This window comes from Acetivibrio ethanolgignens (assembly GCF_001461035.1).
Classification (GTDB): domain Bacteria; phylum Bacillota; class Clostridia; order Lachnospirales; family Lachnospiraceae; genus Velocimicrobium; species Velocimicrobium ethanolgignens.
Genome location: NZ_LNAM01000153.1, coordinates 72,084 through 120,468, shown reverse-complemented (window position 1 = coordinate 120,468; position 48,385 = coordinate 72,084). Strand labels below are relative to the sequence as shown.

Genomic DNA, 48,385 nt, shown 5'->3' with positions numbered 1-48,385 from the left:
ACATTAGAAAATACTGGCTTTTAATAGGTTGACTTGCATTGAACTTCACGGATTCAGGATTATAATAATTGTATTGGGGCGGCTCTTTCAGGAGCAGGGACTGGAGCGTTTTGAAGAAAATATTCTGAACTATGGGAAGGATTGGGTGATTGAGCTTGATGGGGTGAAAACCTTCTATCAGGAGCTACCCTTTGAAATCGACAATCCGAATAGTTCCTCTGTCATTCTAAGAAAGCGTCTTTCAAAGGATAGTATGCCGGGAGAATGTGTGAATTTTTTTACTGCCCATCAAAATGTCAGGCTTTATGTAGATGGCAGCCTGGTGTACTCCTTTGCTGTACCGGAGGGGTATTATAGTAAAAGTCCAGGGAAGAATTGGATCTTTTTTGAGTTAAAGGAAGAATATGCCGGGAAAGAGCTTAGCATTGTTTTAGCACCGGCCTATAAATCAAAGAGTACGCAGCTTCCGGAAATCTTTTACGGCAGTAAGGCTGAAATGCTGATAAGGATTATGAAAAATGCGGCTATGCTAATGCTATTGTCCGTATTATCTTTTCTTGCAGGCTTGGCGATTGTCTTGATCAGTCTTTTTCTCAGGAAGAAGCTGCATACATCAGTAGGCCTATTATGGCTGGGCTTGTTTACCCTGTTTTACTCAATGTGGTCGGGATTAGTAGCTAACATAATGCCGGTATTTTGGGGAAATGCTTTGTTTTTTAGTCAGATATCCTTTGTGGTTTTTCAGCTGATGTTTATTCCAATCGTGATGTTTGTGCGTTACATATATACTTCCGGGGACAAAGGTACCTATGTGATGGATGGGCTATGTCTTAGTGCCATGCTGGTGGCCCTGTTATCTGCAATCCTGCAGATATTGGGTCTTAAGGATTTTAAAGAAACCCTGTTTTTAACACATTTATTATGTGTTATCGGGGTGCTGTGGGGAGCTTATTTGACGATTCGCACTCTGATAAAGAAAAGAACTGCATTAGGGAAAAATACCAGATACCATATTTTGGGAATTTCTATTTTGCTTGGAACGTCAGTTCAGGATTTTTGGAGATATTATAACGGAAGTAGGGATGTGGCTTATTTTACGAGAACTGGAGTTATGATTTATCTCCTTATCCTGGTTGCTGTCGTGCTAAAGAGCTCCGTTCGTTTAACAAAGATAGAAGATGAAGTGGATACAATAAAAGAGATTGCATACCAGGATTTTCTTACAAAGCTTGGCAACAGGAATGCCTATGAAGCAGAAATCAGCAAGCTGGAGAAGCGTTATTGGAAATCCATGGCTATTGCTGCCTTTGATTTAAATAATTTAAAGCATTTCAATGATATTTATGGCCATAGCAGAGGTGACTATTATATTATTATATGCAGTGAAGTTCTTCAGGATATTTTTGGGAGAAAGGGAGCTGTTTTCCGCATCGGTGGCGATGAGTTCTGTGCTATTTTGAAAAATGTATCAGAAAAGGAATACCAAAATATGAAAAGAGAAATGGAGGAAAGGGTAGAAAGCTTAAGTGATAAATTCTTTGAAGGAAAAATGTCAATTGCGTCCGGCTATGCCCAATTTAAAGAGGAAGTAGACGAGAATCTGATGAACACTGTAAAGCGTGCAGATGAGCAGATGTATGCCTGTAAAGAAAAAATGAAGAAAAAGCAACATTCTGTAGCAAAATAAAGCAAAACCTGCTATAATAAAAACAGCCGTCGCGTAAGATGCGTCGGCTGTTTTCTGTGTGTCTGTGGGCTCATGCTTCCTGTTTCGCATGATTTATGTAGACCTGCCGCTCTTTGGCGGTCAGCTTTATATAGTCGGCATATGGAATGTCAGCATGGATCATTTCTACGTCACATCGGAAGCAGTGGGTTTTATCCTTAGAAACATAGCGGACTAGTTCGCATTTTGGGCAAATATAAACATCTAGCATCTGAACCCCTCCTCGTTTGCTTTCTGTAAAAAGTATAACATAGAGGGCTGAATGATAGCAATGGCGTGTGTTCGCAAGATTCGACAGAATATATGATAATCCAGCGATAAGTTTAAATTCAGAACAGACTGTTAGGAGAAAAGAGGAAAAACATAAAGGAAATTGTCGTGGCAGGAAGATAAAAAGCGATGAATTATTGTCATATGTAGATTACAAAAGAAAAATAACAGGAGGAAAATTAAGCAGATGTTAAAAGGGATGAGCGATTCGGAAAAGCTAACCTATCTGTTCAACACCTTTGGCAGAGGTATGTACTATGTAGCGAAGCAGCTTTTGAATGACTCGCATATATCAGAGGATGTAGTGCAGGAGGTAATGCTTCGGATATCCAGGGAGGATATTCTGAAAAAGCTGGAAAACATGGATGAGAAAGCCGTAAAGTATTATTTGTATACTGCAGCAAGGAATCTTGCGACGAATATGTATCAGAAAAGGAAGCGGGAGGCCGGTGTAACGATTGGAAGCTATAATGAAGAAATGGTGAACAATATTGCAGTGGAGGATAGTGCCGAAACGGTAATCCGCAAGCTGGAGGAGGAAGCCTTTTTCAAGATTGTGAGAGAACTTCCCCATAAATACTCGGATATACTGATTGTAAAATACAAATATGGATTTTCCGATAAACAGATAGCACAATCCTATGGAATCAAAGAGGCTACAGTAAGAAAACGGCTGGAACGCGGCAGGAAGATGCTTTTGGAACAGTTGAAGAAGCAGCATTACCTGGATGACTGGCCTTGCGGCATGTGGAGAGAGGAGATAAAATGAAGGAAAGAAAATTTAATGCTTATAATGTAAATGAAGATGAGTTTATGACTGCTTTGGATGAGGTCGAAAAGCTGGATTTGGCAGAGCTGGAGGCCATGGACGCCGAGGCAGAGGGCGAAGAGCCACACGAATTTTCGGAGGAGTTCATGGCAAAGCAGGTAGCTCTTATCCGTGAGGTGGAGAAAAGAGAGAAAATGCCATGTATCTATCGTTTTATTCATGCGTCAGTGAAAAAGGTTGCTATTGTGGTAATTTTGGTTGGTGCAGTGGCTCTGGGCTTTGGAGGACAGAGCGAGGCAGGAAAGAATCCTATCGTAAAATTTTTCCAGGAATGCTATAGCGACCATATCGAAATAGAACCTCATGGGAACCTCTGGCAGAATGAGAAAAAGCCGCAGACCATTGAAACGGTGTACGAGCTGGGCTGGGTGCCAGAAGGGTATGAGAAGGAATTGGAGGAGAGGACAGAATTTTCTGCTGTGCAGGTGTATCATAGTATTAAGAAGGATAGCAGAATTCGTTTAGAACAGTATTGTGTAATAATGTATTTTTCTATTAAAGAAGAAAAGAATTATAAGGAGATTTTGGAAGATGGAATAAAATTTTATTTTTTAAATGGGGAAGATGAGAATACCGCGGTATGGTATCAAAATGGATATCAGTTTGTTATAAGAGGTAGTGTCCAACAAGATGAGGCACTTAAGCTAATAAAAAATATTCAAGAAGTAAAATAAATGTCACAAATCTATTCTTCTAATTGTCAATAAGATGTAGGACAATTGAGAGGAGGTAGCGTAGTGAAAAGAAAAATAAGTGTAATAGGCTTATTGCTTGCAATCATGCTGGTAAATATTGCACCGGTCAGTGCAGCAGAAACCGGGAAACAGAAATATATAGTGGCTGATATAGAGCAGATGTGTCCGGAGGAGCTTGCCTTAAGAAAAAAATTGGGAATGTCAGCGGATACTCCACAGTTGGTTAGTAGTACGATTAGTACAGGAACGGCATTGACAATTAATTCTTCAGGAGATGCTGGGTGTGGAGGGACTGTGTCCGGTGGAGATAATATCCGTACAATTCAGATTTTTTTATATTTACAGAAGAATAGTGATAAGTCTAATGTAATGACCTGGATGGATACAAAGGACAGTATGGTGTTTGGTATTTCACGTCATCACCAACTGACACAGCGGGGAACCTATATTGTTAAAATGTCAGCCTATGTATACACAAAGGATGGAAATTACGAGAATCTGGTAAGATACAGCCACACGGATACATATTAAGAATCAGCGTAAAATGAGAGTGGGAAAGAACGTAATATATAGAACTTGAAAAAATAAAAACAAATGAAAATTGTCTTACAAAAAACACAGCTGTGGGAAGGGAGCCTGCGGCTGTGTTTTTGACGTAAAAAGGTAACACTTCATTTAAAACCCACTGTATTTTTCAATAGAAATATGTTAAACTGCTTATAAGAGGCTGAAAAAAGGGCAGGAGGCCGGAATGAGAAAAATAATAGAAGATATGTCATTTCAGGGGAAAATATTTGTCGGAATGCTTCTTGCGACAGTAATTTCTATGCTTGCCGGGTATTTTGTGCTGCTGCAGGTCGTGCAGATTATCTACTTAAGTAATATGAAAAAAGAGGCAAGGGCTGAGCTGAAGACTGTACAGGAGGCACTGGATGCTGCTATTCTTGAGCTTGGAGAGGGACTTGATGGCTTAAGTACAAATTCGCATATTTTGTGTTATTTGGAAAGGGCTAATTCCCCAGTCCTTGAAAAACAGGTGTATAGAGCACTTTACCATGCAAATAGCAGATATGGCCGATATGGATATTTTTCCTTGTACAATAGTGCTGGTAATCTTTTGATGATAAACGAGGATAGTCATGGGGCGAGCAGGCAGATGCCGCTGGATTGGGGCATTTTTTATCAGGCAGCAAGGGCTCCGAGGGTCCATATCGTGCGTAATGCAATAATCTACCATGAGAATAGCGAGGATAGGTACATGAGAGTGGCCAGGGCTGTTACAGATGAATCGGAACAGATTATTGGCTTTGTGGTAGCAACAGTTTTGTCAAATGGGTTTGAGAGGATATGCCAGAGCGAAAAAATAGGAAGGAATCCGATGATTATCATTCAGGATGATTACTCTGAGATTGGATACTGCTCCTATGGAAGCTGCCCAAAGGAGGAGCTTCGTGAAGTAAAAGAGTTCTTTATGGGCAACTCAAAGGAAGTGTATGCTCCCGAAGAGAAGGATTATTTTTATTGCATGAGAAAAAGCAAAGAAGGGGAAATGAATCTGTTTTTAAAGCAGGAAACTTCATCAAGAGAGGAAATTAAGGCACTCTATCGTACAATTTCCGTAATCTTTGGAAGCATTATGCTTGCAATTAGTGTGCTGGTATCAGGGGCGATTAGTAGATCCTTACATAAAAATGTGAATGAGCTTCAGGCTGCCATGGCATCCCTGAGAAGAGGTAATTTTAAAAGTCGTGTTTCCGTGACAGGGAAAAAAGATGCCATAGGAAGGCTTTCAGAAAGCTTTAATGATATGTCCAGATATATAGAAGGTAATTTGGAAAGGCGGATAAGCAAGGAACGAGAGTGGGCATTGATGAACATAAAGATGATGCAGGCACAGCTCAATCCGCATTTTTTATATAATACTCTGGATACTATTAAGTGGATTGGTAAGGCAAATCAGATTCCGGAGATAGCAACGCTGTCAGAAGGCCTTGCACAGATTCTGCGAATGAGTATATCGGCAAAGCCGATGATTCTCCTTGAACAGGAACTGCAGTTTGTGACTTCTTATGTGGAAATTCAAAGGATAAGATTTGACGACAGGTTTGAGTTTATTTTAGATGTGCCGGAGGAACTGAAAAGGTGCCGTATTCCAAAGCTGACGCTTCAGCCACTGGTAGAAAATAGTATCATTCATGGATTTAAAGAATCAGAAAGTGGAATCATCATACTTGTGGCCAGAAAAGAAAAACGGGAGTCTGGGGATGAACTGATTATTTCCATAAAGGATAACGGATGTGGGATAGCAAAGGAAAGATTAAAGGAGCTAAGGGAGGATAATTTTGAGCCTGTGTGGAATGAGCCAGGGAATAAGAATGGAAAAACGGGAGGCAGTATTGGCTGCCATAATGTAAATGCTATTATCAAATTAAATTATGGAGAAGCGTATGGGATAGAGATTAATTCAGAGGTCGGTGTAGGAACGGAGGTAATTGTCAGGCTGCCGCTTAAGTATGGGCTGGTGGATAATGCATAATGGAGATGAAGATGAATATGAAGAAGGTAGTTGTGGTGGAGGATGAAAAGTTTGTCCGCGAGGGAATTATTATGGGAACAGACTGGGGAAGTATTCATTGTGCTGTTGTTGGAGAGGCGACAAACGGAGAAGAGGGAATGGAGCTTATTCGGAAACGTCACCCGGATATTGTAATATCAGACATCCGAATGCCAAGGCTGAGTGGATTGGAAATGCTTGAGAGACTGGAAAAAGAGGGGATATTCCAGCTTACGATTTTTCTCACTGCATTCGATGATTTTGCCTATGCACAAAAAGCCTGCAGGCTTCAGGCAGTGGATTATCTGCTTAAACCATTCCGAGAGGGACAGTTAGAAAAGGCAATAGCGGATGCTTTGCATATAAATCAGTCAAAAAACCAGACACCAGAGGGAGGAATCCGTGAGCTGAGGCTGGCAAAGGGGGATAAGAGTAAATATATTCTTGAGGCAATAGCCTGGATTGAGCAATACTTTGCTAAGGATGATATCTCTATAAGGACGGCCGCAGAGCAGCTTGGAATCAGCGAGGGGTATTTAAGCAGGCTTTTCCGAAAGGAAACAGATTATACCTTTATGGCTTATGTCATGCAGTGCAGGATATGCGAAGCAAAGAAGCTTTTAAAGGACTATAAATATAAGGTATATGAAGTGGCGGAAATGGTGGGATACCAGGATATTGCATATTTTAGCACAATTTTTAAAAAATATGTTGGTGTTAGTCCCTCGGAATATCGGGATCGCTATAAGGAATAGCCGAAAATGTCAGAATAATAAAAGATTTATGTGTTTTATCTCCTATACGCAGCTGTGCAATTTGTATATAATTACATTATCAAATAAAAAAATATTGGAGGTATTTTATGAAAGGTAGCAAAATACTGGCAGCAGTTCTTGCTGCATCAATGTCAATGCTGGCACTTGCCGGCTGTGGAGGCAGTTCGTCACCGGCGGCAGATACCGGCACTGCAAATGGAACAGAGGCTGCAAAGGATCTGGTGGCAGCGGCTCAGGCGGAAGGCTCTCTGGTTGTTTATGGCTCATGTGAGGAGGCATATCTTTCAGCAGTTTGCCAGAAGTTTCAGGATCTTTATGGAATTAAGGTTGATTTCCAGAGATTGTCAACGGGAGAGGTTTTTACAAAGGTTCAGGAGGAGGCGGGGAATCCGTCTGCTGATGTCTGGTTTGGTGGGACATCGGATCCATATAATGAAGCAGCAGCAGAAGGCCTTCTCTATGCATATGCAGCAGAGAATGCTTCTCACTTAGTAGACGATACCTATAAAGAGAAGGATGGCTGCTGGTATGGAATATATAAGGGAATTCTTGGATTTATGTGTAATAAGGAGGAGCTTGAACGCCTGGGACTTCCTGTTCCACAGGATTGGGATGATTTGCTGGATTCTCAGTACAAGGGGCTTATCGGAATGTCAAATCCATCAACTGCTGGAACGGCTAAGCTGATTATTAATACAATGATTCAGGCAAAGGGCCACGATGAGGCCATGGAGTACTTCAAGGAGCTTGATAAAAACATATATCAGTACACAAAGAGTGGTTCTGGTCCATCAAAGATGGTAGGACCGGGAGAATGTGTTATTGCAATTGGATTTTTACATGATGGAATTACACAGATTTTAAATGGATATGACAATATTGAGCTTGTTATTCCAAAATCTGGTACAACCTATGAAATCGGGGCAACAGCGATTTTTGAGGGTGCAAAGCACCTGAATGCAGCTAAGCTTTGGATTGAGTATGCACTTTCTCCGGAGTGTGTGGATATTGCAAAGGAAAATGAGTCATATCAGTTCCTGGTCATTGATAATGCAACACAGCCGGAAGAGGCTACTCAGTTTGGTTTAGATCCGGATAACGTAATGGACTATGATTTTGAGGATGCGAGGAAGAATACCTCTAAATATGTGGAGGATTTCTTTGAGGCAGTAGGCTCTGATGACAGATTTAAAACAGAGTAGTACCTAAGAAAAATAGAAGGAGGAGGTTTTTGTGGCAGCAGGAAGTAAAAGTGCTGAGCTTGACCGGAAAAAATTCTTTTCCGACCCGATTTTAGTGGGAATGATAGGTATGCTCTTAGTTTCCCTGGTATTATTTGTGGTATACCCATTGTTCATCTTAATGATAGATAGTGTTTGGCAGGAGGGACATTTCACCTTCGATGTTTTTAAAAGAGTGCTGCGTGTACAAAGATTTAGAGAGGCTTTTGGCAATACCCTGCTGTTGGGGGTAATCACAGGTCTTCTATCAACGGCATTGGGACTTTTATTTGCATATGTAGATATTTATGTAAAGGTAAAAAGCAAAATAATGAAAAGGATTTTTAATGTGATATCCTTGCTGCCGGTGGTGTCTCCGCCATTTGTTTTATCGCTTTCGACAATTATGCTATTTGGGAAAAGCGGAATAATTACAAGATCCTTACTCCATATTTATGATTCCAATGTATATGGGTTAAAGGGGATTGTAATTGTCCAGACACTTACATTTTTCCCGGTGTGCTATCTGATGCTGAAGGGTCTTCTGAAAAATGTAGACCCCTCTCTTGAAGAAGCAGCCAGAGATATGGGAGCCTCCAGATGGAAGGTGTTCACATCTGTTACATTCCCATTATTGCTGCCGGGATTAGGCAATGCATTTCTTGTTACATTTATTGAATCGGTTGCGGATTTTGCAAATCCAATGCTGATCGGAGGCGATTTTGATACCCTGGCGACCACCATTTACCTACAGGTAACCGGCTCCTACGATTCTACAGGAGCTGCTGCAATGTCGGTTATTCTTTTGTCGCTGACCCTTGTGCTTTTCTTTATTCAAAAATATTACCTTGAGAAGAAAACAGCGGCAACCTTAACAGGGAAAGCATCAAGAGCACGGATGCTCATTACCGACAAAAGCGTAACCGTGCCGCTAACGCTGCTGTGCACACTGGTAGCTCTTTTTGTAATTTTAATGTATATGATGATTCCCCTTGGAGCACTTTTTACCCTTTGGGGAAGAGATTATAGCTTAAGCTTGAAATGGTTTGATTATTTATTTAAATACAGTGGAATAAAAGCTTTTCAGGATTCTTTTATACTTTCCGCAATCGCTGCACCGATTACAGGCCTGCTTTCTATGATAATTTCCTATCTTGTTGTTAAAAAGAAATTCAAGGCAAGGGGCTTTATTGAATTTACGTCAATGCTTGCAATGGCAGTGCCAGGAACTGTACTTGGTATTGGATATATCAGAGGGTATGCAAATGGTCTTTTCCATACAGGCATTATGGCAGGCTTATATGGGACAGGAACAATATTAATTATTGTATTCATTGTGCGGAGTCTTCCGGTAGGAACACGAAGTGGGATTTCGGCACTTCGCCAGATAGATAAGTCGATTGAAGAATCCGCCTATGATCTTGGTGCAGGCAGTGGAAAGGTATTTATGAGTGTGACATTACCTTTAATTAAGGATTCCTTCTTTAGTGGACTTGTTACCTCCTTTGTAAGAAGCATCACGGCAATTAGTGCAATCATTCTGTTAGTTACACCACAGTTCCTGCTTATTACCTGCCAGATCAATGAGTTTGCAGAAAAGGGATATTATGGTGTGGCTTGTGCATATGCGACTATTTTGATTGCGATAGTATATGCCTCCGTACTTGTTATGAATCTTTTTATTAAGTTCTTCGGAACAAGTAAAAAAATCAAGGAGGAAGAATAGGATGTTAGTTGAATCGAAAGGAATCCGATTAGAAAACATATCAAAAATTTACCAGGATCCAAAGACGGGAAAGGATTTTAAGGCTGTAGATGGTATAAGCATAGATATTAGGGCAGGAAGCTTTGTAACACTGCTTGGACCGTCTGGCTGCGGAAAGACAACAACACTTCGGATGATTGCAGGCTTTGAAAGTCCGGATGAGGGAGAAATTTATTTGGGAAATGAGCCAATCAATGAGCTTACACCAAATAAGAGAGATACAGCGATGGTATTCCAAAGCTATGCACTTTTTCCGCATTACAATGTATTTGATAACGTAGCTTACGGACTTCGACTGAGAAAAATGGATAAGGAAACAATCCATAAGAAGGTTATGGATATCCTTGAGCTTATGGAGCTTTCCGGGATGGAAAGCAGAATGACAAATCAGCTATCCGGTGGTCAGCAGCAAAGAGTGGCTCTTGCAAGGGCTTTAGTAGTAGAACCGGGGGTTTTACTATTTGATGAGCCATTATCAAATCTGGATGCAAAGCTTAGAATAGCTATGAGAACAGAAATCCGTAAAATCCAACAGAGAGTTGGAATAACAGCAGTATATGTTACCCATGACCAGAGCGAGGCTATGGCAATCTCTGACCAGATTATCATTATGAATAAGGGAGTTGTTGCTCAACAGGGGACACCACAGGAAATTTATTATCATCCGTCGAATAAATTTGTGGCAGATTTCATTGGAGAAGCAAATTTCCTGGAAGGAAAGCTTGCTACAAAGGATGGAAGGGGTGGAAGCATCCTAATTGAAGGAACCTCTGTGCCCGTTGAAGAGGTTGGCAGTATGAAGGAGGGTGAAAGCTGTATTCTTGTGTTAAGGCCGGAGTCTGCGACAGTTGCAAGGGAAGGGCTGTTACCCTGTAAGGTAGAAGTGAGCTGTTTCATGGGGGCTTATCAGAATTATCAAGTAAGAGTCGGAGAGACACTTCTTAAGATTACGGATTTTAATCCAAAGCACAAGGAAATTTTTCAGGCTGGAGATGCTGCCTTTGTCCGGTTTGATGTATGTGATGCTCATATTCTTTAATTGCAAGGAGTTGTAGGAATGGTTTTAGACATGGAAATACTTAGGGAATTGAATTTTGTATCTATTATCGTGAGGGTGATATTGGCATTAGTGATAGGAGCAATGCTGGGGGCGGAGCGTGGGAAAAAGCACAGTCCGGCAGGCTTTAAAACCTATATGCTGGTATGCCTTGGTGCAACTTTGGTAATGATGACAAACCAATATGTTTTTCAGGCCTATCACACATCAGATCCGGTTCGTATGGGTGCACAGGTTATCAGCGGAATAGGATTTCTTGGGGCTGGAACCATTATTGTTACAGGAAGACAGCAGATAAAAGGAATCACGACAGCTGCCGGCCTTTGGGTAGCTGCCTGCTGTGGTCTTGCAATAGGAATTGGATTTTATGAAGGGGCAGTCGTTGGTGGAATATTTGTGCTGGTTGTTATGGTTGCTTTGAATGGTCTGGATAGTAAAATTAAGAGAAATTCCAAAATTCTAACAATTTACATTGAATTTGGAGGGAAGAAGTCCTTCAGCTCCTTTATAGAGGATTTGCGGGAGAAAAAAATAGATATCATTGATATGCAGATAATTAACAATAAATTCACGGAAAATATTGATATTAGTGCAGTGATGAATTTAAAAATACCGGAAAAACGAAAGCACGATGAAGTACTACAGGTACTTGCTACAGCAGAGGGTGTGGCACATGTTGAGGAAATCTAAGCAGCTATTACCTTTTCACTCCGGATAATATCTATAAAAGAAAGATAAGGGGAGTTTTTTTATAAAATAATGATGAAAGAAAGTTCCTAAGGGAGAATAGTAGTATGAAGAATGATGAAGCCTACCTAAGTAATACTGGTAATTATACCGTTTTTAAATATGGTAATTATATGATTCGTTTTTTGGCACCGTATTCTTTGGAACGGTATACGAAAGTGAAGGAATGGGATAACGGATATTTAGTAGTTATGGCTAAATATGAGCATAATGATAAAGAAGAAGAAGAATATATTGATTTGATTCCTATACTAAATGATTTATATTTTAATGTAGATGAATTTTTAAGACCAATAAAGAAAGTGAGGGTTTTATATGACTGATATTATTCAGGTGGCTGACAAGGCAGATATGATTGTCAATGGCTATGCTTTTACAAAAGTAGAAATAAAACTTTTGTAAAAGCCGCCATTATTCGCAGTAATGGCGGCTGTGTTTTTGACAGTTCTCCCTTATTCCCCTAAATCCTCAAAATCTTCAAATTCCCAGTCTTTAAAATCCTTAGGAAAGGTAAACTGGAAGTCAGTCCCTTCGTTTAAAGCACTGATAACCTGAATTGTACCGTTATGGCGATTGGAAATCTGCTTGGCAATCATGAGACCAAGACCGGAGCCGGTAGCATTCTGGCGGAGCTTGGATTTATAGAATTTCTCAAAAATGTTAGGAAGCTCCTCTGGTGAGATACCAATACCCTCATCCCGGATGGAGGCAAAAATGGTTTCTTCCCGTTCTTCCAGAGTAAGGTGAATCCTGCTGTGTTCTGGAGAAAACTTAATGGCATTATCAATAATAACGAGGAACATCTGACGCAGACGGTCATAATCGCCGGGCATCATGATACAGTCCTGATTTTTCATAAGCTCCAGTGAAATTTCCTTTTTAGCAGCCATTACCTTTGCACTTCGGATAATATCTATAAAAATCTGAACCAGATTGATGGGCTCCATTTCCATTTCAAAATGAGGATTCTGCATTTTGGAAAGGGTGAGCAGGTCGCCGACTAGACGCTCCATGCTGGTACACTCCCGGAGCATACGCTCATAATACTGGTGAGTTCTTTTGGGGTCGGTGACAACACCATCATACAGTGTTTCTGTATAGCCACGGAGAACTGTAATCGGCGTGCGAAGCTCGTGGGAAACATTTGCAAAAAAGTCCATACGCATTTGCTCCAAATTCTGCCGCTCGATTTCACTCTGGGTCAGCTTGTCTGAAAGGACATCTAAAGTGGTAGCCAGCTCACCGATTTCATCACGACGGGATATGTCGGTAGTGTAATCGTAATTTCCAATGGCATACTGGGCTGCAGCGATACGCATCTGGGAAATCGGCCGGGCCAGGGTACGGGCAAAAACAATGGCGATAACAAAGGAAACCAGAAGAGATACCAGGCTGCTGCTTAGGATAAGCTGCATGCTGCTGTCATTGACCTTCTGCTGGTTTTCTACATAGGTATTCAAAAGAACGACACCTACGACTCGTCCGTTGGCATTGTGAATCGGAGTCGCTACCCGCAGGATAGGCTTTCGATAAAGCTCGTCATAGCTGCTTAGGCTGCTGACCTTGCCATCATAGGCCTTGGAAATGACAGACTCCATATCCTCAGAAATCGTCATGCCCTCCAGATTTACATTGGCAAAGTCCGTTTTCATCGGCTCTGATGCCTTAGGATTGGAGATAACCCATAAGTCCGTATTTTCTGTTAAAAGCATTTCCTCCCAGGAAAACAGGTAGGAGGTATAGTGGGAAATATCATCGTTATTTACATAAGTGGAAATATTATTTGCAAGCTGCTGTCCTTGGTTTTTCAACTGCTGCTCGTAAGTAGTCAGTGTGTTCTGGCGGTACAGATTCATAAAAATAACACCTAAAAGAACTGCAAATACCGTCAGAATAGTGGCAAAATAAAGGAAAATCTGAAAAAACAGGCTGTTCCAGATTTTAGGAGCAGAAATACCCTGATTGCCTGGCTTGCGTTGTTTTTTATTTTTCGTATTCAAATTTGTAGCCTACCCCCCAGATTGTTTTAATACACCAGTCAGGGTGCTCTACCTTATCCAGCTTGGCACGGAGACGCTTGATGTGGGAGTCCACAGTACGGCTGTCGCCGAAATAATCAAAGCCCCAGAGGCTGTCTAACAGGTTGTCGCGGGTAAAGACTTTATTTGGATTACTGGCCAGTGTCCACATGGTTTCGATTTCCTTTTTGGTAAGGGACATTTTCTGACCGCCTATGTACAGGGTATATTCATCCAGATTGATGGTCAGGCTGCTGATGGAAATTGTATTTTCCGAGTGCTCCGGTGTCGGCTCTGTCTTTGTCATACGGCGGAGAACAGCTCGGACTCTTGCCATGACCTCACTTGGACTAAAGGGCTTTACAATATAATCATCAGCACCGATATCCAGCCCCATGATACGCTCAAAGTCTTCACCCCGGGCGGTAATCAGGATAATCGGTACATTAGATTCTCCGCGGATTTTGCGGCAGACCTCATAGCCGTCCTCCTTTGGCATCATTACGTCCAGAAGGACAACTGAAGGATTATATTGATGGAAAAGGGTAAGTGCCTGTTCACCGTCAGCGGCAATTACAGGCGTGAGCCCTTCTTTTTCAGCATAAGTAGAAAGGATATCTGTAATATCCTGATTATCATCAGCAATTAAAATGTATGGCATACATATCCTCCTTAGGTAATTCTTTTATATCTATATTATAATAAAACCTGTAAATTTCTACAAGTTGAAAATTATGACAAGGTTCTGCCATTATTCTGACAAAAATAGCTGATATACTGGATTTGTAATAAAGGTACATAGTAATGGAGCTATATCCAGAAGATTTGGAGGGATAAACATGAAGAAAGTATCTTTTATTATTGCAAAGTGCTTGTTCATGTTAAGCATGGGCCTTCTTCTGACCGGTTTTTTGCCGCTGCCAAATACCTTTTTTCTTTCCAATAACATCGCGGTAGCAAAAGCAAGTGAAGTCGGGGATGATGATGACAAAGCAAGCTCATTACGATTAAATGTAAACGCCTTTTCCCTTATTATTGAGGATTCCTACACCTTGCGTTTACGGAATCTGGAAGAGGGACAAAAGGTGACCTACAAAGCAGAGGATTCCGACATTGTTTCCATTAAGAAGGTTTCTAATAAAGAAGCAGAGATTACAGGAGATACCGTTGGAACGACCACGATTATCGTTACAGTAAAGCAGGCAGGTAAGACAGTACGCACATTAAAGTGTAAGGTTAAGGTCGGACCACCGGCTCAGAGCGTTCGATTTGGTGAAAGCGAGGTTACAGTGAAGGCCGGAGAAAAGACTACACTGAAAGCGAAGCTGACACCGGGAACTACAGTAGAGACCGGAAGATACAAGTCTGAGGATACAGAGATTGCGACAGTGACCTCCCAGGGGACTGTAACGGCCCTGAAGCCAGGCGAGGTAAAGATTACGATTACCATTGCTAACGGTGCGACGGATACCTGTACGGTAAAGGTAATAGAATAACTGCAATATAAGATGCGAGGCATATAGGTGTTTCGCGTCTTTTTTATCCTATCGAATATAAAACTCAAAGTCACTTGTCCTTGACAAAAAAAGAGAATTTCGGCAAAATAAAATAAAAAACGAAAGGGAGTAGCAGAATGAAAAAATATAAAAGAATATTTACTGTGGTCATGGATTCTCTTGGGGTTGGAGCTATGGAGGATTCCGAGCGGTTTGGAGATATCGATGTAGATACCCTGGGACACATTTCTGAAAAGATGGAGGAATTTCATATTCCGAACCTTGCGAAGCTTGGCATAGCTAATCTTCATACACTGAAGCAGGTAGAGCCGGTCAAGGCACCGATGGCACATTTTATGAAGATGCGAGAAGCCAGCAACGGCAAGGATACGATGACCGGACACTGGGAGATGATGGGCCTTAAGATAGAAAAGCCATTTCAGACTTTTACCGATACCGGATTTCCGAAGGAGCTGATTGAAGAACTGGAAAAACGGACAGGAAAGCGGGTTATCGGAAATAAGAGCGCCAGTGGTACGGAGATTTTAGATGAATTGGCAGAGGAAGAGATTGCAACGGGAGCCATGATTGTTTACACCTCTGCGGATTCTGTACTGCAGATTTGTGGAAACGAAGAAACCTTTGGTCTTGACGAGCTGTACCGCTGCTGTGAAATTGCTAGAGAAATCACAATGAAGGATGAGTGGAAGGTTGGTCGTGTTATTGCCCGCCCTTATGTTGGAAAGAAAAAGGGCGAATTTAAGAGGACCAGTAACCGCCATGACTATGCACTGAAGCCCTATGGTCCGACAGCTTTAAATGCCCTGAAGGATGCTGGGATGGATGTTATATCTGTTGGAAAGATCAATGATATTTTTGTGGGCGAGGGCATCACAGAAAGCTACCGTTCCAACTCCTCTGTACATGGTATGGAGCAGACGATAGAGATAGCAGATAAGGACTTTACCGGCCTTTGCTTTGTTAATCTGGTCGATTTTGATGCCCTTTGGGGACATAGAAGAGATCCCTTAGGCTATGGTCAGGAAATCGAAAGGTTTGACGAAAAGCTTGGTATTCTGCTAGGTAAGCTAAAGGAGGATGACCTTCTGATTATTACAGCAGACCACGGCAACGATCCAACCTATACAGGAACAGATCATACCAGAGAAAAGGTACCGTTTTTAGCTTATTCTCCATCTATGAAGGAGGGAGGACTTTTGCCGGAGGCAGATACCTTTGCTGTGATTGGAGCTACCATTGCAGATAATTTTGAGGTAGCGATGCCGGAAAATACCATCGGAAGCTCAATTCTGGAGCAGTTAATTTAGGATAGAAGAAAAATCCTCCGCATATAATAGCATGAGATTATATGCGGAGGATTTTTTATGGATGAAATGAGCTGTGAGGACATTATTTATTCAGAGGAATATGGTGATTACATTATAGAAACCTTTGATGATCCCGAGGTGGCAAGAGAGCTTTATGAAGCCCAGTGTGCCCAGGTAGTCAGTAACCGGAGCTTGGTGCTTTATCGAAGGGTGGTTGGAAACCCGGAAGAAACGTTGAATATCTATGGTTATACTGCTATGCCGAAGTGCTATGGAATTATGGATACGACAGCTTTAGAAGAGGCGGGCATCTTAAGGCTTCGACGTCAGCCCTATCTGGATTTGTATGGGAGTGGTGTACTAATAGGAATTATTGATACAGGGATAGATTACCTCCATCCGGCCTTTATTAATGCAGATGGCAGCAGCCGGATTTATTCAATATGGGACCAGACGGTAAGAAGCGGAAGCCCGCCGGAGGGTTTCTATTATGGTACGGAATACAAGCAGGCACAGATAGAGGAAGCTATCAGCTCTGAAAATCCTGCAGAGCTTGTTCCGGTAACAGATGAAAGCGGGCACGGAACCTTTCTGGCAGGAATTGTGGCAGGAAACGAATTGCCCGAGGAGGACTTTTCAGGAATAGCACCTTTGTCAGATTTGGTAGTTGTTAAGCTGAAGGAAGCGAAAAATAATCTAAAGAGCTATTATGGAATAGGTGAGAGAGAAAATGTATATCAGGAAAATGATATTATGCTGGGGATTCGCTATGTGCAGGCAGTAGCAGCTATCAGAAGAATGCCGATTGTGGTTTTACTGGGACTGGGAACCAATGCAGGAAATCACAGCGGGGAGCTTCAGCTGTCCAGATATATGAACCGGAGTGCCGTATTTTCGGGAGCTGTTATGGTAAGCAGTGCAGGTAATGAAGGAAACCAGGGGCACCACTATCAACGGCGGCTTTTAGAGGCCGGAGGCAGGGATGTGGTAGAGATAAATATAGCCGAAGGAGAAACAGGAGTGACACTGGAGCTTTGGACAGAAGCACCACAGCTGTTTACTGTAGGAATCCGTACACCATTGGGGAATGCTACCGGAATACTGCCTATCTGGTATGGCAGGGGCGTAACACCGATTACCTTTCCTCTGGAAAACAGCCGGGTGTTTGTGGAGTATACAGCTGTGGAAACAAATACGGGGGATGAGGTAATCGTAATCCGTATTTTGAGACCAGCGGCAGGAATTTGGCGGATTGAAGTGGTAAACAATACGGAATATCTAGCCAGCTATAACATGTGGATGCCGATTTCAGATTTTCTAAAGCCGGAGAGCAGGTTCCTGAGTCCGGAACCGGATATTACGGTTTGTGAGCCGGGCAATGCCAGGAGTGTACTGACGTCAACAGCATATAATCATGTGGATGGAAGCATTTATATTGCAGCTAGCCGGGGATTTACAAGCACCGGTGGAATTAAACCGGAGCTTGCGGCACCTGGAGTAGCTGTTTACGGCCCGGCACCGGGCGGCGGCTTTACGACAAGAAGCGGAACCTCTGTTGGAGCAGCCTTTTGTGCAGGGGCAGCAGTCTTGATGCTGGAGTGGGGAGTAGTGCGTGGAAATGATCTTGGGATGCAGACAACGGAGATTTCCAATATTTTGATTCGGGGAGCTGGACGGGAAAGTAATCTGGAGTATCCGAACCGCATCTGGGGCTATGGAAAGCTTGATGTTTATACAGCCTTTGGGCAGCTGAGACCGTAATGTTAAAAATTAGTAGGAAATAGGAGAGGCATTTGTTATAATAAAAGAATAAAGATTTTAGGAGGGGTTGAAATGAACCAAAGAGGAATCAGTGGCAGTACGTTGAAAATCCTGGCGGTCATCAGTATGCTGATTGACCATACGGCAGCAATTTTATTGGAGCCCTTGCACCCCTATTATACACTTTGCAGAAATCTGGGACGGCTGGCCTTCCCTATCTTTTGTTTCCTTTTGGTAGAGGGCTATGTACACACAAGAGATGTAAAAAAATATGGTTTACGGCTTTTTATATTTGCAATTATTTCTGAGATACCCTTTGATTTGGCTTTTTCGGGAAGCATTGTGAATATGCATTATCAGAATGTGTTTTTTACACTTTTGCTGGGATTGTGTGTACTGTATTTTCTGGACCGCTTTCAGGAGCCAGTGCTCCGGGTGTTGGTTATTATTCTTGGAATGGCAGCTGCTACCCTGCTTCACACAGACTATTCATGGAAGGGAATAGCTGCGATTGTAGTGCTTTATGTGATGCGAAGAGACCGCTTGCAGCAGTCTATAATAGGGGCAGTAGCATTTTCTTGGGAACCACCGGCAATGCTTGCTTTTCTGCCGATTTATTTCTATAATGGAAAAAGAGGCATTTCAATGAAATATTTGTTTTATGTTTTTTATCCGGCTCACCTTCTTTTACTGGTGTGCATAAAGCAGCTTTTACCAAGTGAGTTTATTACATGGTTTGCATTCTGAAAGGAGAAGTACGATGATTTCAAGGAAAATGGAAGGTTTGGTAAAACATAGCTCTGTAATCCGTGCTATGTTTGAAGAAGGAAAGAAACTGGCAGCCGAGTATGGACAGGAGAATGTCTATGATTTCAGCCTGGGCAATCCAAGTGTGGAGCCGCCGAAGGAGGCTCGGGAGGCTATGCTGTCTGTGCTCACGGAGGAAAATCCTGTCATGGTCCATGGCTATATGAATAATTCAGGCTATGAGGATGTAAGAGCAGCAGTAGCACAATCCTTAAATAAGCGTTTTGATACGGCATTTAGCAAGAAAAATATTTTAATGACGGTAGGTGCAGCCGGTGGTTTAAATGTTATTTTAAAGACACTTTTAAATCCTGGAGATGAGGTTATTGTATTTGCACCTTATTTTGGAGAATACAATAACTATGTCAGCAACTTTGACGGAAAAATCGTTGTGATTTCTCCGAATACTGTAGATTTTCAGCCGAAGCTAAGAGAATTTGCAGAAAAGATTTCTGAAAAGACCAAGGCTGTTATTGTAAATACACCAAATAATCCTACAGGTGTCATATATTCAGAAAGAACAATTATGGCAATGTCTGAAATCATGTATAAGGCGATGGACGCCTTTGATACTTCGATTTATCTGATTTCTGATGAGCCTTACAGAGAGCTGGCTTACGATGGCGTGGAGGTACCATATCTGACAAAGTACTATGAGAATACGATTGTGGGCTATTCCTATTCCAAGTCCCTTTCTCTCCCAGGAGAGCGAATCGGCTATCTTGTTATGCCAGATGAACTGGATGATTTTGAGGATATTGTGGCGGGAGCAAATGTGGCAAACCGTATCTTAGGCTTTGTAAATGCTCCTTCTCTTTTACAGAGAGCGATTGCAAAATGTGTAGACGCCACAGTAGATGTAGAAATTTATAATAGAAATCGTGAGCTTTTGTATCATGAGCTTACAGAAATAGGCTATGAAATGGTAAAACCGGAGGGAGCCTTTTACCTGTTTGTAAAGGCATTGGAGGAGGATGACAAGGCCTTTTGCCAGAGGGCAAAGAAGTATAACCTCCTTTTGGTACCGGGGTCTTCCTTTGCCTGCCCGGGCTATGTGAGACTGGCCTACTGCGTAGATTATGATATGATTGTTCGCTCCCTGCCTGCTTTTAAAAAGCTGGCAGCAGAATATAAGAATTAAAATGAAGACGGAGGAAGAGAGTATGAAAACATGGGAAAAATATATTCGCCGGGTAGAGCCATATATTCCAGGAGAACAACCGGCAGGAAGTGACATTATTAAGCTGAACACCAATGAAAACCCATATCCACCGGCACCGGAGGTAATTCGGGCTGGGCAGGAGCTGCCTATGGACAGGCTTTCCCGCTACCCTGACCCAGAGGCTTCCATATTAAGAAAAGCTTTGGCAAAACACTATGGACTTAGTCAGGAGGAAATTTTTGTCGGTGTGGGTTCGGACGATGTGCTTGGAATGGCATTTTTGACCTTTTTTAATTCAGAAAAGCCAATTTTGTTTCCAAATATAACGTATTCTTTTTATGAGGTATGGGCAGAGCTGTTCGGGATTCCTTATGAAAGACCGGAGCTTACCAGGGATTTTCATATCTGTACAGAGGACTATAAAAGAGAAAATGGCGGTATCGTTCTGGCAAATCCTAATGCACCTACCTCTGTTTTTGAACCTCTTTTATGGATTGAGGAAATCGTAAGGGCTAATCAGGATAGCGTTGTCATTATAGATGAAGCCTATATTGATTTTGGCGGACAGTCAAGTAGAGAACTGCTTACCAGATATGATAATCTTTTAGTGGTGCAGACCTTTTCGAAGTCCCGTTCTCTGGCTGGAATGCGGATTGGCTTTGGGATGGGAAGCCGAAAACTTATTAAAGCAATGAATGATGTAAAATATTCTTATAATTCCTATACGATGAGCCAGGCGGCTCTTTTGATGGGAGAGGCCTCAGTACGGGCAGACGCTTATTTCCAGGAAACCACAAAAAGGATTATGGAAACCAGAGAATGGCTGAAGGCAGAGCTTCGCAGACTGGGCTTTTCTTTCCCGGATTCCATGACAAACTTTCTTTTTATTACTCATGAAGAGATAGAAGCCGAGAAGCTGTTTTTGTGGCTGAAGGAGCAAAAGATTTATGTACGGTATTTCAGGAAACCACTGCTGTCAGAGTATCTGCGGGTGACCATCGGTGCCAGGGAGGATATGGAGGTTTTTGTTGCGAAGGTAGGAGAATATATGACTTCACAAAAACGGTGAAAAAGAAATGTAAAATATCATGAAATAAGGACAGGGAGGAATTGACATGAGAATATTGATTGCAGAGGATGATTTTGCCAGTAGAAAGTTTATGCTTCGCTTTTTATCAAAATACGGCGAGTGTGATATAACTGTAGATGGCATAGAAGCAGTAGATGCCTTTTTAATGGCATTGGATAATGATGAAGGCTATGATTTGATCTGTTTGGATATTATGATGCCAGCCTTGGATGGGTATCAGGCTTTGAAGGCAATCAAAGATATTGAAGAAGAAAGACAGATTCCAGAGGAAAAGCGGGCGAAGATTATTATGACGACTGCTCTGAGTGAGGGACGGAATGTGACGAAGGCCTTTGAGCTTGGCTGTGTAGCATATGCAGGAAAGCCAATTGACCAGGAAAAGTTTGAGAATGTCTTAAGAAAGCTTGAGCTTATTTAATACATAAGATAAATAAAGATGCCGTTAAGCATCTTTATTTTTTTTCAAAAATGTGGTACATTACCATTATGCTGTTGTCATAGAACGAATGAAGGGTACCTTGGAAAGTGCTTCAAATAAAACAGCAGAAATGATGATACCAAAGATACCCTGTACAAAGTTGTGCGGAATGGAAGCAGCAGCTGCAAGACCATAACCAAGGATGGTGGACTCGGCAGCAAAGTATCCAAAAGCAACGACGATAGCAGCACAGATACCACCAGTGATAACAGGCAGAAGATGGAAACTGCCGGTTTTTTTCTGAAGTGCTTTATATACAACACCAGCTAAAAGACCAGCACATGCTTTAATGATAAAGGTAATAGGAACATAAGCCATATAACCGGTTAAAAGGTCAGCAAGCATAGAGCCGATACCACCGGCAAGTGCTCCGTAAACCGGACCGAGAAGGATACCGGACAGGATAACAAAGCCGTCCCCCAGATGAATGTATCCATTTGTAACTGGTGTGGGTACTTGAATTACCATGGTTGCAACGCAGGTAAGAGCAGCTAAAAGAGAAGCAGTTACCAGCTTTAAAATTTTTGTTGAGTTCATACGATTTTACCTCCCTGTGTTGATAGCCAAACTATACACCATTTCTGGCATGATAAAAATGTTCAGTTTGTGAAAAAATAATAATACCAGATGAAAGAAAGGAATTTATAATGAGACTTTTTATAAACATTATTAAAGGAATTGTGATTGGAATTGCTAATGCGATTCCGGGAGTCAGCGGTGGCACCATGATGGTATCCATGGGTATTTATGATGAGATTATTGGCTGTGTGACGAAGCTGTTTTCCCAACTGAAAAAAAGTATTTTGACACTTCTTCCCTATGGAATCGGCATGGCTGTTGGAATCGTAGGCTTGTCCTATGGGATTAAATTTTTACTGACAAATTATGCTTTGCAGACCAGCATGGCCTTTGTAGGTTTGATTTTAGGAGGGATTCCGATACTTTATGGGCATATCCGGGGAAAGAAGCTGGGGATATCCCATGGACTTGTATTTGCGGCCTTTTTTGCTTTGATTCTTGTACTTCAGTTGCTGGGGGAGGGAAATGGAGCTCAGGCAGACCTTACCTTCGGTGTATGGAGCTGCATTAAGCTGTTTTTTGTAGGAATTATTGCAGCAGCAACCATGGTTGTGCCGGGAGTCAGTGGTTCTATGATGCTGATGCTGTTAGGCTACTATTATCCAATTATTAATACGATAACTTTAGCGGTAGATGGATTAAGAAACGCAGATTTTGGGCAGATTCTAGAGGCAGCCGGTGTTATTATCCCAATGGGCCTGGGCGTGGTTCTGGGCATTTTTGTAATTGCCAAGATTATTGAATATCTTTTGAATAACTACGAGGGCCATACCTATTGTGGTATTCTGGGACTTGTTATTGCATCACCGATTGCTATTTTGATGGGAATTCAGATGCCGGTAATTACTGGCAGTGTGATTTTTGGAAGTATTTTAAGCTTTGCAGCGGGGCTTATTGTTGCTTATTTTCTTGGAAGAGAATAAGGATGCAGAAAGAGAGGAAGTTATGAGTAAAGATTTAAAAAAGCTGGGTGTACTTTTAGGGATTATGGTATTGGTGATTGCTTCAGGAGTACTTGCTACCTGGGGTGTTGGCCGGGAGAAGGTCAGACAGAAGGATAGTCTGCAGGTCGTGACCAGCTTTTATCCAATGTATATTGCAGTAATGAATATTATTGATGGCGTGGAAGGGGTAGAGCTTTCCAACCTGACGGAGAACCAGGGCGGCTGCCTCCACGATTATCAGCTGACAGCCGCAGATATGAAGAAGCTGGAGGGAGCTGATGTGCTGGTTATTAATGGAGGCGGTATGGAGCATTTTTTAGAGCGGATTGTAGAGGTATATCCAGGTCTTACAATCATTGATGCCTCTGAGGGAATTGAAACAGAGGATGATAATGCTCACTACTGGGTAGATCCTGAGCGGTACAAAAAGCAGCTTTCCAATATTACAGAAGGGCTTGGCAGCCTGGATGAAAAACATAGAAAAGGCTTTGTGAAAAACTGTGAGGCCTATCAGGCAGAGGTTACCAGGATAGAAGAAAAGCTTCTTAAGGCAGCAGAGGATTTTCCGGAGGAAAAGGCAGTCTTGTTTCATGATGCTTTTGCTTATTTGGCAAAGCGTCTGGGAATTACGATAGCTTACAGCATTGAGCTGGAGGAGGACACCTCCTTGAATACCGGGGAGATTGCCCGGATTGTGGATACCGTCAGAGCGGAGGGTGTACGGCTTTTATTTACAGAAAAGCAGTTCAGCGACTCTATCCCGGCAGGAATCAGCAGGGAAACAGGGGCTTCTATCTGTGTTGTGGATACCCTGGTAAGTGGTGAGATGGAAAGGGATGCCTATTTAAAGGGGATGGAGACAAATATAGAAGTGATAGCTCAGTGTCTTCAGGCACTGGAGTAGACAAGAAGCGGGGAATATATGCAGGAAAAGAAAAAAGGCAGTGGAAGCTGCGGCCTACATTGCATCAAAATCAAAAATTTTAAGGTAACGACCGGAGATGACAGCACGATACTGGAAAATATTAATTTTCATATTCATTGTGGACAACTGACCGCTGTTATCGGTAAAAATGGAGCAGGAAAATCCACGCTGATTAAGGCGATACTTGATGAAATTCCTCATGAGGGAACAATAGAATGTAAGGATATGAAAAAAAATGCATTTCAGACAATAAAAATCGGGTATGTGCCCCAACACCTGAATATTGATAAGAATACGCCAGCTAGCGTTTATGATATGTTTGCCAGCTATATCAGCCGGTTTCCGGTATTTTTGTGGAGAAAAAGGAGTCTTTATGAAAAAATCCAGCAACAGCTTAAGATATTTGAAGCAGAGGAGCTGATTGATAAGGCAATCGGGGATTTGTCGGGAGGAGAACTGCAGAGAGTTCTTCTGTCGCTGGCGATTACACCGCCACCGAATCTTCTGCTTCTGGACGAGCCGGTTTCCGGTATGGATCAGAACGGATTGGATTTATTTTATAACAACATCGACTATTTGAAAAAAAATTACGATTTGGCGGTGATTCTGATTTCCCATGACCTGGAATATATTGAAAAATATGCGGATTATGTGGTACTTTTAGATAAGACAATTAAAAAAGAGGGAACACCAAAAGAGGTTTTTGCAAGCCCTGAGTTTTTGGAGACCTTTGGAAGGAGGGGATTTGATGGAAATGCTTCTTAGCTTTCTTTCCTATGATTTTATGAAAAATGCCCTGCTGGCCATGGTTATTATCACACCGCTTTTTGGTATCCTGGGTACAGTGATTGTAAATAACCGGATGGCCTTCTTTTCCGATGCTCTGGGACATTCCGCTTTTACTGGCATCGCTCTTGGGATTATTTTAGGAATTGCTGACACGAATATTTCCATGGTAGTATTTGCGGTTTTATTTGCACTGCTTTTAAACTATATTAAACGAAAAAATACGATTTCTACAGATACAATTATTTCTGTGTTTTCCTCTCTGGGCACAGCAGCTGGTCTTGTTATTTTGTCAAGAAACGGGGATTTTTCCAAATATTCTTCTCTTTTGGTAGGTGACATCCTGAGTATTACCAGAAAGGAAATCCGGCTTTTGGAGCTGGTATTTTTAGTGTGTATGATATTCTGGCTGTTCTTTTTTAATGAGCTGCATGCAAACAGTATCAGTGGAACGATGGCCAGAAGTAAGAAAATCAAAACCGTGCTGATTGATAACTGCTTTTCTGTGCTGATGGCTGTGGTTATTATGCTCTCCATCCGCTGGGTGGGAATTCTTCTTATCAATGCACTTTTGATTCTTCCGGCAGCTTCCAGCCGGAATCTGGCATCAAATATGCGGGAATACCATGGATATGCAATACTTATATCTATGTTTTCCGGTATACTGGGACTTTTATTGTCCTACTATAACAATACGGCAGCGGGACCTACGATTGTTATTGTGGCAGCAGCTGTATTTTTCCTGACACTTTTGGCGAAACCTTATGTAAAATAAAGAAGGGGATGCGTATGACCAATTTCCAGAAATATATGCGGATTTTAACAGATTTTGTATGTGCAGGTATTTTATTGGCAGTCCTGATATTTATTGTGCCGCGGGCCTTAGGGTTTTTTATGCCCTTTGTTATTGGCTGGATTATTTCCATGATAGCCAATCCATTAGTGCGGTTTCTGGAGAAAAATGTGAAGATGCTGCGAAAGCATAGCTCAGCTCTGATTATTATAGCGGCCCTAGCTATTGTTGTGGCAGCCGTGTATTTTGGATTGGGAATTTTGGTTCGTGAAGGCATCAGTCTTATGCAGGATTTGCCGGAAATTTTTGCAGAGCTGCAGGTCAATATCAGTGATACGTTAAAGAATCTGGAGGGCTTAGCCCGGTATCTGCCGGATAGCACAAAAGGCTTTCTGGATGACATGGGAAGCAGTATTAGCGGCTTTCTCACTTCAGCAATAAGCAGGATTGATGTATCGACGCTTGGTGTCGCAGGCTCCTTGGTAAAAAATGTAGCTGATGTTTTTTTAATGGCGATTATTACAATATTGTCAGCCTACTTTTTTATTGCGGATAGAGATAAGCTGGTGGCAGGCTTTAAGAGGATTTTGCCGGATTCGGTGAAGGAAAGCATGAATCTGATAAAAAGTAATTTTATTGAAGCACTGGGAGCTTATTTTAAAGCTCAATTTAAGATTATGATAGTTATGGTTGTGATTTTATTTATTGGATTTGAGCTTTTAGATGTCCATTATTCCTTTTTTCTTGGAATTCTGGTTGCCTTTTTGGATTTTCTTCCTTTTTTCGGAACGGGAACCATCCTTTGGCCATGGGCTCTTATGGATATTATCGGCGGTGAATATTTCCATGCGGTATGCCTGGCAATTATCTATCTGATATGCCAGCTTCTGCATCAGCTGCTACAGCCGAAGCTGGTAGGAGATGGAATTGGATTAAGTCCTCTGGCAACTCTTGTATTTATGTTTAGCGGTTATCGGATAAAGGGTGTTCTGGGAATGATTTTGGGAATTCCAATTGGAATGGCAGTCTTAAGCCTATATAAAGCAGGAGCCTTTGACCGCCTGATTGCGGGAGCAAAGGTCATCCTGCATGATATCAACGAATATAGAAAATGGCAATAAGCCTTGGCTGTTAGAAAAAAGAATACCGGTTCCGCTCATAGAGAAAGTTCTCACGGGTATAGAGCCGAAATAGGTGATTTATTAGCTGGTATAAAAGAATGCCCAAAAGGATGCCTAGCAGACGGAAGATGCAGGCGTCCATGATAAAGGTACCCTTTGACAGCCAGGTAATTCCTTCCAAAAGGAATGGTACAGCTATGCTGAAAAAAAGCTTTGGCAATACAGGCAGATCCTTTAGCAAAATCGAGCCATAAAAGCCAAGAGGAAGAAACAGAAAAAATATATGCAGGGCATATATCAAAAGAGCTTCAATACCTACACCGGTATAGATAAAATCTTCAATGTGGGTAGCTGTTGCCAGGAAAGGAAATAGGCTTATTTCTTTTCCTGTAAAGGTATAAGGAAACTCCAATGGAATAAAAAAGCTTCGGATAATCAGTGTTGGAATATAATATACTCCAAATAAAATCCCCATTTTTAGAAAGAAGCTGTTATAACGGACAAAACGTGGCCCGCGGTCGAAAAGACAACGGAAGGTGCAGTAGCACATCGGCAGCAGCCAGTGAAGCAACAAAAGATAGGGCAAAAAATCATGGTAGACAAGCAGATGGCCGGTCTGGTTAAAGTAAATAAGAAGGCTTAGGGTGCTTGCCGGTACTACGGAAAAAAGGGTGACTAAAAAGCAGGTATCATAGGTAAAGGCTGTTTCCAGAAAAACATGGGCCAAAAGGAAGCTGCCTATCAGGGCAACAAAAAAAACAGCAGCTGCAGACTCTGTAAGATAGTACAGAGCAAATTCAAGGCCAATATATAAAAGACAACTTATGATAACCAGTGTATTTATTTTAAATGAACGTTTACGATACATAGAAAACTCCTTAACTACGATAAAAACTTCAAACTAGCAATATCAATGTAAATTTACTACACTTTGGGGGATTTTGCAAGAGGAAAGGATTATATATATGAAATTATTACATCTGGCAGATTTGCACATTGGAAAGGTAATCAATGAGTTTTCCATGCTGGAGGATCAGAAGTACATTTTAAATCAGGTGATTTCCATTGCCCGGGATGAAAAAACAGAGGGTGTTATCCTGGCAGGGGATATTTATGACCGTTCTGTGCCGACAGCAGACGCTGTGCTGGTCTTGGATGACTTCTTAAGACAGCTTATCAAGCTGGGACAGAAGGTTTTTGTTATCAGCGGCAATCATGATTCACCGGAGAGAATCGGATTTGCAGGGGAAATATTGGAAAAGGGCGGTCTCTTTATGGAGGGTGGTTTTTTTGCTGCGTTGAAGCAGGTGAGCCTTTCGGATGAATATGGAAGGGTGAACCTTTATTTTATGCCCTTTTCGCGGGTAGCTGCTATGCAGAAGGTGCTGGGAATGGAGGCAGGCTGCACGATGACAGACTGCATCCGGCAGGTGATTAAGAATACAAAAATAGATTCTTCACAAAGAAATATCCTGATTACCCACCATTTTATTACCGGAGGTGGAAGTACACTTAAGCTTTCAGATTCAGAATATCCGGTATCTGTCGGTGGCACAGAAAATGTGGATGCATCGGTATTTGATTGCTTTGATTATGTAGCACTGGGACATATCCACAGGCCACAGTCTATAGGACGGGATGCTGTATGCTATGCTGGCTCGCCTTTAAAATATTCTTTTTCCGAGTGTGAAGCGAAAAGTGCAGTGCTTCTTGAACTAAAGGAAAAAGGCAGCCTTTCCATAAGTCGCAGGCCCCTGAAGCCGTTACATGATATGCGGAAAATTAAAGGAAGCCTTAAGGAGCTTTTAAAGGAGGAGGTGGTTTCTCTGGCAGACCCGGAGGATTATCTTCATGTTACTCTGACAGATGAAAAAGAGCTTTTTGAGCCAATGGAAGCTCTGCGGAGCCGCTATCCGAATGTGATGCAGCTGGAGCTTTTAAAGAATATCCGGCAGGAAGGCGAAAAAGCGGTAAGAAAACAGCAGCTTAGGAAAAAGTCTCTAATGGAAATCTATGAGGACTTTTATGAGGAGGTAACAGAGAGGAGTCTTAATGAGGAGCAGAAGCAGGTATTAAATGCTGTGATTTCCGGAATAGAGGAGGAAAGGCTATGAGACCAATACATATGATACTGAGCGGCTTTGGACCTTATCCGGGCAGAGAGGAGGTCAATTTTTCAAAGCTTGGCGGGAACGGTGTATTTTTAATTACCGGGCCGACAGGAAGTGGAAAAACAACGATATTTGATGGCATTACCTATGCTTTATTTGGGGCAGCCAGTACCCAGGTGAGGGATAAGAGCTCTCTTAGAAGTGATTTTGCAGAGGAGGATACGGAGACCTATGTTGAACTTCTGTTTTGGCACAAGGGAAAGGAGTATACCATTCGCCGCTCTCCAAAATACGAACGCCGGAAGAAACGGGGGAGTGGAGTGACCCTTTCCAATGAGTCCGCTCTGCTTTTAGAAGAAGACAAAAGACCCTTAGAAACTGTTACAGAGGTAAATAACAGGATTGAGGAAATTCTTGGATTTAATTATAAACAGTTTAAGCAGCTGGGGATGCTGGCACAGGGAGAGTTTATGGAACTTTTACTGGCAAGCTCCCGGGACCGGGTAGAGATATTCAGAGACTTATTCCAGACAAAGGCCTATGAGGAGCTGCAAAGGCGGCTTAGTGAAGAGGCAAAAGGGCTGAAGGACAGGCTTACAGACTTAAGCAGCAGAATGGCTGAGCTACTGGGACAGGCAGGCTTTGAAAAAACAGAGGGTCTTCTGCCGGCAGAGCTTGCTCATCAGGTAAAGGAGGATTGGGAGAAGGAAAAGCTAAGAAAAAGAGAGGTAGAGGAAGAGCTTAAAAGAACCAGAAAGAGCTTAAAGGAGCTGGAGGAAAAGGGGGCAGAGTATTTTAAGCTGGAAAAGGAGCTTTTCCGGGAGATAGAGAAAAATAAAAAGAAGAAGAAAGACTGGGAGGAGCAGGCGGTAAAGGCGGCTTCTCTGGAAACTGCTTTGACAGAGCTTTTGGAGAAAAATAAGCTTCAGAGGGAAAAGGAAAAAAGAGAGCTTAAGGAGCTGTTAGAAGAAAAAAAGGAGAGCCAGAAAAAGCAAAAGGAGCTTTTGGGCTGGGAGAGGCAGCTTTTAGAAATAGAAGGAGCAATAAAGGAGAAAAAAAGGGAGGAAGAGGGACTGCTTTTTTTGTTAAAAGAGTTTTCAGAGCTTGCAAAGGAGCAAAAGAAGCAGGAAAGCTTAAAGCAAAGCTATGAGATTCAGCTTAAGAAGGAGAAGGAAGTAAGGGCCCGGTATCAGGAGAAGGAAGAGCTTTATCGTTCAACTGCAATTGGGCTGGCTGCCCGCTTTTTAGAGGAGGGAAAGCCTTGCCCGGTTTGCGGCTCTCTGAGCCATCCTAATAAAGCGAAGGTGTCAAAGGAGGTGCCGGATCAGCAGGAGGTAGACCACTGGAAGGAATTAGCCCAAAAGGAGCGTGTCCGGCTGGATGAGGTCTTTGCTGCCACCCAGGAAAATCTGGGTGCCTTAAAAAAGAGGAAAGCAGATACCAAAGCGGCCTGTGAAAAGGAAGGAATTCTGGATGAGGCCGAGGGAAAAGAAAAGTATTGTCTTTTACAGCAGGAGGAAAAAGAGCTTTGTCTGCGGCTTAAAAATTGTAAAAGCAAGGAAAAGGAAGCAAAGGGCCTGGAAAAGCTTCTGTTGTCTTTGGAAAAACGGGAGGAAACCCTGAAGAGACAGGAAGAAAAGGGACGTCTGAGGGAAGAAGGAGAGACAGAAAAGCTGCGGGAACGTCTGTCAAAGGAGAGCTTGAAGGCAGCAGAGAAAAGAACCATTTTTGAAGAGGGAGTAAGAGTAGAGGAAACGCTGAAAGAAAAGCTGGAAGCTACGGCAAAACGACTTTCTTTAGATATTTCTTTTGTGGAGGTGGAAAGAAAGAGCCTGGAGTGTCAGATAAAGGAGCTGGAGCAGAAGAGAGATTTTAGTGTAGCACGGCTTGGAAAGCTGAAAACGGCTTGGGAGACCTTAAAACTCCGCTTGGCAGAACGGCAGGAGCTAGAAGAAAAATATGGCATCTGGCAGAACCTGGATAACATAACCAAAGGGAAAAACAAGGACAGACTGGTATTTGAGCAGTATGTACTGGCGGTATATTTTGAAGAGGTTCTGGAATCTGCTAATCTCCGGCTGGCAGAAATGACCAGCGGAAGGTATGAGCTTCGGAAGGTTCGCAGGGTAGAGGATGCAAGGACAACCAATAGTCTGGATATTGAGATTTTTGACAATTATACAGGTAAGTGTCGGCCGGTGAAGTCTCTCTCTGGCGGTGAATCCTTTAAGGCAGCACTCTGCCTGGCTTTGGGAATGGCAGATATGATAGAGGCTTCGATTGGTGGTATCCGTATAGATACACTTTTTATTGATGAGGGCTTTGGAAGCCTGGACGAAGAGTCTCTGGATCAGGCACTGAAAAGCCTCTTGTCACTGACCGGGCAGAAGCATCTGATTGGTATTATTTCCCATATCAATGAATTAAAGGAGCGGATTGACCAGCAGATTGTCATTGAAAAAGGAAGAAGTGGAAGTCATATTGTAAAAAAATAAAAAAAGCTATTGACTTTTAAGACAAAAGCATATATAATATACAAGGTGTCACGATGAAAGTCGGACATCTTGTATTTAATATGGCGGGATAGCTCAGTTGGCTAGAGCACACGGTTCATACCCGTGGTGTCGGGGGTTCAAATCCCTTTCCCGCTACTAAAAATTTTTTCGTGAAAAGCCGTGAAGTCATTGATTTTACTGGCTTTTTTCATTTCCTAATATATTACATCAAATGAAAAAAATATTTGAGGTAATCAAAAAGGTAATCAAAACAAAAAAACACAGGAAAGGAGAGTCCTGTGCAAGTGCTACGAAAGATAAATCGACCACAAATCGGTTTATTTTTTTGTAGAGTAGGCGGATGAAAATTTCATCCGCCTACTCTACCCTTGAAAATTTTATAGCAAAGACCAGCAAGGGCAACAATGAACATACAAAACTGAATCAAATCAGAATATGTAACCATTGGCAACCCCTCCTTTCTTTCGTCTGGAGGGTTAGCCCCTCCGAAGTAGGAGGGTAAGCCGCCCGGCTCTCTGGTTTCCTATGCCGATATTATAACAGTATCTGGCATGGTTTGCAATCTAAAATTTTCAAGGTACAAGATCCTTGTGTTTTCCTCCTGTATTTGAATTGGTATGTTCCTTTGTTAATATAAATATAGAATAGTTTAAATATGCTGTCAATAAGAAAAGTTTAATTATGCCTTAAATTTGTGAATTATTTTCTGTAAAATAATCATGTATAGGATTGATGATGTTTGACATAAAAGTTTAAATATGCTAATCTGATAAAGACAGGAGGTGCTAACATGGCATACGCAAAGAAAGAGGACGCTATAGCATATGTAAATGCATATCAAAAAGAGAAGTACGACCGTATAACTGTTATGGCTGCAAAAGGCAAGAAAGAAGAGTATGAAGCGGCGGCAAAGTTTAAAGGTATGAAACTATCAGCATTTATACAAGATTGCGTTGAAAAAGAATTGGAGCGAATGAGAAAGTAAAGAAAAGTTTAAATATGCTACAATAATATTGTCGAAAGACAATAGCAGAAAGGAGCGGATGAAATGCCAGTAATAAGTAGATTTTATGGAATTGTAATCAAGATGTATTTCAGACAGGCAGAGCATAACCCGCCACATTTTCACGTTATTTATGGCGAGTATTTAGCAGAAATCGACATCAGAACGGGGGAAATGTTAGTCGGGGATTTGCCGAGAAGGGCATTGAAAATGGTCGAGGAATGGAGAGAAAAAAACTGTGACGCACTTCTCGAAATCTGGAAAACTCAAAACTTTGTAGAATTGCCACCGCTGGAATAATCCAGCGGATGGTGTTCATGGGAGGTGATGTGATGTTTTACAGGGTGCAAAGTGTAGAACCGAAAGATAATTTTATTTTATCTGTGTTATTTACGGATGGAGTAAAAACAGAATATGACATAAAACCATTATTTGCAAAATGGGATGTATTTAATAATCTTAAAACCATCGAAGGACTTTTCCAGCAAGTAAAGGTGGATGCAGGAGGTTACGGTATCAGTTGGAATGACGAAATCGACCTTGCGAGCGAAGAGTTGAGGATAAACGGAAAGGAAGAAATAGAGCTAAAACCGGACGAAATAGAAGCAATAGCAAGAGCAAATAAAAGCATAGCAGAAAACGGAACAATTCCGCATAATGCTATTAACTGGGATTAACTAGGAGCCGCCAGAAATTGCGGTTTTCATTTTCCTTGACAGAATAACAAATGAATGCTTTATAATAAATTATAGTGGCTCTCCGTTTGGCGGCTATGCTGCTGGCGGTGTGGTGGCTTTTATCGATGTCTTTTTGTGTTTTATAAAGTGCTAAAAATTACCCATTTTTCACTAAAACGCTATATATAATATATATTATGATGTGGGTGTCAAAAGTACACCCCGACAGCACTTTGATAACTGAATAAAGCTATGCTTTACACACCAAATCTGGTATAATAATACTATACAGAATTACTTGTTTGAGAGGTGTGCGTATGTCTTTTGTAACGTCAGTTATCAAAGTACAAATTTATATCAAAGTCATCGAAAAAATGACTTTTGACACTCACATCATTTCATACTAAAAGGTAATCAAAAAGGCCAGGTTATTTGAATATATCAATTAGGCCGATAATTTTTAAAATTGCTATGACCGGACTTAAAACCAGTTTAATTCTATTAATTCAAATGCTCAAATTATCGAAAATTCATTTCAACTTCTTAAAAGCGATTTTACGCAGTCATTTTTAAATTATCAAGGTGCAATAAATGCTTTTGTATCTGACGTTCTGACAGGTCAAACAAGTGTTGTTGTTCTGTCATGTGGTTCCCTATGCGGTAATCATTGATATATTCGCGGATTTCCTCTGGTACTGTAAAAATTCTTTCTTTTCCGGTCTTAATTTCTGAGATGTTCAGCCGGTACCGGTCGCCATCCTTGATGATGTCGCAGTAGTGGAGCTGCAAAATATCGCTGATACGCAAGCCGAGATTGGCTTCCAGAGTCAGAGCGGTAGCAATTCTCTCATTCGGCTTGTATTCCCTGCCGGCATGGCAAAAACCGCTCTTTATTGAGGTTATGATGTCGATATACTGCTGGTCGGTAAGTGCTACGGTTTTTTTATTCATTTATACCAAACCTTTCTTTTTCCACCAGATTAGGCAGCCATTTTCCAATTTGTAATGAAACCAGGCACCACTTTGGTATTTAATAATCAAAATATCACCTTCATATCTGGATGCTATTGGTTTTCCATGCTGCCAGACTTCAAAAGTTGCCTTGTGATGCTTATAACAATAGTCTAATGTCAGGTTTTTCATTCGCTCACATCTTTTTATAGTGTTCTATGAGTTTTTCAAGCTCTTTCTTTTCGGCATTCCACTTTATCATATCCGGCATTTTGTCCAGTTCACGGATAAGCACAACATAGCCCTATTTTATTTGTAGTTTATAATGGTTCCATGCATCTGTCAGTTTCTTAAGGTTGCCAATAAAATAGCCGTCTTTGTCACAAGAGGGATATTTAAAGCCATTAACACCGCGCCTGATTTTGATTATCGCAGGTTGTGTATTCATGTGTGATTGCCCCCCCTTTTTTTTCTTTATATTGGAAATTCCGCTCCCAGGCCGTGAACCTACACCGGAACCGGAGAAGCTGGAGAGTGTAGCATGTTATTCTTCTTCCGTGAGGAAGTCTATTTGATTATTGATTAGATAGTCTGTCACTTGCTTTAGTGTAAAATCGTCCAGCTTCATCATTCTTAAAACCGCCTTTAACTATGTATAATTTCTTCATATCGTTCCCTGTCTGGTCTGCCAATCATCCGCACCGGGAGACCGTCCCGCGGTGGACGCTCCGAATCGGAGCGTTTCGGCTTATGCGATTGCTTCAATCTCCAATTGTTCGATTTCAGAAGGAGTAAATCCAAGTTTTTACATTTTCAGAAATTCATCAGACAATGCATATTGTCCTTCTGTTCCGTATCTTTCAAAATTCTGGGCCAACTTTGCGAAATTCTTATATGCTCCTTTCACTCCTTCGTATGTAAAAACTGCGACACCGCCGATTTTAACTGCTGTATTCTTTCCGTTTGTTTTGATTGTTCCTGTCATTGTGTTTTCCTCCCTTGATATATAATTGCTTTTGTTGTTCTGTTGATGATTTGATTTTAATATATAGCGGACATATATTCGATATACAAAGTATACAAATATAGTGGACATATTTTGTTTAATGTGTATATAGCGGATATATTTTCGCTGTATTATACTTTATAAAAAGGAGGTAGCACAAATGGCATATACAGAAGCCCAGAAAAAAGCCAGCATAAAATATATGGCAGAAAAAACGGACGACATACGCTTGCGCGTTCCTAAGGGGTTAAAAAACAAATATAAAATTGAAGCGGAAAAGCGTAATGTAAGCATGACACAATTTATAATAAATTGTGTCGAAAAAGAGCTTGAAAACTCTTGATAATATAGCGGACATATATTATAATATAATTATCCGAAAGGAGGAAATATAAATGGAGGTAAAGCAGGACATGACACTGGAAGAACAAAAGCAAGTAGCCATTGATTATTATGTTAATCTGATGCGTATTAAGGCGGCACAGACAAGCGAGAACAAAGAGCTTGACTATCAAATTAAAGTTGCAAAAGTTAAGTTATCAACGTTTAGCATCGACATTTCAGAACTTGAAATTGCATAACAGTTTTACCGAAGCAGGCTGCCTGGAAAGTATTGGAGAGTTATTTTAGATGGAACAGAGTTGTTCTGCTTTAAGGAAAGGCATTGTGAAAATTGCCTGAGTGTTGTTCAAAGTGATGTGAATGGGAAAAAGGTAACGTTTTATTACCATAAGGTTTTGGAGGCAAAACTGGTTCTTGGAGATAAAATAATCATAAGTCTTGGAACGGAATTTATTGAAAATGAGAAAGAGGATATAAGCAAACAGGACTGTGAAATGAATGCAGCCAAATGCCTGATGGGACGGATAAAACAGGAGTATCCGAGACTGCCGATCTGTATACAGGGAGATGCACTTTATGGAGCAGAGCCGATTATGAAACTGTGCAGGGAAAATGGCTGGAAATATATTTTTACGCAAAAGGAAACCAGACAGAGGTTAGTTGCAGAAAATCCGATTCCAATGCATAAGCAATATAGAGCTAACGAAAAATAATCTGGAAGAAATGATAGAAGCAGGACGTGGACGCTGGAAGATAGAAAATGAAGGCTTCAACAATCAGAAGAATGGAATTTACAGGATAGAACATCTATAATTTTGTTCCTCAACGCTGATTTCAAATGCAGAGCTATTGAAATTCAATGAAAAGCTTTCATTCGGAGAGATACAGAAGCAAACTTATGACAGGTACAAGACAGATTTTCATAGGTTCTTTGGGGACATTGATATTTCTAAAAAAGCATTTAAAAAGAAAGTTAAGCTATAGGAAGGAGAATAAGGATGCGAGTTGGAATGGGATATGATGTGCATAAGCTGGTAGAAGGCCGGGAGCTGATTATTGGAGGTGTTACGATTCCTTATGAAATGGGACTGTTAGGGCATTCAGATGCAGACGTACTTTTGCATGCCATTATGGATGCCCTTTTGGGGGCTGCGGCACTGGGAGATATCGGGAAGCATTTCCCAGACACGGATCCGGCTTATTTGGGAGCCTCCAGTATTGAGCTGTTAAAGAGTGTGGGAGAGCTTTTAAAGAAAAATAAATATGCGATAGGAAATATAGACGCAACGATTGTTGCACAAAGACCAAAGATGCTGCCGCATATTCCTGCAATGCGAGAAAATGTTGCTAAGGCCCTGGGAGTTTTAGTAGACCAGATTAATATAAAAGCAACGACAGAAGAAGGCCTGGGTTTTACCGGCGAGGGTGCAGGTATTTCTGCCCAGGCAATCTGTCTGCTGAATGAATTTTAATTGTTCAAAAGGGCTTCGAAGGCAGCTTCAGGTAGTGGCTTAGAATACAGGTAGCCCTGGATTTCATCACAGCCAAGCTCTTTTAGCTTGGGAATCAGGCTCTCATTTTCAACATTGTTAGCATAGACAGTGAGGCCAAGTCCTTTCGCTGTTTCAATGACCTTTTGCAGCAGAAACCAGTCCTGAGGGGACGGTTGTTTGCTGCAGAAGGCACGGATATTGAGCTTAACAGCATCAATATTGGCGTTTTTTAAAAGAATCAGAGGAGAGTAAATTTCTCCAAAATGATCAATAGTAATGAAAAAGTCAAAGGACTTCAATTCATTGATAAAAATGAAAGCTTCTTCTGGATAATGTACCAAGATTTCCTCGCTGATTTCCAGCGTGAAAAAGCTGACAGGTACCTCATAGTGTGTAAGGATAGAAAGCAGTTTTTTTACAAAATTTGTGGTCTTAAAATGCAGTTCCGATAAATTAACAGAGACGGGAACACATTCAAGACCGGCTGCCAGCCGTTTGCTTAGAAAACGGCAAATTTGTTCTATAATTTGAAAATCCATATCTATGACCATACCGGTTTTTTCCATAACAAGCAGAAATTCGGATGCTTTCTCAATGCAAAGCGGAGCACTTTCCCACCGTGCCAGGGATTCTGCACCTGTAATTTCTCCGGTATTTAAGGAATAGCGTGGCTGATAAAAGGGAAGAAAGCTTTTCCTTTTCAGAGCCTGTGTCAGCTTTTCCAGTGTGGTACGATGATGGAGTGCTTCATCGGCCATCTGAGGTGTGTAGCAGGCATAGTGACTGCCAGTAAAGCCCTTGATACTCTGACGAGCGGCATTGGCATAATCCAGCATTTCACTGATTTCGGTTTCCCCTTGTGGGATAAAATAGACCCCATTGATAATATCAAAGCGATAAAAATCGGGCATAGCCTCGGGTGGCTGGAGAAGAGGACTTCGAATCCGGCAGTTAAGCCGGTCAAAAATTTCATCTTCTTTTTCATAGTGAAGCAACAGGGCGAAATGATCTTGATCAATTCGACAGCTGATTTCTTTTTCCTGTAGAGAGCTTTGTATGGAATGACCAAGAAGCTCTAAAATCTGATTGCCGACTCCGAAGCCAAAGTTTTGGTTAAAGGTATGAAATTTATTAATATCAAGATAAACGAGGGCAAAGTGCTCTTCTCTATTTTCGATCAAAATGCGGCGTCCCCTCTTTAAAAAGAAAGGAAAGGAGGGGAGTGAGGTCACCTGATCGACAGGGGAAGCACTAAGATAGCTTTCCAAACGGCGTTTTGCTGTAATCTGTTCTGCAAGGCTGCCAATGATTTGAAAAAATGAGGTATTCAAGGCAGTGTCAAGGGGGCTAGAAAAACCGGTGATGAAAAAGCCGGTAATTTCTTTTCCATAGTGCATGGCATAGCAGTAAAAGTTTTGGATACCATCCAGGGAAAGGCTTTCAAAAAGCAACGGAGCTTTTTCCTTTAGTCTGGATATGTCATTGCAGAAAAGACAGTGCTTCTCCTTCAGAGGCTGGCAGCAGTCCAGTATTTCCCTTTTGGAGCAGGTATCCGGTAAATCTGTTATAAAAAGTACACGCTGTGCATCAAAAAATTGCTGAACCATGGATGAAAAGGTATGCATACTATCGCTGAAGATTTCCTCGCAGGCGAGAGAAATCCCGAGCTTCAAAATAGAACAGGGAAGCTCTTCCTGGGAAACTGGAGTGGAGGAAACAAGGCTTGTACAGCCGCCAGCCTTATCTGATCGCAAGCCGTAAATGTCATAGGAACGTTTTCCTTTTTTTTGTGCAGTTTCCAGAGCGATAGAAGCTTTTTTGTATAAAATATCATAGTTAGAGCTGTTTTTATCGCCAAGGACAAGACCGATATTACAGGCAATATGAAAATTATCCTGGATGATGTACAGATTTTCCAGAGAAGAAAGAAAATCTTCAGTTTGGCTGACAAGCTCCTTTTCTTCTGTTGCATCTGCAAAAAAAACAAGAAAACGTCCGGTTCCCAGGTGTCCGATAATCTGCTCTCTGAATTGTTCAAAAAGGGTTATGGAGAATTCGTGGAGCAGATTCTGACAAAAGGTATAGCCACGGGTTTTCTGGTATTCTGTAAAATGTGGCAGGAAAAGAAGCATGAGCCCACAGTGAGAGTCATTGCTCATCTGAAGGATGGCTTTGTTAATTTCCTTGATAGCGGCGGATTTTCCTAAAAGGGAAACGAAGGCCTCTTCCTCTATATTAGGAATTTCCAGGTTGGATGACTGACCAAAAATCCGTACCGGTTCCTTTTGTTGATTAAAAAGGAACCGGTATCTTAATTTATGCCAGGTGTAGATACCCAGATAGTTTTTAATTCGCAGGTCAAGGGTCTGTATTTTTTCTGAAGGAGAAAGAAGGATATTCTCCAGCCGTGAAAAGTCCTGGGGATGCACAAGCTCATTTTCCGAAGCATATTGTTTCCAGTTATAAATAAGAGAGGAAACACTATAGCTTTGGGATAAATCTCCGTAACGGGTCATACTTTCTGTAGAAAAATCATATTCCCAGAAGGAATCCCTATAGAACCCTGCTGTAATAGCACAACGCTGCTGTTCTAACAAAATATTTTCTTCGTAGGCCTGTTGCTTGGAGAAGTCCATTAAAAAGCACAGATAGGCAGGCCTGCCGTCATGCTCTTCCAGATAGGTACCGCTCAGCTGAACCCAGTGAATTCCTTCTTCTTTTCGGAGAATACGAAATTTTAGAGAAAGGAGAGAAAGGTCATTGGAGCACCTGACAAGTTCTGCTTTTACATAATCCAGATCCTGTGGATGGATAAAATCCAGATTTGGTGAAGCAAAAAAAGCCGGATCATCTTTGGCAGAAAGATGAAGCAGCTGGTCAAAGCCTGCAGTATGATAATAAATAAAAAAGTCTGGCAGAGTAACCTTGATTAATCCGCCAGGCACAATATTAGAAATCAAATTGAGTGGCTTTTCCATGAAATACTCCTTTCATGACGGAAGTGTCGTATAAATGTGATAATTCTATTATACAAAGATTTCCAAAAATTTCAATATATAGGAAGTTGCTTTTTTTGGCAAAAATAAATATAATGACGCTAGGAGGAATCAGACATGGTTAAAGGATTTGCACAGGAATATAAGCTTTGGCAAAAATGCTTTTTGGATACAGAGGAATACACCGATTACTATTTTCAGGAAAAAACAAAGGATAATATTATTTTGAGGATGTTTCGGGAAAATGAACTGGTAAGCATGGTGCATCTTAATCCCTATACAATCTGCTGGCAGGGAAGGAAGCAGACTCTTTATTATATTGTAGGTGTCTGTACCGAAGAGAATCATAGGAAGAAGGGATATATGAGAAAGCTTTTGAAGGAGGCTTTTCTTTATATGAAGAAAAAGGGCTGCCCTTTTACCTATCTGATGCCGGCGAAAAAGGAAATCTATGAGCCCTTTGATTTTCATTTTATTTATACCCAAAAGCGACTTAAAGGACAGCTTGCCGGGCTGGAGCTTGCAGCGGCAGAAAAAAAGAGTGGACTGCTGGTAAGGATTTTTGAAGAGCTTACTCAGGAAGAAAAAGAAGAGGCTGCTGGTTTTCAGAACAGGAAGCTTTCGGAAAGGTTTGATTTATATGCCCTACGAAGTATCAGTTATCTTGAACGTCTGAGTAAGGAAATGAAGGCTGCTGGTGGAGAACTTCTATTTTTTTATGATAAAAATGGAAAAATCTGTGCAACTGTGGCTTATATGGCAGAGGAGGCAGAAGGAATCTGTGAGGCAGCAGAGTCAATCCTTGAAGGGGAGGCAGCGGCTATGGTATTTGAAGCTTTAGAAGAGCGTCTTTTAAAGAGAAAAGATAGTTGGAATATCTGCTTTTTAGAGCTGGGATTTTGGCCGGAGGAGCTTTCTTGGTGGATTGAAAAACCGGAGCTGTTTGAAAAGCCGATTATTATGGCAAAGGCGTTGGGAGCAGAGGAAGAGAAGAAGGAACTACTGGAAAAGCTTAAGGCTTCCCGGGTGTATTTGAATGAGATTGTATAAAAAGGTTGACAAAAAACAGGTTTTTGCATAAAATAAGTAAAAGCGTTGAACGAAAGAGTAGTCGGCAGGCGAAGTAACAGAGAGAAGTTCCCATTGGCTGAAAGGAACTTTTATCGAGCGGCGGGCGAAGTGCATTCGGGAGCAGATTGTACGAAGGACTTCAGGTCAGTAGTGCAGTCCGGCAGCCACCGTTATCCGGCAGGCCTATGATAGTAGGTGAAAAGGCAGCCTTTGGGCTGTGAATTAGAGTGGAACCACGATAACCTCGTCTCTATGTAGGGACGGGGCTTTTTTATTCAATAGGGACGTAGAAGGGGACATGAAAAGTGGGTTTTATAGCTTATGTAAAAGAGGAAATAGAGATTATAAGAGAAAGGGATCCGGCGATAAAGTCCAATATGGAGGTGTTTTTATACCCCAGCTTTAAGGCTATATTGGGATATAGGATCAGCCATTACCTGTTTCAGAAAAAGCGTTATTTTCTGGCACGCTGGTATTCTCAGAGAATAGCAAGAAAAACGGGAATAGAAATTCACCCGGGGGCTAAAATTGGAAAAGGACTATTTATAGATCATGGAAATGGTGTTATAATAGGGGAAACAGCAATTATCGGGGACAATGTAACCTTGTATCAGGGTGTGACCCTGGGCGGTACAGGAAAAGAGAAGGGAAAACGTCATCCTACGATAGGCGATAATGTAATGATTAGTGCCGGTGCGAAGGTGCTTGGTTCTTTCACTGTAGGAGAAAACTCGAAAGTCGGTGCAGGAAGCGTTGTTTTGTCAGAGGTACCGCCGAATTCTACAGTTGTAGGAGTTCCGGGCAGAGTAGTAAAACGGGATAATGTAAAGGTTCCCAGAGAGGAACTGGACCAGATTCATCTTCCGGATCCGGTATTGAATGATATCTCCAGCCTGCAGGCTCAGGTCGCAGGACTTAAAGAAGAGATAATGGAGCTAAAAAAACAAAAATACAGTAAAATGGCGGCAGCGAAGCCGTAAAAATAAAGGAGAATTGAAATGAAGGTATACAACACATTAACAAGAACAAAGGAAGAATTCGTACCATTAGAAGAAGGTAAGGTAAAAATGTATGTCTGCGGACCTACGGTCTACAACTACATTCATATTGGAAATGCCCGTCCGATGATTGTATTTGATACGGTACGCCGCTATTTTGAATACAAGGGCTATGATGTGAATTATGTATCCAATTTTACTGACGTAGATGACAAGATTATCAAAAAAGCAAATGAAGAGGGAGTTTCTGCAACAGAGATTTCCGAGCGGTACATTCAGGCAGTAAAGGAGGATATGAAAAATCTCAATGTAAAGCCGGCGACGACTCATCCAAAGGCCACGGAGGAAATTGATGGCATGATTGATATGATTCAGACGCTGATTGACAAGGGCCATGCTTATGAAAAAAATGGAACCGTTTATTTCAGAACCAGAAGCTTTGATGACTATGGAAAGCTTTCTAAGAAAAATATTGATGATCTGGAGGCAGGACACAGGGATATCAAGGTGGCTGGTGAAGAAGAAAAGGAAGATCCGATGGATTTTGTTTTATGGAAGCCAAAAAAGGAGGGTGAGCCCTCTTGGCCATCTCCATGGAGTGACGGTCGTCCGGGCTGGCATATTGAGTGCTCTGTGATGAGTAAAAAGTATCTGGGAGAGCAGATTGATATCCATGCCGGCGGAGAGGACTTAATTTTCCCACATCATGAAAATGAAATCGCTCAGAGTGAGGCTACTAACGGTAAGGAATTTTCTAAATACTGGCTGCACAATGGCTTTTTAAATATTGATAATAAGAAAATGTCAAAATCGGAGGGCAATTTCTTTACAGTAAGAGAAATCGGGGAAAAATATCCATATGAGGTGCTTCGTTTCTTTATGCTGTCGGGAGCTCATTATCGTATGCCCCTTAATTTTAGCCGTGAGCTGATGGAGGCTGCAAAAAATGGCCTGGAGCGTATTGTTACAGCGGTAGAAAAGGTTAAGGGATTGATGGAAAAGGCAGAAGAAAAGCCTCTTACAGCAGAAGAAAAGGAATTTTTAACAGAGCTGGAGCGTCTGAATGAGAAGTTTGATGCAGCCATGGATGACGATTTTAACACAGCGGACGCTGTTTCCGCTATCTTTGAGCTGGTAAAGCTTACGAATACCCGGATGAAGGAGTCTTCCTCTAAAGAAGCAGTGGAAAAAGCCTATGGAAAGCTGACTCTGTTATGTGGTATACTGGGTATTGAGGCAGAACGGAAGGAGGAGCTTCTGGATGCGGATGTTGAGGCTTTGATTGAGGAGCGTCAGACGGCCAGAAAGAACCGTGATTTTGCAAGGGCAGATGAAATCCGTAACGAGCTGCTAGAAAAGGGTATTGTATTGGAAGATACCAGAGAAGGTGTAAGATGGAAAAGAGCGTAAATAGCTTTTTGGATTGTGTAAAAGAGGAATTTGGACTGGAGAAAAAAGAGGCGAAGCAGTATTCGCCTCTTACTCTGGCTTATATCGGCGATGGTGTCTATGACTTGATCGTTCGTACCGTTTTAGTTGAGCTGGCAAACCAGCCGGTGAAAATACTGCATAGAAAAGCAAGCTCCATTGTAAAGGCGGAGTCCCAGGCCAGGCTGATTCATGAGATTATGGACAGCCTTACGGAGGAGGAGCTGGCAGTGTATAAGCGAGGACGCAATGCCAAGTCAGCAACCTCAGCGAAAAATGCCAGTATTACTGATTATCGGACGGCAACGGGACTGGAGGCCTTGATGGGATATCTGTATATGGAAAATAACATGGAGCGTGCAGTGACTCTGGTAAAGGAAGGGCTGGTTCGCCTGGGCGAATGGAAGGAGAAATAGTGTGAGATACGAGGAATTAACAATTGAAGGCAGAAATGCAGTTTTAGAAGCTTTTCGTGCCGGACGGCCGGTAGACAGGCTGTTTATTTTAGATGGCTGCCAGGATGGACCGATTAAGTCCATTCTCCGAGAGGCAAAAAAGGGTGATACGATTATTACCTTTGTGAAAAAGGAGCGGCTGGATCAGCTGTCGGAAACGGGGCATCATCAGGGGGTTATTGCCTATGCGGCTGCCTATGAATATGCGGAAATTGAGGATATGTTTGCTCTGGCTGAGAAAAAGGGTGAGCCTCCATTTTTAATTATTCTGGATAATCTGGAGGACCCGCATAATCTGGGAGCTATTATCCGTACAGCGAATCAGGCTGGGGCCCATGGTATTATTATTCCAAAACGTCGAGCGGTAGGATTGACAGCAACAGTAGCAAAGGCTTCTGCAGGAGCAATTAACTATGTTCCGGTAGCGAAGGTTACAAACCTTGCAGCGACGATTGAGGAACTAAAGGAACGGGGCTTGTGGTTTGTCTGTGCCGATATGGACGGGGAACTGATGTATAACCTGAACTTGAAGGGGCCAATCGGTCTTATTATCGGTAATGAGGGCGAGGGCGTCGGACGCCTGGTAAAGGAAAAGTGCGATATGATAGCCCGGATTCCGATGAAGGGTGACATTGATTCTTTAAATGCCTCTGTGGCAATGGGAGTTCTGGCTTATGAAATCCTGCGGCAGCGGGGATAGCTTAAGGCGGTTTGGCAGCAGTTAATGTTTAAAATGAGGGGGGGAGCATAGAATGAATGCAGGGTTTGAAAAAATGAAGGATGAAGAACTGATAGGAAAGGTTCGTAAGGGAGATAAACGGGCGGTGGATTATCTGATGGACAAGTATAAAAATCTGGTTCGTCAGAAGGCACGCCGTTTGTTTTTAATCGGTGGTGACCGGGAGGATTTGATTCAGGAGGGAATGATTGGACTTTATAAGGCGATACGGGATTATACGCCTGAACGGGAAGCTTCTTTTTGTTCCTTTGCAAATCTTTGCATTGAAAGACAAATTTACAGTGCAATAAAGGCTTCTAACCGTCAAAAGAACCTTCCGCTGAACACCTATATTTCTTTTTCGGATGTTGATTTTGTGGAAAATGATGCAAAAGAATCAATTTTTGGAAATAATCAATTAAATCCAGAAAAATTAATTATTGACAAAGAGAGTATAAGTGTGTTAGAATATAAACTCGTAAGGCACTTAAGCCCTTTTGAGAAAAAAGTCTTTGAGCTTTTCGATGAAGGGAAGAAGTATACTGAGATTGCTGAGGAGCTTCATAAATCTCCGAAGTCCATTGATAATGCCTTACAGCGAATTAAAACCAAACTGAATCAAACTCTTTTGGAGCTTGAGTAGGTTGTGCTGCTGTGGCTCAGTCGGTAGAGCGTCGCATTGGTAGTGCGGAGGTCACGGGTTCGATTCCCGTCAGCAGCTTTATTTTTTTGCATAAAACATCTTCAACTTGTTTTTGCTGGATTCCAATGTATTTTTGAGTGACAGCGGAAGAAGAGTGCTGCAGGAACTGTCGCACAAGTTGGATATTGTACCCGTTATTGATGTAAATCTGTGTTGCAAAGGTTCATTTTCTTTTACTCCTTCCGTATGCTTTCAAAATTCGGTCAAGTGTTTTTATGGTACTGTACATTTATGCCGCGTCTGACTTTGATTATCGTAGGTTGTGTATTCATGTGTGATTGCCCCCTTTTCTTTATATTGGAAATTCCGCTCCCATGTCGTGAACCTACACCGGAACCGGAGAAGCTGGAGAGTGTAGTATGTTATTCTTTTTCCATCAGGAAGTCTATTTGATTATTGATTTCTTCAACAACCACATTATAAGAAATTGCATTGATAAATAGTTTCCGTGCCAGTGCTTTAGAAATTTCTCTCTCTTCCGCAATATTATTGATTAGATAGTCTGTCACAGAAGTTCCGCCAGTTCTCGGCGGTTTTGTTCTGCAAGTATTCAGCCTTTGCCAACTGATAGAGTTTTAAAGCGTTGCTTATCTTTGTCTGTAAATCTTATTCGAATGTCATAATATCAACCATCCTTTCATTATTCGTGCCTTGCCAATCGTCAGCATCGGGAGACCGTCCCGCGGTGGACGATCCAGAGTTCGGAGCGTTTTGGCTTATGCGATTGCTTCAATCTCCAATTGTTCGATTTCAGAAGGAGTAAATCCAAGTTTTGCATTTTCAGAAATTCATCAGACAATGCATATTGTCCTCCTGTTTTAATGTGATTTGATGTGTTTTATAATCAGGTTTAGAATTTTTTGTTCTCGTTTCTTTGGATCTGGTTCTTTGAAAACGTCTTTAGTCAATAGAAAAATAATCATAATGAATATTTTTTATTTTAACTTGAATATTTTATGTTATTGTAGTATTATGTTTTTAAGATGATGAAATGGGAGCAAGCAAGAAAATTAAGCAAGTTATGATTGAAAAAAATATAAAGGTCGGAGAACTTGCGGAAAAAATCGGAATGAAGCCACAGCCATTAAGTACAAAACTTTACCGTGATACCATGAGCTATACAGACGTTGAAAAAATTGCCGACGCTCTGGGCTGTGATGTAAAAATCGTTGACCGTTCCACTGGGAAAGAATTTTGATTTGACGAATGCCGCCAGATGTGCTATATTTCACATAGAAAAAGGAAAGCCAGAGAAACGGCTTACCCCGAACAATGAGTTACTAACCTTTATAGAAGGTCAGCCGTCACATGTGCGAGATGTGGCGGCTATTTTCGTTTTCCCTTGAAAATCTTATAGCAAAGACCAACAAGGGCAACAATGAATATACAAAACTGAATCAAATCAGAATATGTAACCATTGGCAAGCCCTCCTTTCTTTCGTCTGGAGGGTTAGCCCCTCCGAAATAGGAGGGTAAGGCACCCGGCTCTCTGGTTTCCCATGCAGATATTATAACAGTATCTAGCATGGTTCTCAATCTAAAATTTTCAAGATGCAAGCTTCCTGTGTTTACCTCCTGTGGTTTGGTTCATATTTCATTTGCTGATATTATAATAGCAAATATTAGACACACATAAAAGACGGAATAATAAACAAATATGTAGCACACATAGTTGCTAAATTTTGTTTAAAATGCATAAAGCACACATTTTCGTTGACTATAAAGCGCACATTAGATATAATAGAAGAAAGAAGGGAGGCTTTGAAATGGCTGAATACACAGAAAAGCAAATGGAACAGCGAAGAAAAGCCGTTGAACGTTATCAAGGAACGGTTGACCGCGTAAATTGCATGTTTCCAAAGGGAACGAAAGAAAGAATTGCTAAGACTGGGATGAGCTGCAACGCATTTATAAAAGAATGTGTCTTACAGGAATTGGATAAGATAGAGAAATATATAAAGAGATAAAGCACACATTTTAAAAAGAAGTGTGCCTGACAAATCAGGCACACATAACATATAATAAAGACAGTTAAGGAAAGGCAAGGCCTTAACGGATGGAAAGGAGAATAAAAGCATGATGGAGGTAATGCAAGATATGGGGATGACCGATTTACAATTTAAGAGTTGGCTCAAGCAAATCATTAGAGGACTTGAAGGAGCCAAGGATGAAAGCACAAAAGAAGAAACAGACAAGAAAATCGATGAGCTGTTAAAGGATTTAAAAGAGGATTTACAGGGATAACACATTAGCGGAGGCTTGCCACTCCGCTAATGTTATTTAAAAGATAAAGGACTAATGACTGATAGGTAGAGGACAAGCAAAGCCTTGATGGGAATGGAGCAAGGCATGGGAGGAATGACAGATAAACAGAAAAAAGAAAAGCCCAGAATAGGCTTTAGGGATTGACAGGGAGGGAGGAACTTGAATACTGGAAATCCTTGAAGAGAGAATTATCGTAGAAGATATATTCCATGAATGGTCCGCTGATAAACTTTCCAGAGAAGAAATCAGCAAATCAACATACGACAGGTACATTCAAGATTTTGGCAAGTATTTCGCAAAAATCAGAGACATAGATGTGAAATACATTACAGAAGACTTTTTGAAAGATTTTGTAAAGAATATGACACATGAATTCTCTATGTCTGTGAAGTGCTATTCTAACTGTCGTACATTGATTTATGGAATCTTCAAGAGAGCAAAGAAAAAGAAACTTATTTCGTTTAGTGTGACAGAATCAATAAAAGATATGGAGATTTCAAAGAAATCATTCAAAAAAACGATTGTAAGAGCTGACGTGCAGGTTTTTCTTTGTGGAGAGAAAGAATCAGTAGAAAAGTATCTGGAGGAAAATCCTGATATAACCAATTTAGGTATTTTGTTAATGTTTAAGACTGGAGTTAGAATAGGGGAACTTGCTGCTTTTAAGGTAAGCGATGAATAATCCACCGTATGGAATTATTCATCTGCCTATGTTTTAATTAAAA

55 protein-coding genes, 2 tRNA genes, 1 other RNA gene and 1 other annotated feature are annotated in these 48,385 nt (G+C 41.5%); of the genes, 45 read left to right on the top strand and 13 right to left on the bottom strand.

The window, feature by feature from the left end:
* Positions 1–28: 28 nt before the first annotated feature.
* Positions 29–1,687, top strand: coding sequence for a GGDEF domain-containing protein (locus ASU35_RS09370; protein ID WP_058352758.1), 1,659 nt, complete (start codon positions 29–31; stop codon positions 1,685–1,687).
* A gap of 70 nt (positions 1,688–1,757) precedes the next feature.
* On the opposite strand, the gene ASU35_RS09365 is transcribed toward ASU35_RS09370, so the two are convergent.
* Entirely contained in the window at positions 1,758–1,937 is a 180-nt protein-coding gene (locus ASU35_RS09365; protein ID WP_058352757.1) for a hypothetical protein, read from the bottom strand.
* Positions 1,938–2,183: 246 nt separating this feature from the next.
* Between ASU35_RS09365 and ASU35_RS09360 the strand changes: the two genes are divergently transcribed.
* The 11 genes from ASU35_RS09360 to ASU35_RS20715 all read left to right on the top strand — a co-directional run bounded on the left by ASU35_RS09360 (position 2,184) and on the right by ASU35_RS20715 (position 12,041).
* Positions 2,184–2,765 (top strand): RNA polymerase sigma factor, encoded by a 582-nt coding sequence (locus ASU35_RS09360; RefSeq protein ID WP_058352756.1) that lies wholly within the window; start codon positions 2,184–2,186, stop codon positions 2,763–2,765.
* Positions 2,762–3,499 (top strand): DUF4367 domain-containing protein, encoded by a 738-nt coding sequence (locus ASU35_RS09355; RefSeq protein WP_058352755.1) that lies wholly within the window; start codon positions 2,762–2,764, stop codon positions 3,497–3,499. Before ASU35_RS09360 ends, ASU35_RS09355 begins: the two co-directional genes overlap by 4 nt.
* Positions 3,500–3,562: 63 nt before the next feature.
* Complete coding sequence (locus ASU35_RS09350; RefSeq protein ID WP_058352754.1) at positions 3,563–4,051, top strand: hypothetical protein; 489 nt, start codon at positions 3,563–3,565, stop codon at positions 4,049–4,051.
* A 220-nt stretch (positions 4,052–4,271) separates the two neighbouring features.
* Complete coding sequence (locus ASU35_RS09345; protein ID WP_058352753.1) at positions 4,272–6,056, top strand: cache domain-containing sensor histidine kinase; 1,785 nt, start codon at positions 4,272–4,274, stop codon at positions 6,054–6,056.
* A gap of 17 nt (positions 6,057–6,073) precedes the next feature.
* Complete coding sequence (locus ASU35_RS09340; protein WP_058352763.1) at positions 6,074–6,829, top strand: response regulator transcription factor; 756 nt, start codon at positions 6,074–6,076, stop codon at positions 6,827–6,829.
* A gap of 107 nt (positions 6,830–6,936) precedes the next feature.
* Positions 6,937–8,052, top strand: coding sequence for an ABC transporter substrate-binding protein (locus ASU35_RS09335; RefSeq protein ID WP_058352752.1), 1,116 nt, complete (start codon positions 6,937–6,939; stop codon positions 8,050–8,052).
* A gap of 31 nt (positions 8,053–8,083) precedes the next feature.
* A complete protein-coding gene (locus ASU35_RS09330; protein WP_058352751.1) occupies positions 8,084–9,796 on the top strand; it encodes an ABC transporter permease in 1,713 nt (570 codons plus the stop codon).
* Position 9,797: 1 nt separating this feature from the next.
* On the top strand, positions 9,798–10,874 hold the full coding sequence (locus tag ASU35_RS09325; RefSeq protein WP_058352750.1) for an ABC transporter ATP-binding protein: 1,077 nt from the start codon (positions 9,798–9,800) through the stop codon (positions 10,872–10,874).
* Between the two features lie 18 nt (positions 10,875–10,892).
* Positions 10,893–11,582 (top strand): MgtC/SapB family protein, encoded by a 690-nt coding sequence (locus ASU35_RS09320; protein WP_242861248.1) that lies wholly within the window; start codon positions 10,893–10,895, stop codon positions 11,580–11,582.
* 104 nt (positions 11,583–11,686) lie between these two features.
* Complete coding sequence (locus ASU35_RS09315; RefSeq protein WP_058352749.1) at positions 11,687–11,962, top strand: DUF7724 family protein; 276 nt, start codon at positions 11,687–11,689, stop codon at positions 11,960–11,962.
* Positions 11,955–12,041, top strand: coding sequence for a DUF7723 family protein (locus tag ASU35_RS20715; protein ID WP_423229980.1), 87 nt, complete (start codon positions 11,955–11,957; stop codon positions 12,039–12,041). Before ASU35_RS09315 ends, ASU35_RS20715 begins: the two co-directional genes overlap by 8 nt.
* 50 nt (positions 12,042–12,091) lie before the next feature.
* Here ASU35_RS20715 and ASU35_RS09310 read toward each other — a convergent pair whose 3' ends face one another.
* Together ASU35_RS09310 and ASU35_RS09305 are read right to left on the bottom strand one after the other, a co-directional pair.
* Positions 12,092–13,639: a sensor histidine kinase gene (locus tag ASU35_RS09310; RefSeq protein ID WP_058352748.1), complete on the bottom strand. Its 1,548-nt coding sequence runs from the start codon at positions 13,637–13,639 to the stop codon at positions 12,092–12,094.
* On the bottom strand, positions 13,623–14,318 hold the full coding sequence (locus ASU35_RS09305) for a response regulator transcription factor (RefSeq protein ID WP_058352747.1): 696 nt from the start codon (positions 14,316–14,318) through the stop codon (positions 13,623–13,625). Before ASU35_RS09305 ends, ASU35_RS09310 begins: the two co-directional genes overlap by 17 nt.
* A gap of 178 nt (positions 14,319–14,496) precedes the next feature.
* On the opposite strand from ASU35_RS09305, the gene ASU35_RS09300 reads away from it, so the two are divergent.
* The 7 genes from ASU35_RS09300 (at position 14,497) to ASU35_RS09270 (ending at position 21,719) form a co-directional block, all read left to right on the top strand.
* Positions 14,497–15,153, top strand: coding sequence for an Ig-like domain-containing protein (locus ASU35_RS09300; protein ID WP_058352746.1), 657 nt, complete (start codon positions 14,497–14,499; stop codon positions 15,151–15,153).
* Positions 15,154–15,290: 137 nt separating this feature from the next.
* On the top strand, positions 15,291–16,481 hold the full coding sequence (locus tag ASU35_RS09295; protein WP_058352745.1) for a phosphopentomutase: 1,191 nt from the start codon (positions 15,291–15,293) through the stop codon (positions 16,479–16,481).
* Between the two features lie 57 nt (positions 16,482–16,538).
* Positions 16,539–18,242 (top strand): S8 family peptidase, encoded by a 1,704-nt coding sequence (locus ASU35_RS09290; RefSeq protein ID WP_058352744.1) that lies wholly within the window; start codon positions 16,539–16,541, stop codon positions 18,240–18,242.
* 72 nt (positions 18,243–18,314) lie between these two features.
* Positions 18,315–18,989 carry a TraX family protein gene (locus ASU35_RS09285; protein ID WP_058352743.1) on the top strand — a complete coding sequence of 225 codons (675 nt, stop codon included), beginning with the start codon at positions 18,315–18,317 and terminating at the stop codon, positions 18,987–18,989.
* 13 nt (positions 18,990–19,002) lie between these two features.
* Positions 19,003–20,190 carry a pyridoxal phosphate-dependent aminotransferase gene (locus ASU35_RS09280; RefSeq protein WP_058352742.1) on the top strand — a complete coding sequence of 396 codons (1,188 nt, stop codon included), beginning with the start codon at positions 19,003–19,005 and terminating at the stop codon, positions 20,188–20,190.
* A gap of 22 nt (positions 20,191–20,212) precedes the next feature.
* Positions 20,213–21,280, top strand: coding sequence for a histidinol-phosphate transaminase (gene hisC, locus ASU35_RS09275; protein WP_058352741.1), 1,068 nt, complete (start codon positions 20,213–20,215; stop codon positions 21,278–21,280).
* A gap of 46 nt (positions 21,281–21,326) precedes the next feature.
* The gene (locus ASU35_RS09270; RefSeq protein ID WP_058352740.1) at positions 21,327–21,719 is read left to right on the top strand and encodes a response regulator; all 393 of its coding nucleotides are present in this window, start codon (positions 21,327–21,329) and stop codon (positions 21,717–21,719) included.
* 66 nt (positions 21,720–21,785) lie between these two features.
* Here ASU35_RS09270 and ASU35_RS09265 read toward each other — a convergent pair whose 3' ends face one another.
* Positions 21,786–22,316: an ECF transporter S component gene (locus ASU35_RS09265; RefSeq protein WP_058352739.1), complete on the bottom strand. Its 531-nt coding sequence runs from the start codon at positions 22,314–22,316 to the stop codon at positions 21,786–21,788.
* Between the two features lie 110 nt (positions 22,317–22,426).
* On the opposite strand from ASU35_RS09265, the gene ASU35_RS09260 reads away from it, so the two are divergent.
* From ASU35_RS09260 to ytvI, 5 genes are read left to right on the top strand one after another with little or no spacing between them, the layout of a single operon-like run.
* Positions 22,427–23,281 carry a DUF368 domain-containing protein gene (locus ASU35_RS09260; RefSeq protein ID WP_058352738.1) on the top strand — a complete coding sequence of 285 codons (855 nt, stop codon included), beginning with the start codon at positions 22,427–22,429 and terminating at the stop codon, positions 23,279–23,281.
* Between the two features lie 22 nt (positions 23,282–23,303).
* Positions 23,304–24,206, top strand: coding sequence for a metal ABC transporter substrate-binding protein (locus ASU35_RS09255; protein ID WP_147525411.1), 903 nt, complete (start codon positions 23,304–23,306; stop codon positions 24,204–24,206).
* Between the two features lie 18 nt (positions 24,207–24,224).
* Complete coding sequence (locus tag ASU35_RS09250; RefSeq protein ID WP_058352736.1) at positions 24,225–24,992, top strand: metal ABC transporter ATP-binding protein; 768 nt, start codon at positions 24,225–24,227, stop codon at positions 24,990–24,992.
* The gene (locus ASU35_RS09245) at positions 24,976–25,788 is read left to right on the top strand and encodes a metal ABC transporter permease (protein ID WP_058352735.1); all 813 of its coding nucleotides are present in this window, start codon (positions 24,976–24,978) and stop codon (positions 25,786–25,788) included. The genes ASU35_RS09250 and ASU35_RS09245 overlap by 17 nt, the downstream gene beginning before the upstream one ends.
* Positions 25,789–25,802: 14 nt before the next feature.
* Positions 25,803–26,927 carry a sporulation integral membrane protein YtvI gene (ytvI, locus tag ASU35_RS09240; protein WP_058352734.1) on the top strand — a complete coding sequence of 375 codons (1,125 nt, stop codon included), beginning with the start codon at positions 25,803–25,805 and terminating at the stop codon, positions 26,925–26,927.
* 10 nt (positions 26,928–26,937) lie between these two features.
* Here the strand turns inward: ytvI and ASU35_RS09235 are convergent, their stop codons facing one another.
* Entirely contained in the window at positions 26,938–27,795 is an 858-nt protein-coding gene (locus tag ASU35_RS09235; protein ID WP_058352733.1) for a hypothetical protein, read from the bottom strand.
* Positions 27,796–27,892: 97 nt separating this feature from the next.
* Here ASU35_RS09235 and ASU35_RS09230 point away from each other — a divergent pair, with 97 nt between their 5' ends.
* The 3 genes from ASU35_RS09230 to ASU35_RS09220 all read left to right on the top strand — a co-directional run bounded on the left by ASU35_RS09230 (position 27,893) and on the right by ASU35_RS09220 (position 31,689).
* Positions 27,893–29,041 carry an exonuclease SbcCD subunit D gene (locus tag ASU35_RS09230; RefSeq protein ID WP_058352732.1) on the top strand — a complete coding sequence of 383 codons (1,149 nt, stop codon included), beginning with the start codon at positions 27,893–27,895 and terminating at the stop codon, positions 29,039–29,041.
* The gene (locus ASU35_RS09225; protein ID WP_058352731.1) at positions 29,038–31,533 is read left to right on the top strand and encodes an AAA family ATPase; all 2,496 of its coding nucleotides are present in this window, start codon (positions 29,038–29,040) and stop codon (positions 31,531–31,533) included. The genes ASU35_RS09230 and ASU35_RS09225 overlap by 4 nt, the downstream gene beginning before the upstream one ends.
* Before the next feature lie 82 nt (positions 31,534–31,615).
* Positions 31,616–31,689: transfer RNA gene (locus ASU35_RS09220), tRNA-Met, on the top strand.
* Positions 31,690–31,903: 214 nt separating this feature from the next.
* Here ASU35_RS09220 and ASU35_RS20200 read toward each other — a convergent pair.
* Positions 31,904–31,999: a putative holin-like toxin gene (locus ASU35_RS20200; RefSeq protein ID WP_242861247.1), complete on the bottom strand. Its 96-nt coding sequence runs from the start codon at positions 31,997–31,999 to the stop codon at positions 31,904–31,906.
* 345 nt (positions 32,000–32,344) lie between these two features.
* Between ASU35_RS20200 and ASU35_RS09215 the strand changes: the two genes are divergently transcribed.
* From ASU35_RS09215 to ASU35_RS09205, 3 genes are all read left to right on the top strand, one after another.
* On the top strand, positions 32,345–32,539 hold the full coding sequence (locus tag ASU35_RS09215) for a hypothetical protein (RefSeq protein WP_058352730.1): 195 nt from the start codon (positions 32,345–32,347) through the stop codon (positions 32,537–32,539).
* A gap of 63 nt (positions 32,540–32,602) precedes the next feature.
* Positions 32,603–32,857: a DUF4160 domain-containing protein gene (locus tag ASU35_RS09210; protein ID WP_058352729.1), complete on the top strand. Its 255-nt coding sequence runs from the start codon at positions 32,603–32,605 to the stop codon at positions 32,855–32,857.
* A 32-nt stretch (positions 32,858–32,889) separates the two neighbouring features.
* A complete protein-coding gene (locus tag ASU35_RS09205) occupies positions 32,890–33,234 on the top strand; it encodes a DUF2442 domain-containing protein (protein ID WP_083504221.1) in 345 nt (114 codons plus the stop codon).
* Between the two features lie 555 nt (positions 33,235–33,789).
* Here ASU35_RS09205 and ASU35_RS09200 read toward each other — a convergent pair.
* The 4 genes from ASU35_RS09200 to ASU35_RS09190 form a co-directional block, all read right to left on the bottom strand.
* Positions 33,790–34,185 (bottom strand): tyrosine-type recombinase/integrase, encoded by a 396-nt coding sequence (locus ASU35_RS09200; RefSeq protein ID WP_058352728.1) that lies wholly within the window; start codon positions 34,183–34,185, stop codon positions 33,790–33,792.
* Complete coding sequence (locus ASU35_RS09195; RefSeq protein ID WP_058352727.1) at positions 34,186–34,377, bottom strand: hypothetical protein; 192 nt, start codon at positions 34,375–34,377, stop codon at positions 34,186–34,188.
* Positions 34,378–34,864: 487 nt separating this feature from the next.
* Positions 34,865–34,934, bottom strand: an RNA gene (locus ASU35_RS18690) — hammerhead ribozyme type II.
* 56 nt (positions 34,935–34,990) lie between these two features.
* Positions 34,991–35,170, bottom strand: a complete 180-nt coding sequence (locus ASU35_RS09190) for a hypothetical protein (protein ID WP_058352726.1) — start codon at positions 35,168–35,170, stop codon at positions 34,991–34,993.
* Positions 35,171–35,351: 181 nt separating this feature from the next.
* Here ASU35_RS09190 and ASU35_RS09185 point away from each other — a divergent pair, with 181 nt between their 5' ends.
* The 4 genes from ASU35_RS09185 (at position 35,352) to ispF (ending at position 37,005) form a co-directional block, all read left to right on the top strand.
* On the top strand, positions 35,352–35,534 hold the full coding sequence (locus ASU35_RS09185; RefSeq protein ID WP_058352725.1) for a hypothetical protein: 183 nt from the start codon (positions 35,352–35,354) through the stop codon (positions 35,532–35,534).
* A 52-nt stretch (positions 35,535–35,586) separates the two neighbouring features.
* Positions 35,587–35,772: a hypothetical protein gene (locus ASU35_RS09180; protein ID WP_058352724.1), complete on the top strand. Its 186-nt coding sequence runs from the start codon at positions 35,587–35,589 to the stop codon at positions 35,770–35,772.
* A 60-nt stretch (positions 35,773–35,832) separates the two neighbouring features.
* Positions 35,833–36,246 carry a hypothetical protein gene (locus tag ASU35_RS09175; RefSeq protein ID WP_058352723.1) on the top strand — a complete coding sequence of 138 codons (414 nt, stop codon included), beginning with the start codon at positions 35,833–35,835 and terminating at the stop codon, positions 36,244–36,246.
* Positions 36,247–36,531: 285 nt separating this feature from the next.
* Complete coding sequence (gene ispF, locus ASU35_RS09170) at positions 36,532–37,005, top strand: 2-C-methyl-D-erythritol 2,4-cyclodiphosphate synthase (protein WP_058352722.1); 474 nt, start codon at positions 36,532–36,534, stop codon at positions 37,003–37,005.
* Here the strand turns inward: ispF and ASU35_RS09165 are convergent.
* Positions 37,002–40,004, bottom strand: coding sequence for an EAL domain-containing protein (locus ASU35_RS09165; RefSeq protein WP_058352721.1), 3,003 nt, complete (start codon positions 40,002–40,004; stop codon positions 37,002–37,004). The genes ispF and ASU35_RS09165 overlap by 4 nt on opposite strands.
* Positions 40,005–40,139: 135 nt before the next feature.
* On the opposite strand from ASU35_RS09165, the gene ASU35_RS09160 reads away from it, so the two are divergent.
* The 7 genes from ASU35_RS09160 (at position 40,140) to ASU35_RS09130 (ending at position 45,413) form a co-directional block, all read left to right on the top strand.
* Entirely contained in the window at positions 40,140–41,072 is a 933-nt protein-coding gene (locus ASU35_RS09160) for a GNAT family N-acetyltransferase (protein WP_058352720.1), read from the top strand.
* 36 nt (positions 41,073–41,108) lie between these two features.
* Positions 41,109–41,348 (top strand) — a binding site (T-box leader).
* A 50-nt stretch (positions 41,349–41,398) separates the two neighbouring features.
* On the top strand, positions 41,399–42,073 hold the full coding sequence (cysE, locus tag ASU35_RS09155; RefSeq protein WP_058352719.1) for a serine O-acetyltransferase: 675 nt from the start codon (positions 41,399–41,401) through the stop codon (positions 42,071–42,073).
* Between the two features lie 18 nt (positions 42,074–42,091).
* Positions 42,092–43,501 (top strand): cysteine--tRNA ligase, encoded by a 1,410-nt coding sequence (cysS, locus tag ASU35_RS09150; RefSeq protein WP_058352718.1) that lies wholly within the window; start codon positions 42,092–42,094, stop codon positions 43,499–43,501.
* Positions 43,486–43,935 carry a Mini-ribonuclease 3 gene (locus tag ASU35_RS09145; RefSeq protein WP_058352717.1) on the top strand — a complete coding sequence of 150 codons (450 nt, stop codon included), beginning with the start codon at positions 43,486–43,488 and terminating at the stop codon, positions 43,933–43,935. Before cysS ends, ASU35_RS09145 begins: the two co-directional genes overlap by 16 nt.
* Position 43,936: 1 nt before the next feature.
* Positions 43,937–44,674 carry a 23S rRNA (guanosine(2251)-2'-O)-methyltransferase RlmB gene (rlmB, locus tag ASU35_RS09140; RefSeq protein WP_058352716.1) on the top strand — a complete coding sequence of 246 codons (738 nt, stop codon included), beginning with the start codon at positions 43,937–43,939 and terminating at the stop codon, positions 44,672–44,674.
* 52 nt (positions 44,675–44,726) lie between these two features.
* Positions 44,727–45,335 carry an RNA polymerase sporulation sigma factor SigH gene (gene sigH, locus ASU35_RS09135; protein ID WP_058352715.1) on the top strand — a complete coding sequence of 203 codons (609 nt, stop codon included), beginning with the start codon at positions 44,727–44,729 and terminating at the stop codon, positions 45,333–45,335.
* A gap of 5 nt (positions 45,336–45,340) precedes the next feature.
* Positions 45,341–45,413 (top strand) — tRNA-Thr (locus tag ASU35_RS09130).
* A 344-nt stretch (positions 45,414–45,757) separates the two neighbouring features.
* Here ASU35_RS09130 and ASU35_RS19260 read toward each other — a convergent pair.
* Positions 45,758–45,904 carry a hypothetical protein gene (locus tag ASU35_RS19260; protein WP_156059402.1) on the bottom strand — a complete coding sequence of 49 codons (147 nt, stop codon included), beginning with the start codon at positions 45,902–45,904 and terminating at the stop codon, positions 45,758–45,760.
* 482 nt (positions 45,905–46,386) lie between these two features.
* Here ASU35_RS19260 and ASU35_RS09125 point away from each other — a divergent pair, with 482 nt between their 5' ends.
* The gene (locus tag ASU35_RS09125; RefSeq protein ID WP_058352714.1) at positions 46,387–46,593 is read left to right on the top strand and encodes a helix-turn-helix domain-containing protein; all 207 of its coding nucleotides are present in this window, start codon (positions 46,387–46,389) and stop codon (positions 46,591–46,593) included.
* A gap of 128 nt (positions 46,594–46,721) precedes the next feature.
* On the opposite strand, the gene ASU35_RS20195 is transcribed toward ASU35_RS09125, so the two are convergent.
* Positions 46,722–46,814 carry a putative holin-like toxin gene (locus ASU35_RS20195; protein ID WP_242861246.1) on the bottom strand — a complete coding sequence of 31 codons (93 nt, stop codon included), beginning with the start codon at positions 46,812–46,814 and terminating at the stop codon, positions 46,722–46,724.
* Positions 46,815–47,161: 347 nt separating this feature from the next.
* Here ASU35_RS20195 and ASU35_RS09115 point away from each other — a divergent pair, with 347 nt between their 5' ends.
* The 3 genes from ASU35_RS09115 to ASU35_RS09110 all read left to right on the top strand — a co-directional run bounded on the left by ASU35_RS09115 (position 47,162) and on the right by ASU35_RS09110 (position 48,342).
* A complete protein-coding gene (locus ASU35_RS09115; RefSeq protein ID WP_058352712.1) occupies positions 47,162–47,362 on the top strand; it encodes a hypothetical protein in 201 nt (66 codons plus the stop codon).
* Positions 47,363–47,471: 109 nt separating this feature from the next.
* Positions 47,472–47,639 (top strand): hypothetical protein, encoded by a 168-nt coding sequence (locus ASU35_RS19255; RefSeq protein ID WP_156059399.1) that lies wholly within the window; start codon positions 47,472–47,474, stop codon positions 47,637–47,639.
* A gap of 337 nt (positions 47,640–47,976) precedes the next feature.
* The gene (locus ASU35_RS09110; protein WP_058352711.1) at positions 47,977–48,342 is read left to right on the top strand and encodes a site-specific integrase; all 366 of its coding nucleotides are present in this window, start codon (positions 47,977–47,979) and stop codon (positions 48,340–48,342) included.
* Positions 48,343–48,385 lie beyond the last annotated feature (43 nt).

Excerpts from the sequence above, each read along its gene's own strand:
- ASU35_RS09285 (WP_058352743.1), top strand. The coding sequence starts at position 18,315 with ATGAACCAAAGAGGAATCAGTGGCAGTACGTTGAAAATCCTGGCGGTC.
- ASU35_RS09255 (WP_147525411.1), top strand. The coding sequence starts at position 23,304 with ATGAGTAAAGATTTAAAAAAGCTGGGTGTACTTTTAGGGATTATGGTA.
- ASU35_RS09260 (WP_058352738.1), top strand. The coding sequence starts at position 22,427 with ATGAGACTTTTTATAAACATTATTAAAGGAATTGTGATTGGAATTGCT.
- ASU35_RS09125 (WP_058352714.1), top strand. The coding sequence starts at position 46,387 with ATGGGAGCAAGCAAGAAAATTAAGCAAGTTATGATTGAAAAAAATATA.
- ASU35_RS09180 (WP_058352724.1), top strand. The coding sequence starts at position 35,587 with ATGGAGGTAAAGCAGGACATGACACTGGAAGAACAAAAGCAAGTAGCC.
- ASU35_RS09270 (WP_058352740.1), top strand. The coding sequence starts at position 21,327 with ATGAGAATATTGATTGCAGAGGATGATTTTGCCAGTAGAAAGTTTATG.
- ASU35_RS09210 (WP_058352729.1), top strand. The coding sequence starts at position 32,603 with ATGCCAGTAATAAGTAGATTTTATGGAATTGTAATCAAGATGTATTTC.
- ASU35_RS20200 (WP_242861247.1), bottom strand. The coding sequence starts at position 31,999 with ATGGTTACATATTCTGATTTGATTCAGTTTTGTATGTTCATTGTTGCC.
- ASU35_RS09325 (WP_058352750.1), top strand. The coding sequence starts at position 9,798 with ATGTTAGTTGAATCGAAAGGAATCCGATTAGAAAACATATCAAAAATT.
- ASU35_RS09360 (WP_058352756.1), top strand. The coding sequence starts at position 2,184 with ATGTTAAAAGGGATGAGCGATTCGGAAAAGCTAACCTATCTGTTCAAC.
- ASU35_RS09235 (WP_058352733.1), bottom strand. The coding sequence starts at position 27,795 with ATGTATCGTAAACGTTCATTTAAAATAAATACACTGGTTATCATAAGT.
- ASU35_RS09145 (WP_058352717.1), top strand. The coding sequence starts at position 43,486 with ATGGAAAAGAGCGTAAATAGCTTTTTGGATTGTGTAAAAGAGGAATTT.
- ASU35_RS09230 (WP_058352732.1), top strand. The coding sequence starts at position 27,893 with ATGAAATTATTACATCTGGCAGATTTGCACATTGGAAAGGTAATCAAT.
- ASU35_RS09265 (WP_058352739.1), bottom strand. The coding sequence starts at position 22,316 with ATGAACTCAACAAAAATTTTAAAGCTGGTAACTGCTTCTCTTTTAGCT.
- ASU35_RS09160 (WP_058352720.1), top strand. The coding sequence starts at position 40,140 with ATGGTTAAAGGATTTGCACAGGAATATAAGCTTTGGCAAAAATGCTTT.
- ASU35_RS09300 (WP_058352746.1), top strand. The coding sequence starts at position 14,497 with ATGAAGAAAGTATCTTTTATTATTGCAAAGTGCTTGTTCATGTTAAGC.
- ASU35_RS09355 (WP_058352755.1), top strand. The coding sequence starts at position 2,762 with ATGAAGGAAAGAAAATTTAATGCTTATAATGTAAATGAAGATGAGTTT.
- ASU35_RS09365 (WP_058352757.1), bottom strand. The coding sequence starts at position 1,937 with ATGCTAGATGTTTATATTTGCCCAAAATGCGAACTAGTCCGCTATGTT.
- ASU35_RS09115 (WP_058352712.1), top strand. The coding sequence starts at position 47,162 with ATGGCTGAATACACAGAAAAGCAAATGGAACAGCGAAGAAAAGCCGTT.
- ytvI (WP_058352734.1), top strand. The coding sequence starts at position 25,803 with ATGACCAATTTCCAGAAATATATGCGGATTTTAACAGATTTTGTATGT.
- sigH (WP_058352715.1), top strand. The coding sequence starts at position 44,727 with ATGAATGCAGGGTTTGAAAAAATGAAGGATGAAGAACTGATAGGAAAG.
- ASU35_RS09245 (WP_058352735.1), top strand. The coding sequence starts at position 24,976 with ATGGAAATGCTTCTTAGCTTTCTTTCCTATGATTTTATGAAAAATGCC.
- ASU35_RS09305 (WP_058352747.1), bottom strand. The coding sequence starts at position 14,318 with ATGCCATACATTTTAATTGCTGATGATAATCAGGATATTACAGATATC.
- ASU35_RS09340 (WP_058352763.1), top strand. The coding sequence starts at position 6,074 with ATGAAGAAGGTAGTTGTGGTGGAGGATGAAAAGTTTGTCCGCGAGGGA.
- ASU35_RS09205 (WP_083504221.1), top strand. The coding sequence starts at position 32,890 with ATGTTTTACAGGGTGCAAAGTGTAGAACCGAAAGATAATTTTATTTTA.
- ASU35_RS09290 (WP_058352744.1), top strand. The coding sequence starts at position 16,539 with ATGGATGAAATGAGCTGTGAGGACATTATTTATTCAGAGGAATATGGT.
- ASU35_RS19255 (WP_156059399.1), top strand. The coding sequence starts at position 47,472 with ATGATGGAGGTAATGCAAGATATGGGGATGACCGATTTACAATTTAAG.
- ASU35_RS20715 (WP_423229980.1), top strand. The coding sequence starts at position 11,955 with ATGACTGATATTATTCAGGTGGCTGACAAGGCAGATATGATTGTCAAT.
- ASU35_RS09320 (WP_242861248.1), top strand. The coding sequence starts at position 10,893 with ATGGTTTTAGACATGGAAATACTTAGGGAATTGAATTTTGTATCTATT.
- ASU35_RS09195 (WP_058352727.1), bottom strand. The coding sequence starts at position 34,377 with ATGAAAAACCTGACATTAGACTATTGTTATAAGCATCACAAGGCAACT.
- ASU35_RS09295 (WP_058352745.1), top strand. The coding sequence starts at position 15,291 with ATGAAAAAATATAAAAGAATATTTACTGTGGTCATGGATTCTCTTGGG.
- ASU35_RS09185 (WP_058352725.1), top strand. The coding sequence starts at position 35,352 with ATGGCATATACAGAAGCCCAGAAAAAAGCCAGCATAAAATATATGGCA.
- ispF (WP_058352722.1), top strand. The coding sequence starts at position 36,532 with ATGCGAGTTGGAATGGGATATGATGTGCATAAGCTGGTAGAAGGCCGG.
- ASU35_RS09345 (WP_058352753.1), top strand. The coding sequence starts at position 4,272 with ATGAGAAAAATAATAGAAGATATGTCATTTCAGGGGAAAATATTTGTC.
- ASU35_RS20195 (WP_242861246.1), bottom strand. The coding sequence starts at position 46,814 with ATGGTTACATATTCTGATTTGATTCAGTTTTGTATATTCATTGTTGCC.
- ASU35_RS09250 (WP_058352736.1), top strand. The coding sequence starts at position 24,225 with ATGCAGGAAAAGAAAAAAGGCAGTGGAAGCTGCGGCCTACATTGCATC.
- cysS (WP_058352718.1), top strand. The coding sequence starts at position 42,092 with ATGAAGGTATACAACACATTAACAAGAACAAAGGAAGAATTCGTACCA.
- ASU35_RS09200 (WP_058352728.1), bottom strand. The coding sequence starts at position 34,185 with ATGAATAAAAAAACCGTAGCACTTACCGACCAGCAGTATATCGACATC.
- hisC (WP_058352741.1), top strand. The coding sequence starts at position 20,213 with ATGAAAACATGGGAAAAATATATTCGCCGGGTAGAGCCATATATTCCA.
- ASU35_RS09165 (WP_058352721.1), bottom strand. The coding sequence starts at position 40,004 with ATGGAAAAGCCACTCAATTTGATTTCTAATATTGTGCCTGGCGGATTA.
- ASU35_RS09225 (WP_058352731.1), top strand. The coding sequence starts at position 29,038 with ATGAGACCAATACATATGATACTGAGCGGCTTTGGACCTTATCCGGGC.
- ASU35_RS09190 (WP_058352726.1), bottom strand. The coding sequence starts at position 35,170 with ATGACAGGAACAATCAAAACAAACGGAAAGAATACAGCAGTTAAAATC.
- ASU35_RS09335 (WP_058352752.1), top strand. The coding sequence starts at position 6,937 with ATGAAAGGTAGCAAAATACTGGCAGCAGTTCTTGCTGCATCAATGTCA.
- ASU35_RS09280 (WP_058352742.1), top strand. The coding sequence starts at position 19,003 with ATGATTTCAAGGAAAATGGAAGGTTTGGTAAAACATAGCTCTGTAATC.
- ASU35_RS09315 (WP_058352749.1), top strand. The coding sequence starts at position 11,687 with ATGAAGAATGATGAAGCCTACCTAAGTAATACTGGTAATTATACCGTT.
- ASU35_RS09215 (WP_058352730.1), top strand. The coding sequence starts at position 32,345 with ATGGCATACGCAAAGAAAGAGGACGCTATAGCATATGTAAATGCATAT.